Raw genomic sequence first — 57,671 nt, forward strand, 5'->3', positions numbered from 1 at the left:
AAGCTCGAGAAGTTTTTTGTAATCTGCTTCTGGACTTTTTAATAGTGTAGTTAAGTTTTGTGAGGGTTTATCTTTGCTAAAATTGAAATCGATCTTACATTCTTGTAAGAGGTTATTGGTATTCTCAATAAGTGATGGATAGTCTTTAAAAACCTGAGCAATCTCTTTTCGTGAGTACATCAAGTCATTAGGACTTCCCTGATCTGTATGTGGGAGCGTGCTAAGTAATACATTTGTATCTATAGCTCTTAATAAACGATGCGTGTTAAAATCTCGCTTATCGCGAAAGCTTACTGTATGGAGAATAACTAACTTTTTTGTTAATGAACTAAGAGAAGAAAATTTAAGCTTATAAATATCTTTTGCTCGCACACCTATATATTCATTACTAGTAAAGGTTGTCTTTCCTAACTCCATTACATTTTCAAAAGGATAAATAATAATTACATTTTGAAAATGCGGAGCTTGGTCAGGAAATGGAGTTTTGTTATGTAAGTGTTTTGATAAGTAGTTGTTTATTTCAAGGAAGCCTTGGTTATTCATTGCGAGTGCAACGTAGCACTGTTTTGTATTGTTTCTAAAATCGACACCTATGATAGGTTTTATGTTTTTTTCCTTTGCGCGACGCACAAAATTTAGACAGCCAGATGTATTATTAATATCTGTAAGTGCAAAATGATTACACCCTTCATGTATCGCTAGATCTAGTAATTCCTCCTCAGAAATTGTTCCATATCTTAAACTAAAATAAGAGTGATTATTGAGATACATGAATTTAGTCTTGGGGTTTAAATAAATAAAAGAGGTGTTTTTTACTGATGTCTGTGAGCTAAGAGTATAGGAGGTTCACCGTTAAAAGGATTACCTTGATTTCCTATAGTTCTGGATCCTTCACCTATCGTGTTTGCTCTTCGCACGGTATGATCACCATATTTATTTCTTAATTCGTCCATTGCTTTGTAAAGATTTACGGTCTTGTTAGTATTCTCAAAAAGGTCTATTTGATAATGCCCCTCTGTAAGACCACCAAAGCGTACACCTACTAACCTAATAAGCATCCTACGATTATTAAGCTTATTAAAAAGTTCTATTACTGTGGGAATGAGAACATGATCTGCAGCGGTGTAGGGGATACGCATCTGTTTTGAATATGTTTGAAAATCTGAGTATCTAATTTTTAATGTTACGACAGAAGTGAGTTTATTACCACGCCGTAGTTGAAAAGCTAGATTTTCTGCAATGGCAGTTATAGTAGTATGTAACTTCACCATGTCAATTGTGTCTTGACCATATGTACGTTCACTAGAGATAGATTTACGTTCGTGATACTCCACAATAGGGCTATCATCAATACCATTACAACGCTCCCAGATGATGCGTCCATTTTTTCCAAAAACAGAAGTCATCATTTCTACAGGCATTTGTTGAACAAGATCTACCGTGCGCACTCCTAGATTACAGAACTGAATAAAAGTCTTCTGTCCTACCGAAGGAATTTTTTTGATAGATAATGGTGCAAGAAACACTTTCTCATAACCAGGGTCAATTTTAATTTCATTATTAGGTTTTGCTTCTCCCGTAGCCACTTTTGATACCGTTTTGTTAGGAGACATCCCGAAGGAAATAGGTAAACCTGTTTCTCGCATAATACGCTGGCGAAGCTCTTTTGAGTATTTATAAGCTCCAAAGAACTTATCCATCCCAGTGAGATCACCATAAAACTCATCTACACTTGCTTTTTCTAGAACAGGCAGTTCTTCTTGAAGAATTTGAGTTACCTCTTTAGACATTTTTGAATATGTGCCGCCATTTCCTCGTATGTAAATACCATTAGGGCATAATTGTCTAGCTACTTTAATGGGCATAGCACTATGTACACCATAGGTGCGAGCTTCATAACTTGCAGCGCTTACCACGCCGCGATCGCCAGTACCACCTACAATAACGGGTTTCCCTATAAGGCGACTATCTAGCCTACGCTCACAAGAAACGAAGAAAGTATCAAGATCAAAATGAATAATTGTACGTTGCATAATATAGAATTAATCCAAAATTATGGAAATATTCCTATTTAAGTAATAGGTAACCTTATTTTAGTTATTAACATTGGTGGTTCGAGATTCATTGCGTTAACATTATTTAACAACCTTTCGGTTTCTGTTTTGGTTATCTTGATCCTCTTTAATTTTAATTTATTTTAGATGAAAATCACACGTCTTATAGCCCTTATTGCGCTGGTAACTATTACATTCTCGTGTAAGCAAGAAAGTGAGGAGAATACCGCTTTCGCGAAAGCGGAAACCCCACAATTCAACGTTCCATTTGAAAAGTTTACGCTAGATAATGGACTTACCGTAATCTTACATCAAGACGACTCAGATCCAGTAGTTGCAGTAGCACTTACCGCACACGTAGGATCTGCAAGAGAGATAGAAGGACGTACAGGTTTTGCTCACTTATTTGAGCACTTATTATTTTTAGAATCTGAAAACCTTGGAAAAGGTGGGCTTGATGCAATGAGCGCGCGTATTGGTGGTTCTGGAGCAAACGGATCTACGAGTCGTGATCGCACAAACTATTTTCAAACAGTGCCAAAAGATGCTCTTGAAAAAATGATTTGGGCAGAGGCAGATAAGCTTGGATACTTCATAAATACGGTAACAGATCCAGTTCTTGCAAAAGAAAAGCAGGTGGTAAAGAATGAAAAAAGGCAGTCTGTGGATAACCGTCCTTATGGTCACGCACGTTATGTGGTAGGGAAGAACCTTTATCCAGAAAACCATCCTTATAACTGGCAGGTAATAGGCTCATTAGAAGATTTACAAAATGCAACACTACAAGATGTAAAAGATTTTTATAATCGCTGGTACACGCCTAATAATACAACGCTTACGATCGCTGGAGATTTTGATATTGCGCAAACTAAGGAGTGGGTGGAAAAATATTTTGGAGAAATTCCAAGAGGAGAAGAAGTTCCAGCAATGGAAAAGCAACCTGTTACAGTAGCAAATACAAAGCGACTCTATTATGAAGATAACTTTGCTAGATTACCACAACTATCAATGACGTGGCCTACGGTGCCTAATTATGATAAGGACTCTTATGCACTTGAAGTGCTGGCTAGTTATCTTTCTAAAGGCAAGAATGCGCCGTTCAATAAGATTTTAATTGATGAGAAGCAGCTTACGGCTGGTGTGAGAATGTTCAATTTTGGTTCTGAAATCGCAGGAGAATTTGGTTTAAGCGTCAATGCATATCCTGGTAAAGATCTTGATGATGTACTTGTAGGAATTAATGAGGCTTTTACAAAATTTGAACTTGAGGGAATCTCACAAAAAGATTTAGACAGAATTAAAGCAGGGCAAGAAACACAGTTTTATAATGGCTTATCAAGTGTATTAGGAAAAGGATTTCAGCTAGCGCAGTATGAGATTTTTGCTGGGGATCCTGCATACATCACAGAAGATGTAGATCGTATTCTTGCAGTGACTAAGGAAGATGTACAACGCGTTTACGAGCAGTACATTAAAGGGCATAATTATATTGCTACTAGTTTTGTGCCTATAGGTCAAACAACACTTGCACTTGAAGATTCTGATCTTGCACAAGTAGTAGAAGAAAAGATAGTAGAAGGAGCAGAGGAGACATTTGATGCGAGTATCGCAGCAGATTATGAGCGTACTCCTTCGTCCTTTGATCGTAGTGAGGAGCCTGCATATGGCAAAACTGCTGAAGTTACTGTTCCTAATGTTTGGGAAGACAAACTTTCTTCTGGACTTGAAGTGTATGGTATCGAAAATGACGAAGTACCACTTGTGCAATTTCAGATGAATATACGTGGAGGATTACTTTTAGAGGATATCAATAGAGTAGGCGTTTCCAGTTTGCTAGCAGATTTACTTATGAAGGGAACTGCCACAAAAACTACTGCAGCACTTGAAAATGAGATTGAAAGCCTTGGAGCAAATATTTACACGTACTCAGACAAAGAGAATATATACATAGGCGGGAATACACTGGCTAAAAACTATGATAAAACCATTGCCTTGGTTCAAGAAATCCTCTTGCAGCCGCGCTGGGATAAGACAGAGTTTGACTTATTAAAGCAGAGTACCTTAAGTCGTCTGGAGCAGCAACAGGCAAACCCTAATAGTATTGCAGCTATACAATTTGATAAATTAATTTATGGAGAGCGTAGCCTACTAGCTCAAAACAGCTTAGGAACTCCAGCTTCTGTAAATGCAATTACGCTTGAGGATCTAAAGAGTTATTATAACAATTATGTAGTTCCTAATGTTGCTAAAATGCAAGTAGTAGGTGCTGTAGGTAAAGAAAAAGCAACTACAGTACTCGCAGGTCTTAATGATAATTGGGAGGCTAGAGAATTTACAATTCCTGTAGTAGAGGTTCCTAAGGCTCCGGAGCAGTCTAACGTATATTTTTATGATGTGCCAGATGCAAAGCAGTCTGTACTTCGTTTTGGATACCCAGCAATGGCAGAAACCGATAAAGATTTTTATCCAGCACAAATGATGAACTACCGTTTAGGTGGTGGTGGTTTTGCCTCACAACTTACACAGAAACTTAGAGAAGGAAAAGGATATACTTATGGCATACGTTCAGGTTTTTCTGGATCTACACTTCCTGGAGCGTTTGCTGTCTCGAGTGGAGTACGTTCTAATGTAACTTATGAGTCTACTGCACTCGTAAAGGATATTCTTAAAAACTATGGGAAGAACTTCACACAACAAGATCTTGACGTGTCTAAAAGTTTTCTACTAAAAAGTCAAGCGCGTGCTTTTGAAACTATGGGAGCAAAGCTAAATATGCTAGATGATATTGCAAACCTGGGTATATCTCCAGATTATATCAAGGAACGCCAGGCTATCGTAGAGAATATGACAGTAGAAGAAATCAAGAAACTATCAGATAAATATCTTAATCCAGATAAAATGATATACTTGATAGTAGGTGATAAGAAAACACAGATGGATAAACTAGAGCAGCTAGGTTATGGTACTCCTATACTTTTGAATGAGAGTAAAGAACCTGTAAAGAACTAGAAACTCAAATCTCTTAATTATAAAAAGCGAACTCTTGATGGAGTTCGCTTTTTTTATGCTTTCGCGAAAGCGTAATTCCATATAAAACCTATACTACAGCGAATCTAAGCTCTTCTCTTTACCCAAACGTTAAGTAGCATCCCTATGACTAGAACTCCCATCCCTACTAGAGGAGCGGTGTCATACCGTTCATTAAAGAGAAAGTAACCTAAGATTAAAGCATATACGAGTTCCATGTATTTAATGGGAGCTACGGTAGCTGTATCTGCAAGTTGGAAAGAACGCGTTAAGAATACTTGGCCAAAAAGTCCAAAGACGCCAATACCACTTACATACCACCACTCAACACCTACAGGCATACGCCAGTGTTGTATAAAGAAAAGACTACCTATGATAGAGATTACCATAAAGTAGTTGATTATGGTTAAAAAATGTTCTCGCGATCCTAAATAACGCACAATGGTAAACACACCACCTACCAAAATAGAAGACATAATAATGAGTATAAAACTTATCGTATCTATTCTAAAATCGACTCCTTTTAACACAAGAGCTCCTATAACAGAAATGACTAATGCCACCCATTGCCATGGTTTTACTTTTTCTTTTAAAAACCAAAGCGCAAAGATGGCACTAAACAAAGGGGCTGTATATCGTAAAGCAACGGCAGATCCTAATGGGATGCGCTGTATGACCACAAAATAAAGCGCGAGAGAAACAAAACTCAATATCCCTCTAGTTATGAGCCAAGAGAAATTACTCCCTATAACAGGAACTCGCTTGATAAGCATGTAAGGAAAAATAAAAATAAAGGTGCCCACACATCTAAAAAACACTACCTGTAGTGGGTGAAAATCTTCGAGATATTTTGCCAGTAAGTTCATCCACGTAAACGCAAATGCAGCAATAAGCATGTAAACAACTCCTTTTATCACTGGAAGAATTTTACCGCAAAGGTATCAGATAACATATCTATTTTAGTAATTATATAGGTTTATTATAACTACCTATTAACAAAAAATGTAATTGTACCATATTACATTTACACCCTAACCAATAAACAATTATTATTATGAAAAAAGTATTTGTAGTACTAGCACTTGTAGGATTTACATTCTCAACAATCTCTTGTAGAGAGACAACTCAAGATAAAATTGAAAACTCTGCAGAAGCAGCAGGAGAAGATATCGAAAACGGACTGGAAGAAGCTGGTGATGCTATCGAAAATGCTGCCGAAGAAACTGGCGAAGCTATCGAAAATGGAGCTAACAAAGCTGGTCAAGAGATAGAAGAAGAAATCGAAGGAACAGACGATTATAATGGTGATGACGATAACAACTAAGAAGTCGTTATTAGTGTAAAAAAAAAGCGAGCAGTGATGCTCGCTTTTTTTATGTTTGTTTTTACGCTTTCGCGAAAGTGTACTTAGATTACCACTCGTTTACTCTATTACCATCTAGTTTTACAAAGATGAATAGTAAAATAGTGAAGCCCCATAATCCTGATCCTCCGTAACTGAAAAACGGCAAAGGAATTCCTACCGTAGGTAAGAGACCTATGACCATCCCAATGTTTACTACAAAGTGAATGAATAAAATTCCTGCGAGGCTGTATCCATAAATGCGCGAGAAGTCATTTTTTTGTTTTTCTGATAGTTGGATGATCCTCAAAATAAGCACTACAAATAAGATGATTACTAGGGTACTCCCAAGGAAACCCCACTCTTCACCAACTGTTGAGAAAATATAATCTGTGTGTTGTTCTGGTACAAACTTACCTTTAGTTTGTGTTCCTTCTAGAAACCCTCTTCCAAACCAGCCACCATTACCTATGGCAATCTCACTTTGCTGTGTATTATATCCTATACTTTTTGCATCTACCTCTTTACCCAAAACAATATTAAAACGGTCGCGGTGACGTTGCTCGAAGATATTTTCGAAAATGTAGTTTACAGAAAATGCAAAAAGACATGCTGCTGCAACAAGACCTATATAAAGACGTTTTGAGGGTCGTTTTTTTCTATTTCTAGCAAACAGTATCAAGGCAATCACAAGAACAATTAGAGACACATAAATAGGTCCTAAAACTAGTGTAAGCACAAATAACGTAATCGTAGATGCTCCTAGAATTAAATAACTAGCAGCAAGTCCCTCTCTATATAGCGGAAAGAAAAATGCAGCATAAACTAATGCACTTCCAGGATCTGGTTGTGGCACAATGATAAGTGCTGGTATTGCTATAATAGCAAGAGCACGTACTTGATCTTTTATGGTTTTTATATTGGTTTGTATGTCGCTCAGATATTTGGCGAGTGCTAGTGCGGTAGCGGCTTTGGCAAATTCACTAGGCTGCAAACTCATAAAACCGAGATTGTACCAACTTGTTGCCCCAGATATAGTCTTACCAAAAACAAACAATAATATTAATGACAGCAACGAGCCTATGTAAATGACACTAGAGAATCGCTCAAAGAATTTTGAGTCTAAGAAGAGAATAAACGTAATGATAAGAAAGCCTAGAAATATCCACACAAGTTGCTTGAAGTACAAGTTATTCATACTTGCAAAAGCTTGTGTATCTGGATCAAAGGCAGCAGAGTAAATATTAACCCAGCCTATAGCTACGAGGGCTAAGTATAATAAAATAAGTACCCAGTCAAAACTACCAACATTCCTTGTAAAACGGCTCATTAATAATTTATTTTAAAAGGCTTGCCACTCAATGGTTTAGCATATTCTTCCTCAAGGGTATGTGTGAGAATCCATTGTTCTAAATCCTTACGCGTTACTTCTCTGTTAATGTATTTTTCAATCATGAGAGATGCGATACGGCCACCGTAACGAGATCCCCAATACCCATTTTCTACAAAGATGGCAATAGCAATCTTTGGTTTGTCTTTAGGAGCAAAGGCTACAAAAGTAGAGTGGTCTGTAAGCTGTGTTGTTACTCCATCTATTTTAGCATAATTCTCTGCTGTACCTGTTTTACCTGAAATATCTATTCCAGGTACTTTTAAGTTTGCTGCAGTCCCATAATTGTACACATCATTGAGCCCTTGTATCACAGGTTCAAAGTGTTTTGCATCTATAGTGGTATAATTTTTCTGTTCAAATTGAGAAGGAATCGTGTCTTGTCCTTCTATTTTTTTTATGATGTGCGGTCTGTAAAACCAGCCTCTATTTGCAATAGTTGCTGTAAAGTGTGCCATTTGCATTGGAGTAAGTGCAACTTCCCCTTGTCCAATAGAGTTAGATAATGTTGCAGCACTTCCCCATCTTCTATTAGGGTAATCATGGATTTTGTTATAGTATGAAGCCCCTGGAATGAAACCTGGTCTTCCTATAGGTAAGTCATAACCCATAAAATCTCCTAGTCCAAAACTCTTAAGGTGGCCTTGCCATGCAGCAATACCTTCTTGTGGCGTATCGTATTTATTGAGAGTATTTAAGTAAGCAGTTCCAAAGTAGGCATTACAAGAGTAAGCAATACCACTGATCATTTGTACTGGACTTTTATGGTGGTGACACCCAAAGGTCCTTCCTCTACCATATCTCATTCCTCCATTACAATACACTCTATCATCAAGACCAATCGCTCCTTCTTGGAGTGCAATGAGTCCCGTAAGTGCTTTAAAAGGTGATCCTGGCGCATATTCTCCTAGCAATGCTCTGTCATAAAGAGGCTTTGCAATAGAGTCGTTATCAAGTTTTGAATAATTTTTAGATCGCTCACGACCTACCATTAAAGCAGGGTCATAATTGGGAGCAGCCACAAGTGCTAGAATTTCTCCAGTAGATGGCTCAATGGCTACAATGCCACCGCGCTTACCTTGCATTAATTCTTCTCCATATTTTTGAAGTTCAGAATCTATGGTAAGATATATATTCTTTCCTTCTTCAGGTTCTTGATCAAGTGTGCCTTCTTTGTAAGGGCCTATAACACGATTAAATCGATCTTTTTGAAGGTATTTGATCCCTTTTTTTCCTCTTAGGAGCTCTTCATATTTTTGTTCAACACCTTGTCGTCCTATTAAATCTCCGCTTATATAGTAAGGCTGTTTATCAATAATCCCTTGGTGTACTTCTTGGATGTATCCAAGAAAGTTTGCGCCAAAGTCTATCTGATAGTCACGTAATGATCTTTTCTGGATAAAGAAGCCTTCAAACTTGCGCATTTGCTCGCCTAAGTATGCAAATTCTTCTTGTGACATAGTAGGCACTATAACAGAAGGATGCCTAGGAGAATAATGTATTGCCTTGTTAAGTTGTTTTACAAGTTTTTCTTTATCAATATTTAATAATGAGCATAGCTTGAGCGTGTCAAAAGGTTTGATTTCTCTAGGTATAGCCATTAAATCATATGATGGCTGGTTAGAAACTAAAAGTTCTCCATAGCGGTCATAAATACGACCACGTTGTGGGATTTCAAATTGTTGCTTTATAGCGTTACTCTCAGATAAAACAGCTGCAGAGGTGTCATACACCTGCAGATAAAATAGTCTAGCAATAAAGAGTACACCAGTAGTAAGAACAATAAAGAGGAGTAGTAATTTTCTCATTCGTTACGGCTGCTGAAAAGGATATTAAAAGTCAAACAAAGTATAATAGTAAAGATACTAGTGACTAACGTTTTGTTTAAGGTGTAGAGTATATTACTTATGTTAAATACCTCTAGTAAAAACAATACTAAATGGTGAATGAGCACCATTATAGAAATAAAGATGAATCGCTCGTAAAAACTCACCTTAGATAATTTTATGGCATTGTACTCATAACTTACTCCAAAAGAAAATCGTAAAGCAACTGGCCTAAGGTATGCCAGGAAGAGGCAAGCTGCCGCATGCACACCGCCACTGTTACCAAACATATCCATCGTAAGTCCCGTTAAGAAGGCGATAAAAATATATAACGCTCTATTAGCTGTAAATGGAAAGACTAATAGAAACAAGACGTAAGGGTAGGGATTGATGTACCCAAAGAGATTTACATTATTAAAAATATAAATCTGCACAATCATGAGTGCTACAAACCTAGCAATATTTACAGAGACACTATTCTTCATCTTGCTGTGTTTCTAGTGCTATGATTTCCTTCTTATAGCTATTTTCTACCACATACACATGACCTAGATTAGTCATGTCATTAATAAGTTTAATAGATAATGTATAGAAGTTTTTACTTGGATCTAATACAAACTCGTTTACTGTACCTATAGGAATCCCTTTCGGGAAAATTGCCGATTTCCCACTGGTTTCTATGGTATCACCTAGTTTTACAGGTGCTTGCTGTTGCATATCAATAACCTGAACGATATTTGGGTCCTCACCATCCCATTGCATTGTCCCAAAATGTTCCGACGCTCTTAACTTTGCACTTGTGGTAAAGTTAGAATTGAGAATAGATAATACGGTACTGTAACCAGAAGATGTTTTATCAATAATACCTACGATTCCTTTGCTAGTGATTACTCCTTGGTCTTTGTGAATACTATCTTGTGACCCACCTAAAAGAGTAATAAAATTATCTGTCTTTGCATAGTTGTTATTGAGAACCTTTGCAGGAATGTAGGAGAATTTTCGCAGACTATCTGACGGGATAGGTGATGTTATGTCTGTGAGAACTTCAAGGTCAAGATTATCCTCGTTAGGTGATTTCAACATTTCGCGTAAGCGGGCATTCTCTTCTAGAAGCTGTTTATTGTAAGTCTTTAGTTTAAAATAATCTTGAACACTAGTTACAGATCCATAAATGCCACCCGTAAACCAGTTTGCAGAGTTTACAAATTTACTACGGTGATAAGAATGAGATTGTATGGTAAAAACAAGCGACAGCATTAGTAAAAATGCAAACAGCAGGAAGTGCTTGTTCCTGATCAAGAAATTGATAATCTGATGCATAACTTAAGAGTTTTCTATTTAATGAGAACGCTCTTATACTTCGCAATATTTTTTAGGCATATTCCAGTACCTCGTACTACAGCCCTAAGCGGATCTTCGGCAATATAAACAGGTAAGTCTGTTTTTTGAGAAAGACGCTTGTCAAGACCTCGTAACATAGATCCTCCACCAGCAAGGTAGATTCCTGTGTTATAAATATCGGCAGCGAGTTCTGGAGGAGTTTGAGATAATGTTTCCATTACCGCATCCTCTATACGAAGTATAGATTTATCAAGTGCCTTTGCAATCTCGCGATAGCTTATTTGCACTTGTTTAGGTTTACCTGTAAGAAGATCACGTCCTTGAACGCTCATTTCCTCTGGCGGAACTTCAAGATCCTCTGTAGCGGCACCTATTTGTATTTTAATTTTTTCGGCACTGCGTTCACCTACATAGAGGTTGTGCTGGGTGCGCATGTAATAAATGATGTCATTTGTAAATACATCACCGGCAATTTTTACAGACTTATCACAAACAATTCCTCCTAGAGCAATCACCGCAATTTCTGTAGTACCACCACCTATATCTACAATCATGTTACCCTTAGGTTGCATGATGTCTACACCTATACCTATGGCCGCAGCCATAGGCTCGTGTATTAAGTAAACTTCTTTTCCATTTACACGCTCTGCACTTTCTTTTACTGCTCGCATCTCTACTTCTGTAATTCCAGAAGGAATACAAATCACCATGCGCAATGCTGGTGGAAAGAATTTCTTTTTAAGCGCAGGGATTTCTTTAATGAACATCGCAATCATTTGTTCACTCGCGTCAAAATCTGCAATTACACCATCCTTAAGAGGTCTAATTGTCTTGATATTTTCATGCGTTTTCCCCTGCATTTGAGCAGCTTCCTTACCTACAGCTATGATTTTTTTGGTCGTCCTATCCCTAGCAACTATGGAGGGGCTATCTACCACTACCTTGTCGTTGTGAATAATCAGTGTGTTTGCGGTACCGAGGTCAATTGCTATATCTTCGGTTAAAAAATCAAAAAATCCCATAGGGTTATTGTGGAGGTATTAAATGTTAGCAGTTACGCGTTTGTATAAATGTACAAATATTAAAGGGTAAAATTACGCTTTCGCGAAAGCGTACTCCCTTAAACTTATATTAATGTTTAAAATGTCTTGTTCCCGTCATTACCATTGAGATATTGTGCTCATTACAGTAATCAATTGTAAGTTGATCTTTAATAGATCCACCAGGTTGAATTACCGATGTGATACCCGCATTATCTGCAATCTCAACACAGTCTGGAAATGGGAAAAATGCATCACTTGCCATTACAGATCCTTTAAGATCAAAACCAAATGAGGTTGCTTTATCAATAGCTTGTCTTAAGGCATCAACTCTAGAAGTTTGACCTGTACCACTTGCACAAAGTTGTTTGTTCTTTGCAAGTACAATGGTATTAGATTTTGTGTGCTTACATATTTTTGAAGCAAACAGTAAATCTTCTATCTCCTTATCTGTAGGAGCGGTAGTTGTTGCGTTTGTTAAATTTTCCTTCACATCTGTCTTGTTATCGCGACCTTGAACGAGTGTTCCGTTAAGGCAAGTGCGCACGGTTGTCTCAGGTAATACGATATTTTTGAGCGTAAGGACTATCCTGTTTTTCTTTCCTTTTAAAATTTCTAGTGCATCTGCATCGTAAGACGGCGCTATCACTACCTCACAGAATAATTTATGAATTTCATTTGCAGTCGAAATATCTATGTTTCCATTTGCAATTAACACTCCGCCAAAGGCAGAAGTAGGATCTCCAGCAAGAGCGTCTACATATGCTTGGTGCATAGTGTCACGCTGTGCAAAACCACATGCATTGTTGTGTTTAAGAATAGCAAACGTAGGTGCTTCTCCTTGAAATTCTGAAATTAAGTTTACAGCAGCATCTACATCAAGCAGGTTGTTGTATGATAATTCTTTACCGTGAAGCTTCTCAAAAACTTCATCAAAATCTCCAAAGAAAAATCCTTTTTGATGCGGATTTTCTCCATATCTAAGTGCTTTCCCTTCATTTTTACTATGTCTAAGTACTGGGATTTCTTGGTCTGTATTGAAATAATTGAAGATCGCAGTATCGTAATGAGAAGAAACGGCAAAACTCTTTGCTGCAAAACGTTTTCTCTGTGCAATAGTAGTACTTCCGTTTCCTGTAGTAATAATGTCAAGAACCTCTGCATAGTCTTCCATAGAAGATACACATAAGGTGTCTTTAAAGTTTTTTGCTGCAGCACGTATAAGTGAAATACCACCTATATCTATTTTTTCTATAATATCTTGTTCTGGCGCGCCAGAAGCTACTGTTTTTTCAAAAGGGTATAAATCTACAATCACAAGATCAAGCTGCGGAATTTCAAATTCTTCCATTTCCTTTACATCTCCTTCGTGATCTTGACGGTTTAAAATTCCTCCAAAAACTTTAGGGTGTAATGTTTTTACACGACCACCTAAGATAGAAGGGTAAGAAGTCACATCCTCGACAGGTACAACTGGGATTCCTAAATCTTTAATAAACTTCTCTGTTCCACCAGTAGAATAAAGGGTTACTCCTTGTTCGTGTAGCTTTTGAACGATAGGGGCTAAGCCGTCTTTATGGAATACTGAAATTAGTGCTGCGCCTATTTTTTTTGTTGTGCTCATTGTGAGAAAATTAATAGATTTTGGTTGATCCTAAATGGATGGGTTTTAAAAGCTTCAAAAATAGGTATTTCAACCCTTTTTGTTTGGGGTTTCTATTAACAAATTGACATGACTTTGTAACAATTTTTAGTGTGTGGCGTCTTACTCGTATCTTTAGATAAAATCAATCAATGCTAATATATTTAAGAGCCTTAGGGGAGAGTTTTAGATTTGCTGTAAATGCATTGCGCAATAACAAGCTTCGTACGTTTCTCTCTTTGATGGGAGTTACGGTTGGGATTTTCTCAATTATTGGGGTTCTCGCAGCGGTAGATTCGCTTGAAAAAGACATTAAGGGAAGTCTTTCTTCTCTAGATCAGGAGAGTATGATTATCGCTCATATCTCCTTTGGACCTACAGAAGTTCCGCGCTGGAAGCGAGAGCGTTTTCCGCTTGTTACTTATGAGGATTACCAGAACTTACAGCGTAACCTGCCTGGCTTAGGTGCTATAAACTACACGATGTCTATTCCTTCACAAAAGATTAGTTATGAAGGGAAAGTGGTAGAGAGTGTTCAAGTAGATAATGCAACCGAAGGGCTTTTTGAGATAGAAAAACTAGAATTTGAAGATGGACGCTTTTTTAATGAGCAAGAGTCTATAAATGGAGTGCCCGTTGCAATCATAGGATCTGTTTTGCGTGATAACCTTTTTGGAGAAGGTGTAGATCCAATAGGGAAACAAATAAAAACTTTAAGCAGGAAGTTTACAATCATTGGAGTTCTCAAGAAGCAAGGTATTAATGCCTTTGGAGATTCTAAGGATGAGAAAATAGTAATTCCAGTAAATATTATAAGACGTATTTATGGCGATAATAATAGATCTACTTTCCCTACAATGACAATCGTACCTGCAGAGGGTGAGGATGCAGATGAATTCTACGCTATCGCCGAACAGAAAATGAGAGCAGGTAGGTCTATAAAAGCTGGGGAAACTAGTGATTTCTTCATCAATAGACTTAGTGGTTTTACAGATGCTATTGATGGGATTATAGGTGTGCTTACTACAGTGGGCTGGTTAATTGGTGGCTTTGCACTACTAGTGGGTGGTTTCGGGATTGCAAATATTATGTTTGTGAGTGTCAAAGAGCGCACAAACCTCATAGGTATACAGAAGGCGCTAGGAGCAAAGCGCCGTTTCATCTTATTTCAGTTTTTATTTGAATCTGTATTGTTATCTATTTTTGGCGGATTTATTGGACTTGTTATGGTGCAGCTTATAGTATGGCTGCTAGATGTCTCTAAGATTGCGGGAGACTTTGAATTTGTATTATCTTTTGATAATATTTTCTTAGGACTCTTCACAACATTTATCATAGGTATCATTGCAGGGATAATCCCAGCAATAGGAGCCTCACGACTAGATCCTGTAGAAGCAATAAGAACAGGGATGTAATAGCTTTATATAATATAAAAAAGCCCCAATTCTATATTTAGAATTGGGGCTTTTTAATTAGTGGAAGGTGCTTCTTACAGCAATGCTGCAACTTGCACATTTACAAACTCGAGGAAATCTTCGTCATCTTTTGTAAAAGGATCTACATGACTTGAGTCTATATCTATCTGCCCTATGTTTTTACCATCTTTAAATAATGGAATAACAATCTCACTTTTTACAGTGATAGAACAAGCGATATAATTGTCTTGCGCTTTTACGTCTGGCACTACAAAGTTTGCATTAGATTCTGCTACCTGACCACATATCCCTTTACCAAAAGGAATTACCGTGTGATCTGTAGGTTCTCCAGCAAATGCTTCTAGGTGTAATGTGCGCTTTTCATGGTTTGCCATGTAAAAACCTACCCAGTCATAATATTCTATGCGCTCGCGCAATAACTCACATATTGCAGTCATTTTGCTTGTAGCGCTATCTTCTTTTTTATCCGCGATGCGGCTTACTTCTATTTTTAAATCTTCAAAAGCCATTTTTCTTGTATTTTAGACGTTAAAATACGCCCCTTGCTTAAACTACTACGCAAATATAAGTCCGTACTTCGATTTCTCATTATCTTCATAGGAAGTTATTTGGTTTTTGTGGTGCTTTACCAACTATTTTTAACCTACGGAGGTAGTAGTCGCTATTTTCCCGACATTATTACACATACAGTTGCCAGACAAAGTCAATCTGTCATCACATCATTAGGTTATGACATGCAAGTGGTGCCAAGTAAATGGGAGCCTGCTATGAATCTCACAATGAATGGAAAAACGCTTGCTAGAGTTGTAGAAGGCTGTAATGCTGTAAGTGTAATGCTATTATTTATTTCATTCATGCTAGCATTCTTTGGTGATATGAAGCGTACGCTCTTATTCATTTTTGGAGGAGCAGCACTTATTTACGGGATGAATGTCTTGCGCATTGCATTACTTACCATAGGTATTTATGAGTATCCACAATATGCAGATGTACTTCATGGAACCATCTTTCCGGCGGTAATTTATGGTACCGTGTTCTTATTATGGATAGGCTGGATCAATTCTTACAAAAAACCGGTGAAGGATGAATAAGTTAGTCCGCGTCCTGATAGGTGGATTGTTATTGTTGGGATTGTTGTATGTACGCTTTCGCGAAAGCGAACTATTCTACGATCCGCTTATTGATTACTTCCATGGTGATTATCAGAATAAGGCATTGCCCGAACTAGCGCAAGGGAAGTTCTTTTTAAATGTACTCTTGAGGTATTTCATCAACATGCTACTGTCTCTCGGAATTTTATGGGCAGTTTTTACAGATAGGAGTATTTTAAAATTCACGAGTATATTTTACTTGATAGTTTTGGTGATATTATTATTGCCGTTTTACTACTTACTACATCATCATAACCCTTCAGAATATCTGCCGTTATTCTACGTGCGTAGATTCTTAATACAGCCATTGTTGATTTTTCTCTTATTACCTGCTTTTTTTTATTACCGTAAGGTTGATAAATAGGGTATGTGTATTTTTGTAGTCTAAACATGTTATAAGATGAAAAACACTTTATTAGTAATAGCTATTCTAGCAATTGTGTCATGTAAACAACAAGAAGGTGCTAATGTGCAAACCGCTCCTACCCAAGTAGGGATTGATGCTGTAGTAACAGAAAATGGAGATTTAAATGTGACTGATGCTGTTGAAGATGTAACATTTAAAACAGAGGAAGCGTCACAAATTCACGCTTCTTATTTAATGTTAAAAGGTGCGCTCGTAAATACAAACGCTAAAGAAGCTGCTCAAGAAGCGGCAAAATTTAAAGATGTACTAGACGCTCAAGTAGAAAGTGATATCACGAGAAACTTAAGTGACGACCTAGCGCTTATCTCAATGTCTAAAGATGCTGCAGAGCAACGCGTAGCTTTTGAAAATATTTCAAAAAAGGTAGAGGTATATCTATCTAGCGAGATTACATCTGGCACTATATATAAGCAATACTGCCCGATGGCTTTTGAAGGTAAAGGTGCTTACTGGTTATCTAACTCTCCAGAAATACGTAACCCATATTACGGAGACAAGATGTTGAAGTGTGGTGTAGTAGATAAGGAGATTCAGTAATAAACTGCTATTAGCTATAGAGAGCCTTTATTTTTGAAATCTACTTGTGCACTTGTCATATTCTTTTTCTTTGCGTTACGTCCTGCCATAAACGTAGGATATGTGATGTATTACGAGCTCAATATAGATTATATAATAGAGACGTATTGCGTTAACACAGACAAGCCAGCCTTGCAGTGTAATGGTAAGTGTTTTCTTTCTAAGCAGCTCACTCTAGATGTAGACCAAGAAGATCCTTCTCAAGGGCAGCAACTACAGATTGTAGAGGCTTTTTACCCATTGTTTTATCAAAATGAAGATCAGGTAGATATATCATCTACCTCAATAACTTTTGCTAAGGAGAATTTTCCAAATCATTTGGGAAGTATTAAAACCTTCCAAGAGCGCATAGATCCACCACCCAAAACTTATTGAATTTATAAAGAGATACTAGTCTTTTAATATCGCTAGTCTCGCAGTTTATGAGCGTACTCAAAAGAGTACGTTCACTTCACTATACACAATATTTAAAATTCAATAAATGAAAAAATTATATATAGCACTACTCGCCGCAGTAGTTGCTACTAGTACATACGCACAAGAGCAAGAGGTATCACAATCATGGTCAAGTAATCGTCCAGATGGGCATGCTCCTATATCTGTTATGGGTGACCATACTCACAAAAAAGGAGAATTCATGTTTTCATATAGATATATGAATATGCAAATGAATGATCTTAAGAGAGGTAATGATGATGTAAGTTTTGATAGTGTATTACTTCCTAATGGAGGAGAATATATGGTTACACCTACAGATATGCCTATGAACATGCATATGCTAGGAGGTATGTATGCTGTGTCAGATAAAGTTACACTTGAAGCGATGCTTGGATATACATCTATGGATATGGAACACCTTACAGCCATGGGAGGAACATTTAGCACAGCATCTAGCGGAATCACAGATCTCAAATTATCGGCCTTATATACTGTTTTCAATAAGAACAGGCAGCAGTTACACGGTAAAGTAGGGGTGTCATTACCTACAGGAAGTATAGATGAAATGGATGTTACTCCTGTATCTAATGGCAATGAAGTAATACTACCTTATCCTATGCAGATAGGAAGCGGCACCGTAGATGCTCTTCTTGGGGCAACGTTTTTGTGGCAAACAGATAGATTCTCTGGTGGAAATCAAGTAAATGGAGTAATCCGTACTGGGACTAATGATCGCGATTATAGATTGGGCAATGTATATAGCCTTGATAACTGGATTGCTTATAAAACGGCAGATTGGATTAGTTTTTCTGCACGTGTAAAAGGAAGTGTAGTTTCAGAAATAGATGGCGCAAATCCAGATTTGAATCCGCTTATGGTAATCACTGCAGATACTAGAAACTCTGGTGGTACTTATATAGATGGGGGATTAGGATTTAATCTTTACGCCTATAAAGGAGCATTAAAGAATGTACGTTTAGGTGTTGAAGTAGCTACACCTCTCTTACAAGATGTAAATGGAGTACAACTCAAGCGTAAGGAGACTGTGACAGTTGGACTACAATACTCATTATAATCAGTGCTCCTATATAATTACTATGTGATCATATAGGCACAGTAATTGTTATTATAAAGCCAAGTAACATCATTGTTATTTGGCTTTTATTTATTTTTGCATTAATGAAAAACGGTTTCCATAAAATAACATCTTTGTTTTTAGCGCTTTTAGTGCTAGGATCTACGATGTCTTTTAGTGTAGATAAGCACTATTGTGGAGATCATTTAATTGATGTTGCGATTTTTGGTGAAGCTGCTCCTTGTGAGATGATGCAATCCTTAGACGCTAAGTATGGCAAAGACACTTACAAAAAAATGGGATGCTGCAAGAATGAGCAAACCGTTTTTGAAGGTCAAGATGAGCTCAAAATGCAATTTGATCAATTTACTACAGATCAACTTGTATTTTTAAAAGCCTTCACCTACAGCTATACATATCTTTTTTTAGAAGCAGATAAACATTCTGCATCGGTCACAAGTCACCCTCCTCCCTTGATAATTACAGATTATCAAGTTGCTTACAATCAATACCTAATTTAATACCTGTATAAACAGGTATCTCTGCGTGCAATATCATTGCGCATTTGGGATTCCGCTATGGTTTATATGCCATAGAAATATAAGCTAGTTGCTCTTGTAGTAACTACACTTTTATTACTAATTACCCAATCTTTGGGTATAACGAGAATCACAATGAAAAATATATTTATAGTCTTATTGGTGACATTCGCTTTCGCGAAAGCGCACTCACAAGGACCACCACTTACCGCAGATAAACCTATCATGCTAGGTGGCGGAAGTTTTATAGCAAAAACACTTACCGAAATACGCGTTTCAGAAGACGGGACAGCAACTCGCGTACCTCTTATGCTACACTATTTACCTACGTCAAACACGCTTGTAGCGGTGCATTTACCTTACGTAACTTATGATTATGACGATTTTCGCGGAAGCGGAAGTACATTAGGTGACATCAACATTATAGGTAAGTATCAGTTTTATAGAAAAGATGGAACGGGTAAAACCTTCCGAATGGTTGCCAAAACATTACAGACCTTACCTACCGGAGAAGCTCTCGATATTGAAGGTATAAGTACTGGTAAGTATTCTGGGTATTATGGAGTAGTCGCGGGTTATGAATCGCTCAAATATGGTGTTTCTAATGAAGTGGGGTATAACTGGGTGCCAGATGGATCTCTTGATAAGTTGGTTTATAAATTAGGATTTGGATTACCATTGCTTAAACCTACGTATCCTGTAAATCAGCTCAATTTATATTTTGAATATTCTAGCGAGTGGTTTTTAGAGCGTGATCAATTTGAATTGCTGTATGCTCAAGGAATCCAGTACGCAAGAAAACAATGGACATGGGAAGCAGGAGTTCAAGTACCGCTTAGCCAAAACGTTCCTGAGGCAATAGAGAGAAAATATTCTATATACTTAGGAACACGTTTTATACTTTAATAATAACAGTATCTCAAAGAGAGAATTAAATTAAACATTATGAAAACAATAATATCAATATTAGTAATGGCCTTGTTTACAACTATGGGTGTGCAAGCGCAAAAGGAAATGGATCAATTTGAAGTGCAGGTAGACGGCCTAGGTTGTCCATTCTGTGCATACGGATTAGAGAAAAAATTCAAAGAGTTTAAAGGAATAAAGAAAGTAGCCATCGATATTGAAACAGGCGACTTTAGTTTTGAGTATCCTGCAGAAAAAGCACTTACGATGGATGCTGTTGTAAAACAAGTAGAAAATGCTGGATATACACCTATTACCTCAAAAATCACTAGAGCTGATGGCGAAGTAGAATTATCTGAAACGAATACTACAAAGCTTACAAAAGAGAGCATTGTAAAAACTCAGAAAATGCTTGTAGCAGGTAAGTGTGGGATGTGTGAGGCGCGTATTTTAAAAGTTACAAACGGTATAGAAGGAGTAACAGATGCCGCTTGGAATCAGAATAATCAAATGTTAGAAGTTAGCTTTGATAACAGCCAGACAACAACAGATGCAATACAAAAAGAAATAGCTAAGGCTGGTCACGACACAAAAGCTCATAAAGCAACAGCAGGAGCTTATGATAATCTTCCGGCTTGTTGTAAATATGAGCGCTTAGTACAATAGTGTCTTTCACCCCTAAGGTAAAGACGAGTGAGGCAGTTATGTGATAAGCATGCCGCTGCCTCTCTTTTTTAAACACAAAATAACTATGAAAAATTTATACATTATACTCATTGCAGCGCTCACTCTATATAGCTGCAAAGAGGAGCCAAAAACTCAAATCGCTTGGGTACATACCAAGACAATTAATCTTCAAGGCATAAACCCGATTGGGATTGCACAAGATGAAAATGGACTGTGGTTAAGTGATGGAGATCACAATAGGGTGGTTCAGGTAAACCTTAATGGAGATATACAGCAATCTATAGATTCTCTAGATAGACCTATGCATATCGCAACAGATGCTGGTATAGTATATATCCCGCAATATGGTAATGATGAGGTGCTGTCTGTGTTAGGAGCTACAAAAAAGGCTATCGCTATAACCGATAGTCTTGATGCGCCTGCTGGTATAGATGCTAGAGGAAACGCAATAGCTATAGCAGATTTTTATAACAACCGTATTTTATATACTGAAGATGGTGTGACTTGGTCTTCATTTGGAAAAGAGGGTAAAGCAGATGGAGATTTTTACTATCCTACAGACGTGCAAATTACAGATGATGCCATCTGGGTAGCCGATGCTTATAACAATAGACTTCAAAAATTTGATAAAAAAGGAAATCACTTGATGACAGTTGGGGAAGATCAAAAGATGAATGCAGCCACTGGTATCTACGTTTCAGACAAAGAAGTGTTCTCTACAGACTTTGAGAATAATAGAGTCTTAGTTTTTGATCATGAAGGAAATTTTAAACAAGAAATTAATGATGCTATTTTAAAACCTACAGATATGTTGCTAGTAGGTGATATATTATATGTAACTAATTATAAAGGGAAGTCACTGAGTGTATATGAGCAAAAAGAAGTGCTCGTAGAAGCTCCTCTTGAGGAGGAACACCGTGATGACCATAATCACTAAGGACTATGATAAAGCAAGCGTATACAGTAAAGGGAATGACTTGTAATGGTTGCAGAGCAGAGGTGGAAAAAGAGCTAGGCGATATTGATGGTGTTGCAAATGTAATTGTGTCTCTAGAAGATGAAGAAGCTATCCTCACGATGGTTGATCACATTTCTATAAAGACACTGCAAGATACTTTGCCAGAAAAATATAGCTTGTCATCTAAGAAGGTCTCGAAAGCAATAAGTGAAAAGCAAGAGAGTAGTTCTGGAGTGTTTGTAAATAGTGAGTCAGCTGCGCAAGTAGTTGAAGAGTCAAAATTGCAGCAACTCAAACCGTTGCTTTTGATATTATTTTACATCACTGTAGCATCTGTATTGCTCAATTATAAAGAAGCAAGCTGGCAGTCTGGCATGCTAGATTTTATGGGGCTTTTTTATATTGTCTTTAGCTTCTTTAAAATGCTTGATCTTAAAGGCTTTTCAACAAGCTTTTCCATGTATGATCCACTGTCTCGTACAATACCGGCTTATGGTAAAGTCTATCCGTTTATCGAAACCGTACTAGGATTTATGTTTTTAATGCGTTTTCAAGTAGAAATAGCACTTATAGCTACCATTGTGATTCTTGGTGTTACCACGGTGGGTGTGACTAAAACACTGTTGAGTAAAAAGGAAATTCAATGCGCATGTTTAGGCACAGCTTTAAAGCTACCTATGACAGAAGCAACTTTTATTGAGAATGCTATTATGATCATAATGGCAATTATTATGCTTATAAGACTTGTATGAAGTTAAAGTTTACCACTGCCCAGATTTGCACCATTGTGTTAGTAGTTTTCTATATAATTTGGGAATATAATATTCAAGTATACCTGACAGATGAGCATCTCGATTATGGAGTTGAGGTCCGGTATGATTTGATTTTTATTCTACCAATACTGGTAATTATGATTGCAGTTTCTGTCTGGCAATATTTTAAAAAGAAGTAGTACGCTTTCGCGAAACCGTAACAACAATCATAAAAAAACCTCTGCCGAAAAGCAGAGGTTTTTCATTGAATATACCCAGAGGTAACTCAAATAAAGTTTGTCGCACTGCGACTTACATCATTCCTGGCATTCCGCCACCTCCCATAGGAGGCATTGCAGGTGCATCTTCTTTAATATCTGTAAGTGCACACTCAGTAGTAAGAATCATTCCTGAAACAGAAGCAGCATTCTCAAGCGCTACACGTGTTACTTTTTTAGGATCGATAATACCAGCTTTAAGCATGTCTGTATACTCGCCATTTTTAGCATTAAAACCGAAGTCTTTTTTGCCTTCCATAACTTTAGAAATTACAACAGCTCCTTCACCACCAGCGTTAGAAACGATAGTGCGTATAGGTGCTTCAATAGCGCGATTTACAATCTGTACACCAGTTGCTTCATCTGCATTTTCTGTTTTGATTTTCTCAAGAGCTTTCTTTGCGCGCACAAGTGCAACACCACCTCCAGCTACGATACCTTCTTCTACAGCTGCGCGAGTTGCATGTAAAGCATCATCTACACGGTCTTTCTTTTCTTTCATCTCAACTTCAGAAGCAGCACCTACATATAGTACAGCAACACCTCCAGCAAGTTTAGCTAAGCGTTCTTGAAGTTTTTCCTTATCATAATCAGATGTAGTAGTCTCAATCTGAGATTTGATTTGACCTACACGAGCTTTAATAATTTTTGAATCTCCAGCTCCGTTTACAATCGTAGTGTTATCCTTGTCTATAGATACAGTCTCTGCCGTACCTAGCATATCAAGTGTCGCATTTTCTAAAGTGAAACCTCTCTCTTCTGAGATTACAGTACCTCCAGTAAGAATTGCGATGTCTTCTAACATAGCTTTACGACGATCTCCAAAACCTGGTGCTTTTACAGCAGCAATTTTAAGAGCTCCACGTAATTTATTTACTACTAATGTTGCTAGTGCTTCTCCGTCTACATCCTCTGCAATGATAAGAAGTGGCTTTCCAGTTTGAGCTACAGGCTCAAGTACAGGTAGCAAATCTTTCATGTTTGAAATCTTCTTGTCAAAAAGTAAGATATATGGCTGCTCAAGTTCTGCACTCATTTTCTCACTATTAGTAACGAAGTAAGGAGAAAGGAATCCACGGTCAAACTGCATACCTTCTACAACATCTACATATGTTTCAGTTCCTTTTGCTTCTTCAACAGTAATAACACCTTCTTTTCCTACTTTTCCAAATGCTTGAGCAATAAGATCACCTATTACATCATCATTGTTTGCAGAGATAGATGCTACTTGTTTGATTTTATCAGAAGAGTTACCCACTTTAGTAGTTTGCTTCTCAAGATCTGCAACGATAGCTTCTACAGCTTTATCGATACCGCGCTTAAGATCCATTGGGTTTGCTCCTGCAGCAACGTTTTTAAGTCCTTCAGTAACGATTGCCTGAGCAAGAACTGTAGCGGTAGTTGTTCCATCTCCAGCAAGATCGTTAGTCTTAGAAGCTACTTCTTTTACCATTTGAGCTCCCATGTTTTCTAGAGCGTCTTCCAGTTCAATTTCTTTTGCAACTGTTACACCATCTTTAGTCACCTGTGGTGCGCCAAATGATTTTGAAATAATCACGTTACGACCTTTAGGTCCTAAAGTAACTTTTACTGCGTTTGCTAGTTTATCTACGCCGCGTTTTAAACCGTCGCGTGCTTCTATATTAAATGTTATGTCTTTTGCCATTTTGTTTTGTTTTACAAAAAGCTTTATGCGTTATGCAATAAGCTTTAAGCGCTATGTTTAAAATATTTTAATTACTCTTGGTACGCTTTCGCGAAAGCGAATATCTATTTATACTATCGCAAGGATATCATCCTCTTTCATGATCATATAATCTACTCCGTCAAATTTGAGTTCGCTACCTGAGTATTTTCCATAAATAACTGTATCACCTACGACTACTGTCATTTCGTGATCTTTAGTTCCAGATCCTACAGCTACTACTTTGCCTTTTTGTTGTTTTTCTTGTGCGCTATCTGGGATATATAAACCAGATGCTGTTTGAGTTTCTGCCGCAACAGGCTCGATTACAACGCGGTCTGCTAATGGTTTGATTTTAATTGCCATTGTTATAGATTTAATTATTGAGTTGAATTGTTATTGTAACCCTTAACTGGTTACGCGAGCGTAAAAGACAGAAATTATGCCACTCACCATGCACTGACAAATTTGCATAACAAAAAAGAGCCAGCTAAAATAGCTGGCTCTTTAATATGTTATGTTGTGAGAGTCTATTGATCTCCTCCATTTTCTGGAAGACTTACTGGCTCTGGAGCAGGAGTAGTTTGTTCTACAGCATCTGCATCAAAAACTTGAGACTCGCTTCTTATAGTACCGTCAAAAATACTTAGGTTACTAGCAAGAATAAGTACTAATAAGATAGTCGCTAGTGCCCATGTTGCTTTGTCAAGAAAATCTGTTGTTTTCTGAACGCCACCCATTTGCTGTGTACCACCACCGCCAAAAGAAGAAGATAATCCGCCTCCTTTAGGGTTTTGAACCATAATAACGACAATAAGAAGGAAAGCTACTATAATGATCAATCCTAAAAATATATAAAACGTAGTACTCATAATATTTTAATCTTTTTGTTCTTCAAGTTGTTCTACTGCTCGAATTTGGTCTGCAAAGAAACCACTTTTTTCTGGATATTTCAAACTTAAAATTCGGTATGCTTGTTTTGCTTTTGGAAAGTTTTTTTGCTCGACATAAACTCGTGCTAAAGTCTCTGTCATCAAGGCGTCAGAAGAAAATAGAAATTCTTTTTTTGTTTTCTTTTTATCTGCCGGTATTGACTTTATATTTCCAATTTTCGGATTTGTTTCTATAAAGGAATCTATAATTTGTTGTTTTCGCTTTCGCGAAACTTTAGTTGTAGTTTCCTCATTATCAGATTTTGATGCGGTTGTAGTTTCCTTTTTAATTACTACTTCTTTTGTAGAAGTAGGAGCAGGAACCTCTTTGTCATCAGATGTAGATGAGCGATCTATGGGTTGAAAAGAAGAAAGCTGTAACCACTCAGAAAAAGAATGCGCTTCAGATTTTGTAAAAGGTAGTGGCTTGCCTACTTGAAGCGTATGCTCTGCCTTTGCTCTAGTCATAATAGAGTCTTTCTTTTCTACAAATAAATCTGGATCAAGAATTTGCGATGCTTTTGCTTGTTCTTCTTGCTCGACTAGAATAGATACATCTTGTGCATCTGTGACTTCTAGAGACCGTAGTTGTTTTTCTTGATCTTTTATTTGAGTACTTACCGCTGTCTGTAAGAAATGCTCTGACGTGATATAGTCAAATAGTACGGCTCTATCTGCTGTGTGGCTAGCTGTGCGCTTTAATGCTTTGTTATAAGCAAAGCTCTCTTGGTTTTTTAACCCTTTTAGATACAGCGCATGAGCACTTTGAAAGAAAGGAAATGCGTCAATAATAGTGCGCAAATGGCTTGTCTGCTCAGTATTAATCTGGTCAGGATGTTCTAGTAAATATGTGTATTGTTCTGTAGTCATTACCAGCGAGCTAGTGATGCGTTAAATACATCTTGAGTAATACGCTCATAAATTTCATCCAGAGCACTATCTAGAGCGCTACCTACTAATTGTGTTTCACCAGGAACATCTGAGAAAAATGAAAACCTACGTTCAAAATCATACTCACCATCTTCCCGAGTATTATTAAAAAAACGAACATTTACTGTAATGGTAAGTCGGTTTTGTGCTGCTAGATTTTCTGAAGTAGAAGCTTGCGGAGCAATGTAATATTCTATTATCTCACCTTCGTACACTACATCTGCATTGCTGTTTGTAAGTACTAGTGGTGATTGGTTCTGGATAATATCTCTCAGCTGTTCTGTAAACTCTCTATCTATTCCGGGCTCAACAATTGCAGCCTCGTTTTGAAAAAAGCGAACTTCAAACGTCTCTTCTTTATCTATAGACACGCCACTTAATGAATACACGCTACAGCCTTGGATTAAAAAGACTGTTGTAATTAAAATGATGAAGTTGTTAAATGATTTCATGTGACTTGATCTATAAAATATATTGAATTGCTTGTGAAATTAGAAAATCGTGTATCCTATAATAAATGAAGTAGTTTGGTAATTCGAATCCCACTCAATAAAATCGCTAAGTAAATTTCTGTCTGTTTGATATCTAATTTCAGCACTATACTTGTTATTGAGTTTGTAGCCTACTCCAAAAGCAATATTACTTCCTGCCCGTACTTCTAACGGAGCGATTGAAGAATTATTTGCAGGGTCAAATTCTACAGCCGTCTCTGAAGATATATCTACAATAAATGATGCGTTTACAAAAAGTTTAGATTTGTCATTTAGAAAGAAATAATGTCTTAGACCTAATGGTATTTCTATAGATGAATAGTCAATTGATGTAGTAATAGCATCGCCAAATAGAGATCCAGCTTCCTGAGTTATTTCAGACTTAAAACTTTGGTATGAAGGTTCAATAACGAAAGCCCATTTATTATTATTAGTTGGTAAGATTAATTCAAGTTCTAATCCAATACCAAAGTTTGTCTTACTACCTAAGTCAGCTTTTTTAACTGTGGCGCCTGGATTACTAATTGAGAAGGAAGAGTTGTTTATTCTAGGTCTTATAGAAAGGTTAATGACCTTGCCTTTTGTCTCTGTATTATAATTTTTAAAACTATAATTATTGCATTCGTTGTGTTCAATAAAGTAGCCAATTAAACTACTCTTGTTGTAACTAACATTCTCTGGGCTGCTTGTAGCGTTTTCAGGACACGATATCTCTGTTTTTAATTGCTGTTTATATTGCGTATTTGTGCTGATCTTGCCAGTTGTAGTCAAGAATTTCTTATACACAAGTTGCTTGATTTCAGCCCCAGATTTACTATAAAAATATCTGGTTATAGTTCCATTTTTGTAAGAGTATAAGCTAGTGTTTCCTTCAACTAAAATATTCAGGAATAATGTTTTTGTTTCAAAAATAGGAGCTCTACTTTTATCTAAAAAATCAGCACTAGCACTTGACATATCAATTTTTACTGTAGCCCTAACATACTTAGAAGAGTTTAAAATCATGAACTCCTTTACTGTACTGATATCACCCGTTAAAGACTTGGAGTCTTTAGATAATTTATATTGAAAATTTTCTGGATTATTATTCCAGTCATTGTCCTTAATTAAGCATTCAATTTTATTGTTGTTATTTTCAATAAAATATCCCTTTACGTATTCTGTTTGTGCAACGCTATTTATGCCAATACATGAAAGAAATAAGAATAATAGTGTTTTGTTCATTTAATAAAGTTTTTTGATTGATGATTGATGAAATTTATTTGAGCTAAAAATACTCTTACGATTATGACTTACAAATCAAACTGTTTGATTTTTCTGTATAACGTGCGCTCGCTTATACCTAGTTCTTGAGCGGCTACTTTCCGTTTGCCTTTATGACGCTCTAGTGATTTCTTTATAAGTTCAAGCTCTTTGTCGTGTAGCGATAATGTTTCTTCTTCCTCAATTTCTTCTGCAAAATGATATGGGTCTGCAGTAGGTTCTGGTTGAGGTGGAGTAGGAGCTTGTGCTTGTGATTTATGAGGTATCTGTAGTACGTCCATTACTTCTTCTACGGTCTCATAAGAGTCATCGTCATCATCATAAATCTTTTTAATGAGGCTCTCATTCTCCTCACGTACATCTGAGGTATTGCCATTTTTCATTAACTCTAGCGTCAGCTTCTTGAGGTCATTCAAGTCGGCTTTCATGTCAAAAAGAACTTTGTAAAGAATCTCACGCTCGTTTGAGAAGTCAGACTTCTCTTGTGACTTTACAATGGCGGGAAGTCTAGATCCTGTGTCGGGAAGATAGTTGCTTATAGTTGCAGCCGATACTTCGCGGTTAGTTTCTAATACAGATACTTGCTCGGCTACGTTACGTAGCTGGCGTATGTTTCCATTCCAGCGATATGAAACTAGAAGTTGTACTGCTTCTTCAGACAGTCGTATCGTTGGCATCTTATACTTCATAGCAAAGTCTGATGCAAATTTCCTAAACAATAAATGAATGTCTCCTTTACGCTCTCTCAGCGGAGGAAGCGGGATATCTACGGTACTCAGTCTATAAAATAAATCCTCTCGAAACTTTCCTTCTTGGATAGCCTCAAACATCGATACATTAGTAGCTGCAACAATACGAACATCTGTTTTCTGTGTTTTTGACGAACCTACTTTTAAAAACTCTCCGTTTTCTAACACTCTTAATAGACGTACCTGCGTTGGTAATGGTAACTCTCCCACTTCATCTAGAAATATCGTCCCACCATCTGCCTCTTCAAAGTATCCACTTCTTGTAGAAGTTGCACCTGTAAATGCACCTTTCTCGTGTCCAAAAAGCTCACTGTCTATCGTTCCCTCTGGGATTGCTCCACAGTTTACAGCAATATATTTATTGTGTTTTCTATGAGAAAGTGAGTGTATAATGCGTGGGACACTCTCTTTACCTACTCCAGATTCTCCTGTCACTAGTACAGAAATATCTGTAGGAGCCACTTGTATAGCTTTTTCGATAGCGCGATTTAGTGCAGGATTATCTCCTATAATACCAAATCGTTGTTTTGTGGTTTGTATTCCTTCCATAGTAAACGCCCATTACAGTGGGTATCTATTTGATTAGTATAAAATATGTTACGCTTTCGCGAAAGCGTTATTCTCAAAAAACTATTGTAAGCACAGTACTTTGTGTTTCTATTGCCAGTACGCTGCATAGCCTGTTGCCTCACCTATAAGTGTCCCTGTAGTACATTCATTAATTTTTACATTAACGAAATCGCCTACTTTGTAATCTCCTTTAGGGAAAACGGCAACGACATTCTGATCATTACGACCGCTCCACTCATCTTTATTCTTTTTTGATTCCTTTTCTATAAGAATCTCTACCGTTTGATCTTGGTAGCGAAGTAAATTGTCTCTAGAGATTGCTCTTTGTAGGTCAATCACATCTTGTAAACGTCTCTTTTTTATCGCTAGCGGGATGTCATCTTCCATCTTGCGTTCTGCCATAGTACCTGGACGCTCAGAATAGTAGAACATAAAACCAAAATCATATTTTACATAGTTGATAAGGTCAAGTGTTCCTTGATGATCTTCTTCGGTTTCTGTAGGGAAACCAGTAATCATATCTTGACTAATCCCAATATGAGGGATTAGATTTTTAATATTATCAATGAGCGTTTTATACTCCGCAACCGTATGCTGGCGATTCATTAATTGTAAAATCCTATCGCTTCCTGACTGCACAGGCAGGTGAATGTAATTACATACATTCTTATGTTTTGCCATCACCTCTATCACGTCAAGCGTCATATCTTGAGGGTTTGAGGTAGAGAAACGTATGCGCATTTTAGGTTGTGCCTTTGCAACGGTGTCCATGAGCTGCGCAAAATTTACCGCAGTAGCTTTTGCCATTTCACTAGCCTTGTCAAAATCTTTCTTGAGGCCGCCGCCATACCATAAGTATGAATCCACGTTTTGACCAAGTAGTGTAATTTCTTTAAAACCTTTTTCAGCAAGATCTTGTACTTCTTCTAGTATAGACTGAGGATCACGGCTACGCTCGCGACCTCTTGTAAAAGGAACGACACAAAACGTACACATATTATCACAACCACGAGTGATTGATACAAAAGCAGTAACACCATTAGTTAATAAACGTACTGGTGAGATATCTCCGTAAGTTTCTTCTTTAGATAAGATTACGTTTACTGCATTTCTACCTTCTTCTACCTCGCTAAGTAAGTTAGGAATATCTTTATAAGCATCTGGACCTACTACGAGATCAACTATTTTTTCTTCTTCAAGAAATTTGCTTTTAAGACGCTCTGCCATACAGCCTAGTACTCCTACTTTCATATTAGGATTTTGCTTGCGCTTTACGGCTTGATATTTTTCTAAACGTTTACGTACAGTTACCTCTGCCTTCTCACGTATAGAACAAGTGTTTACTAGCACAAGATCTGCTTCTTCAAGAATTTGAGTAGTATTATACCCTTCATTTGCAAGAATGGAAGCCACCACCTCACTATCTGCAAAGTTCATCTGGCAACCGTAACTTTCTATAAAAAGCTTTTTTGTATTCTCAAGTTTGCGCTCTAATGTAAGCGCTTCCCCTTGTTTGTGTTCTTCTATTATTTTTTCCATCTGCTTATTCGTCCAAAATCTTTGTCAAGGATTATGCAAAGATACGTCTAATGTAGAGTTGTGACAAAGTGGCAGACGCCAAGAATTACATAAAATTCTCGTTATTTGCTTTTTTAAAATTCGAAGATTGCTACATAAACTATTTATCTTATTGCTGTTACTAGTCATTCAGACTGGTTATTCTCAATCCGTTGAGGGGACTAAAACACAACGATTGTTACATCAAATCGCTGTACAACATGATAACGACTTTGTCTTTGCTATAGATCGTTATTATACAGCAGGGACATTCTTAAGTTATAGTAGGCAATTACAAGGAGAATTTATTTTTAAAAAGCAAGAGTATCCGCTGCAGTTAGATCTTATGTTAGGTCAGGAAACCAACACGCCTAGAGAACTCTTTGAAACTAATTTTGATTTTCTTGAACGCCCTTATGCGGGCTATCTCTTTGTTAAAGGTTCCGTGTCAAAAGCGCAAGAGGATGTGGTTTTTAAAATTGACGCAGAGCTAGGACTTGCAGGAGAGCAATCTAAGGCAGGTGATATACAAGTTGGCTATCATGAACTTATCAATGAATTTATACCCGTTTGGGAGGGTGAGATAGGTAATAGTATCCACTTTAATAGCTTTGGGACTTTCGTTAAAGACTATCGGTTAGAAAATTCTAATTTATTTAAAAATGTTGCACTTCAGTCTACGGTTGCGCTAGGTACACGAAGAGTTTTTGCAAGACAAGAAGCTCTGCTTTATATAGGTAATCGTGATGTAATAGCTAGCTCTTCGGCTTTTGGGAGATTGGGAGGTAAGCATGAGTTTTATGGCTTTGCGGGAGTGGGCGCAGAGTATGTATTTCTTAATGCACTTATTGAAGGGCATCCCTTTGGAGATGATTCTCCCTTTACGTTACCCATAGTATCAACCGTATTATCCTTTAAATCTGGTATTACGTACCGTGGAGAAAAAAATCTATATAGTGTTGTTTACAATTTTAGAACAAGAGAGACTAAGCGAGAAGGTCGAAGCCAGTATGTTGCCTTGCAATTTGCCAGAAAATTTTAATTGGACTGTCGATTAATCTTATATTTTTACGACTGTAATAAAAGATAAAGAATGATATTATCAGATATGCTTGTCAAAATTAGACAAGCACGTCATATTGATTTTGGAGACTTGTTTGGTCGAGCGATTGATTTGTTTCAAAAAGTATGGCTTCAGGGCTTGCTTATGCAAGTGTTAACGATTGCTGTTTCTTGGGGAGTGTCTATGGCGGTCATGTTGCCTATGAGCTTAGGTGGTGCATTTATAGAATATGGCGATGTTTCATATAATGATGATGAGGTAGGTGTCATTGCTTTAATTTTTATGATGGTGATGTACTTAGTGATTTTAGTGATTATGTCTGTAGTTAACTTTGCACTTCAGGCTGCTTTTTACAGAATCATACGCATGAAAGACCGCAACCGAAGTGGAGATCGTGGGGTAGGCTTCGGTATGTTTATCAAGAAAAAGTATCTCAAGAAGGTGTTAGTGCTTTCTATGATGCAGGTGGGTATTGCCGTACTAGCCGCTTTGATTTTTATAATTCCATTATTTTATGTGGTAGTGCCGTTACAATTTGCCATCGTGATATTTGCTTTTAACCCTGACTGGTCTGTAAACGATATTTACAAAGCAGCATTTGCACTAGGGAATAAAAAGTGGGGAATTACCTTCGGAACTTTTCTTGTTATTGGTTTCCTAGCTATTGTTGTTGGGGTTATGGCTTGCTTCATAGGTGTGTATGCAACCGTTTCAGTTGTCTATTTGCCGGCTTACCTTATATATAAAGATGTGGTAGGTTTTACAGAAGATGAAGATATGATTGCTCAGATTGGAGTGTAGTAAAGTTACGCTTTCGCGAAAGCTGCTATAAACAGACCTTTATGATTTAAATAAAAAGCAATTAATTAATGTAAACATTCTTGACAGCCTTCTCTTCAAGCTTCTTAAGTTTTTTTGGCTTTTTCTTAGAAATAGAGTAATACCGATACCTAGTTGATCACCACTTAGAGAATAAGTTCCCTCTGTGCGTTCAGATATTTCTAGATTGTCAAAAAGATATTCTCCAGTAAAATAATTAGGTATTGCTTTCTGGTAAATGATAGACACTTGATATAAAATAGGTTTAGTCATATAATAAAAACCTGGACTAATCTTTAGATTTGGATAAATAGGAAACTTACGTGTTTGCCCCCTTATTCCAAAAATCTCTCTTCCCTCGTTTAGATCTTCTACAAAAGCGCTTACTGTTCCTTCTACCGAACCTTCTCGTAATAAGGTTAAGTTTACGCCAATTCTAGCAGAAAAATAGATTCTAGATCCCATCTGCTTTTTCAGTTCCATTTCTAGTGGTACTGAAATTATGAGTTGACCTAAAGTACGCTCGTTAGATTCAAAATTCGTAAATCCTGGTATATCCCCATCTGGTAGTCTAAATTGAATACTTTCTAAAGGCAGTAAATTAAGATGTACACCATATCTAAATGAAAGCTCTCTTTCTGGTTGAATTACTTTGTTAAAACCAAAATTTACTCCAGGAATGCTATTTCCTTTAATATCAATGTTTCCTAATGTTCTAGTGTAGTTAGGGGCTCTGTTTAATACGGGATTAAAGGTGAATCCCCAAGTTTTATAACTGGCAAACTCTGGAAATTGAGATTTTGAAGAGTTACTCTGACCCAATGCAATATTTATTGTTAAAAAGGCAAGCCCAAATAGGCTTGCCTTTAAAATTAATTTAGCTTTCCTCATTACCAACTTAATGCTTTGTACGTTGTTTTGCCTCCATAATAATAATCACCAACTACTCCTTGCCCGTTTCTAGCTTTTAGAGTCATCCCGGGATGGTCTGTCATTATAACCTTTCTTTTCTTTCTTTTCTTTCTTGATTTACTCTTATAACCTTGTCTCACAGTTGCTCCAAAACAAGCTGATGCTTTTAAGTTTTTTTGTAAACCAACACCTAGACGTGTGCGATGTCTTTTCCACCTATTCCCCCTCTTTCTAAAAGATTCTACTTTTGACTTAGTTTTTGTCCAGAAAGGAAGACTTCTAATTGAGACGGATCTCTTAACTCTCTTATTATGTGCATAATTGTCACGATCCCAAGATCTCTTCCAAGAAGTACAAGAAGAAGATGCTTTAGAAGTAGTAATTATATTTGGGTCATTAGAGACATCCTCATCATTTCGAACTTTTAAAATAGATTCCCCAAAATTTCCTATAATTTCATAGTTGAGCTGCGGGTGTCCAAAATTAAAAACTTTACCATCAATCATCACTTCTTGATCTTGGTTAAGTAGCACCATCTCTTCTTCTTCAAATAAATTATCTAAAGACGGGTCTTTGTTCTCATCTAAGATTTCATCATCTAGCCATATTGTTTCTTTAGTCTCATATGAATTAAATAAAGAATTAGAAAAACTTCTTGTTTGTTGGAATTGGCGTAGAGGCGCTCTACTATCAAATTGCGTGCTTTCCTCCATATCATCAAGTTCGTCATCTGTAAGATGATCATATTGAGCCACAAACTTATCTTCGTGAGCTTCGATGGCAACTTCAAGTTCTTCTGCGGCAGCAACAAAATCTTCGATAGATGCAAAAGATAACATTGTTGCATTGCCTCCTTGGGATCGGCCTCTTGCTGGTAGATCAAATGAAATGATGTTAGTTTCAGGGACTTGTTCTAGTGTAAATGCCGCTTCTGTATTTTGCGATTCGTTTGTTAATTCAATATCTTCTTTACTACAAGAAGTAAGAGATAGAGTTGTTATCATTGTAACTGCCAGTAATTGCTTGTAAATTTCATTCGTTTTTTGTTTTAGAATTATAAAATTTGATTGGTACCAACCGCTAAACTAGTGGTTTAGTTTTGTCATTCTTAAAGGATTTCCTTTTTTTGAGCGTTTTTTTTTTTTGATTTTTTATTACGCTTTCGCGAAAGCGTAACAACTCCATAAAACAGTGATTTGCGATGCTTCAAAAAGTGAAATATCACAGAAATAATGCCCTTGCGGATTACGATATAAATAAAACATCTACTTTTGTACCCTGAAAAATAAGATGTATGGCAAAGAATCTCGTCATTGTGGAGTCACCTGCAAAGGCTAAAACAATAGAAAAATTTCTAGGCTCTGACTATAAAGTTGAGAGTAGTTTTGGACACATAGCAGACCTTCCCTCTAAAGAGTTAGGTGTTGATGTAGATGGAGATTTTACTCCTAAATATAAAGTCTCTGACGATAAGAAAAAGGTAGTAAAAAATCTAAAATCACTAGCCGCAAAAGCCGATATGGTTTGGCTAGCAAGTGATGAGGATCGCGAGGGTGAGGCCATTGCATGGCACCTCGAGCAAGAGCTCGGCTTAACACCAGACCGTACTAAGCGTATTGTTTTTCATGAGATTACTAAAACTGCAATCTTAAGAGCAATCGATAATCCGCGCCAGATTGATTATGATCTTGTAAATGCGCAACAAGCGCGTAGAGTTTTAGATAGACTCGTAGGTTACGAACTTTCGCCAGTGTTATGGAGAAAGGTAAAAGGAGGGCTTTCGGCAGGGCGAGTGCAATCTGTTTCTGTGAGACTTATTGTAGAGCGTGAGCGCGAGGTGTTAAACTTTGAGCCACAAGCATCATACAGAGTAGATGCAGAGTTTACTACAGAAGATGGAAAATCTTTTAGGGCAAAACTTCCTAAAAACATTACTACTAAGAAAAAAGCACAAGAATTTCTTGAGAAAAACTTGAAGGCTACTTTTAAAGTAGATGCGCTTACAAAAAAGCCCGCCAAAAAATCACCAGCACCACCATTTACAACTTCTACACTACAACAAGAAGCAAGTAGAAAGTTATACTTCTCTGTTAGTAAAACGATGAATATGGCGCAGCGTCTCTATGAGGCTGGGCACATTACCTATATGAGAACAGATAGTGTAAACCTATCTAAAGATGCAAAAGCTGGTGCGCAAGCAGAAATACTAGCTGCTTACGGTAAAGAATTTCATAAAGAACGTAACTATAAAGGGAAGTCAAAAGGAGCACAAGAAGCTCACGAAGCGATACGTCCAACAGATTTTTCTAAGCATTCAGTTAATATGGATCGCGATCAAATGCGTCTGTATGAATTAATATGGAAACGAGCTATTGCATCACAAATGAGTGAGGCGCAACTAGAGCGTACTAATGTGCAGATAGCTTCAAGCGCAGGAACAGATAACTTTACTGCAAACGGAGAGATCTTGAAATTTGAAGGATTCTTAAAGGTATACCTTGAAGGTCATGATGATGAGGATGAAGAAGAGACTGGATTACTTCCAGATCTTAAAACAGGAGAAACATTACTCAATTCTTACATTACCGCAACAGAGCGTTTTACAAGGCCACCATATAGATATACGGAAGCATCTCTAGTAAAGAAATTAGAGGAGCTTGGTATCGGTCGTCCGTCTACATATGCGCCTACTATTACTACGATACAAAATCGTAAGTATGTTGAGAAGGGTACTGTAGATGGTAAAGAGCGATCTTATGATGTGTTAAGTCTTGAGAACAACGAGATAAAAGATAGAACCTTAACAGAGATGGTAGGTTCAGACAAAGGAAAGCTAGTTCCTACAGATGTGGGAATGGTGGTAAATGATTTCTTGGTACAGCATTTTGAAAATATTCTTGATTACAACTTTACAGCAAAAGTCGAAGCAGACTTTGATGATATTGCAGAAGGTAAGCAGGAGTGGACAAAGATGATGAAAGACTTTTACACAGATTTTCATCCTCATGTAAAAGATGTAGAGAAAAATGCAGAGCGTGAAGTAGGTGAGCGTATTTTAGGTAAAGATCCAGAAAGCGGTAAACCGGTAAGTGTTCGTTTAGGGAAATTTGGACCTATGGTTCAAATAGGTTCTGTAGAAGATGAAGAGAAACCGCGTTTTGCAAGTTTAGGTCCAGATCAAACGCTGGCAAACCTGACTTATGAGCAAGCGATGGACTTGTTTAAGTTGCCTAAAGTTTTAGGGACTTTTGAGGAAGAAGAAGTATCTGTAAATAATGGTCGTTTTGGTCCTTATGTGAAGTTTGGGGCAACCTTTGTTTCATTGCCTAAAGGCCGTGACCCTATGGATGTAGATCTTGATGAAGCTATTGTGTATATTAAAGAGAAGCAAAAGGCAGATGCTCCTATTTATACCTATGAAGACCTTCCAGTTCAAAAAGGAACAGGACGTTTCGGGCCATTTATAAAATGGAACGGGATGTTTATTAATGTCAATAAGAAGTACGACTTTGATAACCTTTCTGACGATGACATCGTAGAGCTTATTGAAGTGAAGAAGCAGAAGGAAATAGATAAAGTACTTCAAGACTTCCCAGAAGAAGGTATACGTGTAGAAAAAGCAAGATGGGGTCGTTCTAATATTATTAAAGGAAAGACTAAAATTGAGCTAAGTAAGGATATAGACGCAGCAGCGTTAACCTTAGATGAAATCAAGGCCTACATAGAGAAAAAAGCACCTAAGAAAAAAGCAGCAGCAAAAAAGAAAGCTCCGGCCAAAAAGAAAGCTCCAGCAAAGAAAAAGGCGCCTGTAAAGAAGAAAACGACTGCAAAAAAGAAGTAATATATGGCCTTTGAGGTGCTAAGCCCTATACCAGAAATTGCGCTTGCGCATATACAATTACAACATCATCAATCACTAGGTAATAACATTAGATTACACAGTGAGGAATTGGGAATGCCAGATCTAGAGGGTGTGCAAGTTGCTATTATTTGCTTGCGCGAAAACAGGCGTGATCAAAATAACCTCGGAGAATCATTATCATTTACAGAACTTAGGACCACTTTTTACGAACTTTTCCCTGGTAACTGGCACACAACAATTGCCGATTTGGGTGACATTCATGGAGGAGAAAGTGTAGATGACACCTATTTTGCCATCAGAACTGTTAACGAAGCTCTTTTTAAGAAGGGAATTGTACCTATGTATATAGGAGGAAGTCAAGATTTGGTGTATCCTATTTACAGATCGTATGATAAATTGGATCAAATGGTAAATGTGGTGAATGTAGATAGTCGTTTTGACTTAGGAGATGCGAGCCAGCCTATCCATAATAAATCGTACGTAGGGAAGATTATTGTTGAAAAACCATACAACCTTTTCAACTACTCAAATATAGGGTATCAAACTTATTTTAATCCTCAGGAGGAAATAGATTTGATGGATAAGTTATACTTTGATAGTTACCGATTAGGAAATGTTTCGGCTATGATGAGTATTGTGGAGCCTGTAATGAGAGATGCAGATCTTGTTGCAATAGACTTAAATGCTGTGCGCAGTAGTGAGCTAAGTACTAGGTATAATAAAATGCCTAATGGGTTTGATGGAAAGGAGATATGTACTATTGCTCGATATGCAGGTATAAGTGACAAGGTAACTTCTTTTGGAGTTTTTGAATATAAGAATGATGCTCATGAGGAAAAAGCAGCGATGCTCGTTGCTCAAATGATGTGGTACTTTATTGAGGGGGTAAATTTTCGCGCAAGCGAAAACATGGATATTGAGAAAGGAAATTTTCTTACGTATCAAGTTCCAATTGAAGATGAAGTGTTAACATTTTACAAAAGTGAAAAAACAGCCAGATGGTGGATCGAGATTCCATTTATTATGGGCTTGAATAATAAATTAAAAAGGCACACGTTATTACCTTGCACGTACCAAGATTATCTGGATGCTTGTAATCAAAATATCCCTGAACGTTGGTTCAAAGCAAGGAAGAAAAACGAAATTTGACTATGTGTTTCAACGATGAAATGATTATTTTTGGCGAATAAATTGTTTATTACAAATAAAATAAATAGGTTTACGCCCTTAACTTTAGAATACTTAACCTAATATCCTATGAAAAAGTATATTGCATTTATTGCGATAGTAGCTTTGCTGTCTAGTTGTGGCAAAGGCGATCGAGGGGAACTCGTCGGTGCCAAAGGCAAGCGATGGAACCCTGAAAAACCTTATGGAATGACCCTCGTTTCTGGAGGTGCTTACATAATGGGTAAGAGTGATGATGACTTTGCTGCCGTAAATGACGCTCCTACTAAAACGGTGACTGTGCGCTCTTTCTACATGGACGAAACAGAAATCACTAACTCAGAATATAGACAGTTTGTAGAGTGGGTTCAAGATTCTACTATACGTACGAAACTTGCAATCTTAGCTGATGAGCTTGGAGAGACTCCTGGTAATGGTGGTATAGGCGAGTTTGCATTTAGCGATGCAGATCCTGATAACATGACCCCTTACGAGCAATACATGTATGATAACTATTTCGGACTAGGTGAGACTGGCTTTGAAGGAAGGAAGTTAAATAAGGACGTAGAGCTTTTTACGGATACTGCAGAATACCCAGATGAGTATTATGCTGAGGTTATGGATACAATGTATATTCCAATGGAAGAAGCTTATAATGGGCAGCGCACTATCGATGTAGATAAGTTAGATTTCCGTTATACGTACCTTGATATTCAAGAAGCAGCAAAGAAAAACGGCGGTCGTCGTAAAGATCATATCAAAACAGAAATTGTAAATATTTATCCAGACACAACGGTGTGGATTAAAGATTTTGCGTACTCATACAATGAACCTATGCATAATGACTATTTCTGGCATGATGCATACGGAGAGTATCCAGTTGTTGGAGTTACATGGATGCAAGCAAAAGCTTTTTGTGAGTGGAGAACGATGTACAAGAACGCTCATCAAAAATCTAAGAAGAGACAATTTGTAAACCGTTTTAGACTTCCTGGTGAAGCAGAGTGGGAGTATGCCGCTCGTGGCGGACTAGAAAGTGGTGATTACCCTTGGGGTGGTCCATATGCAAAGAATGATAGAGGTTGCTTCCTTGCAAACTTTAAACCTTTAAGAGGGGATTATGGCGCAGATCAAGCGTTGTATACAGTAGAAGCAGATGCTTACGAACCTAATGATTACAACCTGTACAATATGGCAGGAAATGTATCAGAGTGGGTAGCTTCTTCTTACGATCCAGCTTCTTATGAATATATGTCTACCATTAACCCTAACGTAAATGACAAAGACAATCGTCGCAAAGTGATACGTGGTGGTTCATGGAAAGACGTTGCTTACTTCCTACAGGTAAGCTCACGTGACTATGAGTATCAAGACTCTGCTCGTAGTTATATCGGTTTTAGAACCGTGCAGGACTTTATGGGTGTTGATGAGAAAATCAACCTTAGAAAGCCGAAGAAATAACGAATTGAATAATTCCCAAATTATAACAATTACTTAATCTAATTAACTTACTTAACTAAACTAAAAAACCTATTTAACATGGCTAAATCAAAAACTGGAAAGAAATTAATGAATATGGTCTACGGACTAGGAGCAGCAGTAGTAATTATTGGTGCTTTATTCAAAATAATGCACTGGCCTTTCGGTAACGAGATGCTTATTGTTGGTCTAATTACGGAGGCGGTAGTATTTGCTATTTCTGCATTTGAACCTGTGGATAATGAGCTTGATTGGGCATTAGTGTACCCAGAACTTGCAGGTGGTGCAAGTGGATCAAAGAAAAAAGCAGTAGCTCCTGTTGAAGCAGAAGCTCAATTATCTAAAAAATTAGATAACATGCTTAAAGAAGCAAAAATTGATTCTGAGCTTATGACAAGCCTAGGGACAAGTATCCGTAGCTTTGAGGGGGCAGCAAAAGGAATTGCACCTACGGCAGATGCTATGACATCTACTAAAAAATATTCTGAAGAGATGGCACTTGCTGCAGCTCAAATGGAGTCTTTAAATAGCCTTTACAAAGTACAGGTAGAGTCTTCTAGCCGTCAAGCAGAAATCAACGAGCAAGTAACTCAAAATGCCGGAAAGCTTAAAGATCAAATGGAGAGTCTTGCAACAAACCTTTCTTCTTTAAACGGAGTATATGGTGGAATGCTTTCTGCAATGAACAAAAACTAATTTTAGTTGTTTACACAATTAATAAACTAACAACTAAAATTTAAAAAATGGCAGGAGGAAAACAAAGCCCAAGGCAAAAGATGATTAATCTAATGTATTTAGTGTTTATAGCAATGCTAGCACTAAATATGTCTAAAGAGGTATTATCTGCTTTTGGTTCAATAAACGAAAAATTTGATCGTTCTAATGCGACGTTTGAAGCAAAGAATGATCTTGCATTAGCAGATATTTCTAAAAAAGCAAATGAAAACGAAGAGTTTAAAGCAGCTGCTGCAACAGCAAAATCTGCTAAAGCTCTTGGAGATGAATATTTCGCATACTTAGCTTCTGAAAAAGCAGCACTTTTGGCTGAAGTAAAAGACCCTAAGGATTATGAAGCTATGGATAAGTCTAACTTTATCGATGAGCGTTATTATAAGGGAGGTAAAGTATCGCCAACTGGACAAGAATTTCTTGCAAAGATGGATGCTTACCGAGAAGGAATGTTGAAACTTGCAGGAGATAATGAAGCGCTTGCGGCGCAAATTCAAAGTGATTTTAGTACAGCTCCTATCGTCACAGGCGGAGAAGGAGATGGAGCAAAAATTACTCAGGATTATTTATCTTATAACTACGTAGGATTTCCATCAGTATCTTCTTTAACTAAAATGTCTCAATTACAAAATGACATTAAAGTTGTTGAGAATGAATTATTGTCAAAATTACTTTCTGGTAATCTTAAAGAACTTGCTTCTTTAAACAACTACGAAACTGTAATGACAACTTCAAAAGGTGCTTATTACACAGGATCAACATTTGATGGAGTTCTTTCTTTAGGTCGTGTAGATTCTTCTACTAAGCCTTCTAGAGTAGAATTAAAATTAGATGGACGTGCAATCCCTGCAGATAAAGTTTCTTTCGATGGTGGTAAACTTGTTTTAGGAGTAAACACTGGAGGTGTAGGTGATCACAAAATTACGGGATCATTATTTTACCCTCAAGATGGTAAGGAAATCGAAGTTCCAGTTGAGCAATCTTTTACGACCATTAACAAGCCTAACTCTGCTACTATCGCGGCAGATAAGATGAATGTTGTTTATCGTGGAGTTGCAAACCCAATGACGATATCATTTGCTGGGGTATCTGATAATGCAGTTTCTGCATCTGGAGCAGGTCTTTCTAAAAGATCTGGAACTAGCTATTCAATGACTCCTGGTCAAGGACGTGAAGTAACGATTAATGTGACTGCAAAGCTTCCTGATGGAGGTAGTGCTTCAGATAAAGCTGTTTTCCGTATTAAAGATATTCCACGTCCAGTGGGAACTTTAGGAGGTGATGATGGCGGTAATTTAAAGAAGCCTAGAAACACAGTTGCAGCAGCACCAATAGGAGCAAGCCTTCCAGATTTTGACTTTGATCTTAATCTAAACGTAAATAGCTTCAAATTTAGAGCAGGAGATGCGGCTACAGTTTCTGTACAAGGCAATAAACTTAACGGAGCTGCACAATCTGCATTAAAGCGTGCAAAAAGAGGATCTACAGTACAGATTTTTGATATTAAAGCAAGTATACAAGGTAACTCAGGATATAGATTGAAAACAGTTTCTCCAATCATCATTGAGTTAGCAAACTAAAATAAAAGTAATTATGAGTCTTAAACGTTTAATTTTTGTTGCACTCGGTCTATTGATGGCAGTTCCAGCATTTGCACAAGGAAATATCCTTAATGCAAAAACGCCAGATGAAATGTTTGAAGTTACCGAAGAGCAAAAAGCAAAGGACAATGACAATCCATTGCCATACGGTTACGTAGAAAAACGTGACGTGTTGTGGGCAAAAAACACATGGGAGGTTATTGATCTTGATGAACGCGTAAATTTCCCGCTCTACTACCCTATTGATACTATCAATATGGGATCAGATCGTCGTTCACTTTTTGATGTTCTAGTAAAGAATATTAAAAATGGAAAGATTGATGCTATTTACAGAGATTCATACTTCACAGAAAAAATCCAACTAGGAGATCTTTCTGCCGCAATGGTAAAAATTGATACTTCTGATGCTGGATATGATCAATTAAATGCTGGAGAGTCAATTTCTGATTATAACATCGAGCGCACAGAGATCACTGCTTATGATATCAACGCATACCACATACGTGGATACTGGTATATCGATAAGCGTCAAGGAGAACTTAAGTACCGATTATTAGGTATTGCACCAGTTTCTGGTGATGTAAATTTCTTAGATGATGCAAGTGCAGCAGATATTGAACTTTTCTGGATATGGTTTCCAGGAGCGCGTGAAGTATTGCACAATGCAAAAGCATTTAACCGCAAGAATACGTCTATGCCTATATCATTTGACCACTTGTTAAATAGTAGACGTTTTAACGCGACTATTTATAAAGAGGATAACGTACAAGGTGACCGTAAGGTTAAGGAGTACATCAATGATAACTCAATGATGCAATTACTAGAGTCAGATCGTATCAAAGAACGTATTAGGGATATTGAACAGGATCTTTGGAATTACTAGTTTAATTTTTAATTATAATATAAGCCACCTAAGCAATACGTTTAGGTGGTTTTTTTATTTTATAAATCTCAGACTGATAAAAAGGAAGACGGTGCGCACTTTGTGAGCCTACTATTCCTGTATTTTTGTAAGGTGAAAGAAGTAGATTATATTATCGTAGGTCTTGGGCTGGCAGGTATCGCATTTTGTGAAGAGTGCGAGCGCAATGGTAAGTCTTTTATTGTCATAGATAAAGGAACAGAAGGCGCAAGCCGTGTAGCAGCTGGTTTGTATAACCCAGTAATTTTAAAGCGATACTCACTGCCTTGGAAGGCTATTGAGCAATTTGACCTTGCAATACCATATTTCAGAAATTTAGAAGAGAAACTCGGCGAGTCGTTCATGTATGAATTGCCCGTGCGCAAAGTATTCCATTCTATCGAAGATCAAAATAATTGGTTTACAGCAAGTGATAAGCCTGGATTGGAGCGGTTTGTGAAAACTGCGATAGTAAAGGAAGAGCGTGAGGAGATTTCGGCACCATTTAATTATGGGGAGGTGCTTGAGACAGGTAGAGTTGCAATCACAAAACTCCAGACGTCATATGAGCAATACCTTGTTGATAAGTCCGCTTTCGCGAAAGCGGTATTTGATTATGACTTATTACAATTACAAGACTCATCAGTAACATATGATGGCTACAAAGCCTCTCGAATTGTCTTTGCCGAAGGTTATGGAGTGAAGCAAAACCCTTACTTCGGGAAATTGCCATTAGTTGGTAATAAGGGAGAATACATAATTATCAGTGCTCCACAATTACAATTAAATGCAGCAATTAAATCTTCATTCTTTATCGTTCCATTAGGAAACGATCTTTATAAAGTAGGTGCAACTTATAATTGGACAGATAAAGATTGGGAAGCGACAACAGAAGCTCGTGAAGAGCTTTTAGAAAAGCTTGACGCACTAATTAATGTTTCTTATGCAGTCGTCGATCAAGAGGCGGGCGTGCGTCCTACGACGGGGGATAGAAGACCACTCCTTGGTGTTCACCCTATCTACAACCAGCTAGCCATATTAAATGGATTAGGCACAAGAGGAATCATGGCAGGTCCTCTGCTAGCGAAGTATCTCTATAATTTTTTAGAGCATCAAGAAGCACTCCCTGCTGAATTGGATGTGATGCGTTTTCCTAAAAAATTCAAGTAGTCGGTTTTGGTAATTAGCTTGACAGTTGATCTTTAGCTGGGTCGTACTTCATGAAAAAATTGATCCATATATTTCGAGCAAGTCGCATAATGACAGGCATGAATACAATCATGGTTCCTACAATTGCGATAAATGTATTAACTAGAGTTGCCTCAAAAAAGAAGTAGGTAATTACAAATGCTGCTGTCGCAAAAGCAATCCCAACAGGGTAACTTACATACATTGCCCCATAAAAGAAGGAAGGTTCTATTTTGTATTTTGTATTGCAATGAGAGCAGCGTTCATGCATTTTGAGCGTTTGGGAAAGTATGTACGGATTTGGGTTTTTATACATGGATTCATTTTGACAAACAGGGCATTTTCCTTTAATAATACTGTTAATTTTGCTGCCTTTTAGAATTCCCATAATCTCTTTGGTTTATGAGTACAAATTTAAGCATCTTTGCAGTCCTCATACTTTATAAATCATATTTTTTACTTATCTCCTTATGCTTAATATTCATAACCTTTCTGTCTCTTTTCAAGGCGAATATCTTTTTGAAGAAATCACCTTCCGTCTTAATGGAGGAGATCGCGTGGGGCTTGTAGGTAAAAATGGTGCAGGTAAGTCTACTATGTTGCGCATTATTTCTGGCGAGCAACCTTATGATACTGGATCTATAGCTATTGAAAAAGAGATAAGTATTGGTTTTCTTAAGCAGGATATTGACTTTGTAGAAGGAAGAACCGTTCTTCAAGAATCTTATGAAGCTTTTAAAGAAATTAAGGAGCTAGAAGGCAAACTTGAGGAGATTAATAGTCAGCTAGCTACTCGTACAGATTATGAGAGTGAGGGATATAACCAGTTAATGATTGACATAAACGATGTGCAACATCAATATGAGGTGCATGGAGGTTATAACTATAAAGGAGAGACAGAACGTATCCTTCAGGGACTAGGTTTTAAACGTGAAGATTTTGATAAGCTTACAGATACTTTTTCTGGAGGATGGCGCATGCGTATTGAGCTTGCAAAGCTATTACTTCAAAACCATGACATCCTATTACTGGATGAGCCTACAAACCACTTAGATATAGAATCTATTATTTGGCTTGAGACCTTCTTAAAAGGATATTCTGGAGCTGTAGCAATTGTGTCGCACGATAAAATGTTCTTAGACAATGTTACAAATCGTACTATTGAGATTTCTTTAGGACGTATTTATGATTACCCCAAACCATACACAGAGTACCTAGTCTTACGTAAAGAATTAAGAGAGCAGCAACTTGCTTCTCAGAAAAACCAGCAAAAGCAAATAGAGCAAACGGAGAAACTCATTGAGAAATTCCGTGCAAAAGCATCTAAGGCAACTATGGCACAATCTCTTATTAAGAAGCTTGATAAGATAGATCGCATTGAAGTAGATGAGGATGATAATAGTGTGATGACATTAAAATTTCCAGTATCCGTTACTCCAGGAAAAGTGGTGGTAGAGGCAAACGATGTTGAGAAAAGTTATGGGGATAAGACAGTACTACAAGGGATAGATTTACTTGTAGAAAGAAATACAAAGACTGCCTTTGTAGGGCAAAATGGTCAAGGCAAATCTACACTTGCTAAAATTATAGTAGGAGAACTAGCGCACCAAGGTGATGTAAAGTTAGGACACAATGTGCAAATAGGATACTTCGCTCAAAATCAAGCAGAATACCTAGACGGCTCAAAAACCGTTGAGGAAACAATGATCGATGCGGCAGATGAACGCACTAGGCCGCTTGTGCGTAATATTTTAGGTTCTTTTCTTTTTAGGGGTGAAGAAGTAGATAAATATGTGCGTGTACTTTCTGGAGGTGAGCGTAACAGACTTGCACTTGCAAAATTGATGTTGCAGCCTTTTAATGTGCTTGTGATGGATGAGCCTACTAACCACCTCGACATAAAATCTAAGAATGTTTTAAAGGATAGTCTTAAGCAGTTTGAAGGAACCCTTATTGTAGTATCTCACGATCGTGATTTCTTACAAGGACTTACAGATCGCGTTTATGAATTTAAAGACCACCGTATACGTGAATTTCTGGGTGATGTAGATCATTATCTTGAACAGCGCGAGGTGTCAAACTTACGCGAGATAGAAAAGAGAGATGTCATCAAAAAAGAGGCGCCAGCAAAAAGCTCTAAAAAATCATACGAAGATCAGAAGAAGCTTAAATCACTTAATAATAGGTTGAGTAAGGTGGAATCTAATATCAACAAACTTGAAAGAGAAGTTAAGCAACTTGATGCTGAGCTTGCAACTAATTATGATGAGACCGTTGCGAAGCCAGATTTTTTTGATAATTATAACGGCAAAAAAAAGAAGCTAGATGGGTATATGGAAGACTGGGGCAAAATCACAGAAGAGCTCGACGCTTTGAACTAATATTTTCCTCACGCTTTCGCGAAAGCGAAAAGAATCAATGCTAAAACCTGCTCTCGAGTAGGTTTTTTTTATTCGTTACTACTTTCGGTTCGCTAAAAGAACATGGATCGCACTTACTACATATTAAGCCAGTAATTTGGAATTTCTTTACATTGTACTTAAGCTAGAAGTAATTGGATTGTAATTTAAAATAGTAAGAATAAAACTTTTTTTTAAGAACTAATTAACAAGACCCGGTCGATTACATAGGTAGCTTTGTTTTTTTGATGCCAAAGTATCACAATTAACTAAAATTTAAAGTTTGTTAACTCATTTGAGAGACTTGACTTTAACCTAAAATAATTAAATGCGTAACATAATACTCTCTGTAATAGGTGTGCTCGTAATTGTAGGAGCTATTTTTGCCGCTATTAAAATTAGTGAAAGCAATGACAAACCAAAACCTGAAGTAAAAAAGGTTGTTAAAACTGTTTTTGTAGAAGAAGTAAAAAATGGAACAGTACCAATCACCATACCAGCAAATGGCTCATTGGTTGCAAAAAATAGGCTAGAATTATATGCCGAGGTTCAAGGGGTTTTTCGAAGTAGTGCACATGATTTTAAAGCAGGTCAATCATATAGAAGAGGCGAGACCTTGATACGCATAGACGGTGCAGAGTTTAATGCCTCTATACAATCTGCTCGAAGCGAATTTTCAAACCTTCTCACTTCTTTAATGCCAGATCTACGTTTAGATTACCCAGAAGCTTTTCCGCAATGGCAAGAATATCTAGAAAAATTTAGTGTTGACAAAAGTATACCTGACCTTCCAGAAATCACTTCTGATAATGTAAGATATTTCATAACAGGGCGTGGAGTATCTGCAGCCTACTACAACATCAAGAATTTAGAGCAGCGTTCTTATAAATATAGAATAACAGCACCATTTTCTGGAATAGTAACGGAAGCTTTAGTGACGAACGGAACTTTAATAAGGCAAGGTCAAAAGTTAGGTGAATTTATCGATACCTCTGTCTTTGAACTTGAATTATCTATAAGTAAAAACTTGAGTGACCTTCTCAAAATTGGAGAGGATGTGAGCCTAAAAACTGTAAATGGTAATAAATCATATACTGGTAAGGTAGTTCGTGTTAATGGAAGAGTAGATCAAGCTACACAAACAATCGGTGTTTTTGTACAAGTGGATGGAGACGACTTAAAAGAAGGAATGTATCTTGAATCCTTGCTTGAAGCAAAAAATGAACAAAATGCAATTGAGCTTTCTAGAAAATTACTTGTAGATCAAAACAAAATTTTTGTTCTTAAGGATAGTATTCTTGATGTTATGGAAGTTAATCCTGTATATTTTTCTCCAGATAAAATGGTTGTTAAAGGTATCCCAGATGGAACTAAGGTTTTATCTAAATCTGTTCCAGGAGCATACGCAGGTATGTTAGTAAAGGAGAATAAAGAACAAACACAAACCCCAGAATGAAAAAAATAATAAGTTATTTTATAAGATATTCGGTAGCTGGGAATGTTCTAATTCTAGCCTTTGTAATCTTTGGGGTTGCAGGTATATTGCAGCTTAAGTCATCCTTTTTTCCTTTACAGGAAGCCGAAATTATTAATATTAATGTTACTTATCCAGGTGCAGCTCCTCAAGAAATAGAAGAAGGTGTTGTACTTAAAATTGAGGATAACCTTAAAGGTTTAATAGGGGTTGAACGTGTGACCTCTACTTCACGAGAAAGTGGTGGGAGTATTACTGTAGAAATTGAAACGGATGAGAATATTGATGATATGCTTGCCGAGGTAAAAAATGCAGTTGATAGAGTGCCTAACTTTCCGACAGGTATGGAACCTCTTGTGGTATCAAAACAAGAGCAAATACGTCAAACTATTGATTTTGCAATAAGTGGTGAGAATATTGAATTAAGTGCGCTTAAGAATATAGCTAGAGATATTGAAAATGACCTTAGGGCCATGGATGGTATTTCACAAATAAATATATCTGGATACCCACAAGAGGAAATCGAAATTGCTGTCCGAGAAAACGATCTTCTTGCGTATGATCTCACATTTGTAGAAGTCGCACAAGCTGTAAGTCGAGCAAATATCCTTACGACAGGTGGTAATATCAAAACTGATGCAGAAGATTATCTTATAAGGGCTAGTAACCGTGTTTATTATGGTAATGAGCTTAATAATATTGTTGTGCGATCACAACAAGATGGAACCACAGTGCGACTTCAAGATGTTGCCGATGTAAGCGATCGATTTTCTGAAACTCCAAATGCCTCTTACTTTAATGGTAATATGGCAGTTAATATTGAAATAACAAATACTAATAGTGAAGATCTCATAACGACAGCAGATCAAGTAAACGAGTATATTTTAGAATTCAATGAAAAGTATACGGGTATACACATTGACGTAGTAAGTGATTCATCTATACGTCTAAATGAACGCACAAATCTGCTTATTGAAAATGGAGCTGTTGGAATTATTCTTGTTTTAGTCTTTCTATCCTTTTTTCTAAACACAAGACTAGCTTTTTGGGTAGCCTTTGGGTTGCCTATATCCTTTTTAGGAATGTTTATTTTTGCCGACTCATTTGATGTTACTATTAATGTGCTGTCGTTATTTGGAATGATCATCGTGATAGGGATTCTAGTAGACGATGGTATTGTGATTTCAGAGAATATCTATCAGCATTTTGAAATGGGGAAATCTCGCACACAAGCCGCGATAGATGGAACAATGGAAGTACTGCCGCCGATTATAGCAGCAATCACAACAACTATACTTGCTTTTTCTACATTCCTATTTTTGGATGGGCGGATAGGTAATTTTTTTGGCGAAGTCTCCGTTATTGTAATATTAACACTGGTGGTTTCTCTAGTAGAGGCATTAGTAATCCTTCCCGCACACATTGCACACTCAAAAGCACTTATACCTGACGATGAAATTTCTATCAAGGATAAAAAGGGAATAGATAAACTCTTATTTAAACTAAGAAAATATAATGAGTACGGTGATCAAATGATGCGTTATCTGAGGGATAAAGTATATAGTCCCATACTGAGATTTGCTTTGCAACAACGTTTTGTGACTTTTGCAATACTTGCTGCTCTTATGATCTTAACTATAGGGAGTATAAGTGGAGGAATTATACGTACAGCCTTTTTTCCAAATATTGCTAGTGATAGGGTAAGTATTAACCTATTGATGCCAGAAGGTACTAATCCAAAGATTACAGATAGTATTATAACATCAATTGAGACAGCTGTGTGGGTTGTAAATGAGGATTATACTGCAAGACAATCAGGTAACAAACAGGTAGTCGAAAACATTATAAAGCGTGTAGGACCGGGTAACAATAAAGCTTCTTTAAATGTTAACTTGCTTCCGGGTGAAGAAAGAGATTTTGCTTCCCAAGAAATAACAAACTCAATACGAGAACAGGTAGGGGAAGTTTATGGAGTAGAATTGTTAACATTTGGGTCTGGAGGAAATTTTGGAGGTAGTCCTGTTTCAGTTTCTATTTTGGGTAATAATACTGAAGAATTAAAAGCTGTTAAACAAGAGCTTAGGACGTATATGGAGACAAATCCATTACTAGCAGATGTGACAGACACAGATCCAGAGGGTATTAAAGAAATTAATGTAGAGCTTAATGAAACTGCATATGCTCTTGGTTTAAATCTTGCGGATGTAATGTCTCAAATAAGAGCAGGCTTTTTTGGTCTACAAGCTCAACGTTTTCAGAGAGGTCAAGATGAAATACGAGTTTGGGTCAGGTATGCACGTTCTGATAGGGAATCAATAAATGATCTTGATGAAATGCGAATTGTAACTCCTAGTGGACAAAGAGTTCCTTTTGCTGAAATTGGCACTTATGAAATTATGCGTAGTGACGAGTCAATACGACACCTTAACGGCCTTAGAGAAATTCAAGTGAATGCAGATCTTAAAGATCCCAAAGGTAGTCCTACAGAGATTTTGGCCACTATAGAGAATACAGTGATGCCAGACATACTCTCAAAATACCCAACGGTAAGAGTAATATATGAGGGGCAAAATAGAGAGGCAAAAAAACTTACCGACTCCGCAGAGATTGTAGTTCCTGTGATTATATTTCTTATTTATATTGTGATTGCTTTTACTTTCAGAAGCTACAGTCAACCTCTTTTATTGATTTTAATGATACCGTTTAGTCTTATAGCAGTGGGCTGGGGCCATTGGATTCACGATTTTCCTGTAAATATTCTTTCTGCCTTAGGTATTATTGCTTTGATAGGTATTATGGTTAATGATGGGTTGGTTCTTATTGGTAAGTTTAACTCATTTTTACGGGAAGGAATGGCATTTGACACTGCGTTATATGAGGCAGGGAGAACGCGTTTTAGAGCAATATTTCTTACATCAGTCACAACAATTGCCGGTATAGCTCCATTGCTATTAGAAAAAAGTAGGCAGGCGCAGTTTCTTAAACCTATGGCAATATCTATAGCTTACGGAATTGGTATTGCTACAGTATTAACATTGATTATACTTCCAATACTTTTATCATTTACAAATACGGTGAAGCAGAAGTCTAAGTGGTTGGTAACAAATGAAAAGGTCACTAAGGAAGAAGTAGAGCGTGCAATTAAGGAGATGAAAGAGGAGGAAGAGCATAATACTTCAAATGCTGCGATGGATGATAAAAATAGCTCAGACGGGGATGCTACCTTAATAAAACCACTTTATGACAAATAGATTATATAGCGTGCCATTAATTTTGGTATTATTATGTGCTTATGTCAGCGCATTTGCTCAAGAACCCCAAACTCCATTTCTTTCTTCAGAGGATGCAGTACGTGCCATGCTTACTAATAATTTTGGGATTCAGATCGCAAATAATAATGTAGGTGTAGCAGATAACAACACAAGTATTTTAAATTCTGATTATCTCCCTACTGTTTTTGGACAAGCAGGTGCAAATTTTGACAGAACTACGAGTACTACGGATTTTAATGGTGCTTTAGATAATGATGGAAATGCTCGTCCTAATGTGGTTATACCAGACGCCGAAACTGTGCGTTATGATGCATCTATAAATGCAAGTTATACTCTTTTTGACGGTTTAGGTAGATTTTATAATTATAAACAGCTTAAGGAGCAATACAACCTATCACAGTTAGAGGCGAGAGAAACTATAGAAAACACCATGGTTCAGCTTTTTTCAGTGTATTATGAGGTTGCCCGTATAGAAGAAAATATAGCTGTTTTTGAAACTGCACTAGAGATTTCAAGAAAGCGTGAAACGCGTGCCCAGTATCAATTTGATTATGGGCAAGTTAATAAACTACAAATTCTAAATGCTCAAGTAGATATTGTAACAGATAGTATTAATTTATTAAATGCTAAACAGCAACTGCGCAACACACAACGTGATCTCAATGTAGTTCTTGCGGCCCCACTTGAAAATTTAAAAACAGCAGATACTACAGTGGCATTCGTAAGTCCGCTATTGATAGATAGTTATGTTGAGCAGGCAAGTGTAAATAATGTGAATTTATTGCAAGTTGAACAGGATATCATTATTTCAGATTATGAAATAAAAAAGGCAAAAGGACTCTTTTTGCCAACCATAGGGTTAACTGGTAGTTATGGATGGAATCTCGCAAACAATCCTGCATCTGCTTTTTTTCCTGGAACTACTAGAAGTTCGACTAGTCTTGCTGCCGGGGCCAGCTTAAGCTGGAATATTTTTGATGGCGGCAGATCAATTGTAGGATTAAAAAATGCACGAATAGCTCTTGATAGTCAGAAGTTAATTAAAGAGCAGCTCAAGCAACAGGTTTACAGAGACATTGCTAATGCAAAAGGAAATTATCAGAATGCACTAATGGTTTTTAGATTGCAAGAGCAAAATGTAATTACTAGCGAGGCTAATTTTGAGCGCTCATCAGAACAATTTAAATTAGGTCAAGTATCAAGTGTAGAGTTTCGTCAAGCACAATTAAATCTTCTTAATGCGCAGACTACCAAGAACGCTGCAAAGTATACAGCAAAGCTTGCAGAGATACAGTTATTACAGCTTACAGGTCAATTGCTTAATGTAGATTTTTAAAACGTAGGTAGCGCTTTCGCGAAAGCGTAATCCTCTATATATTAGATCGTCATGTACGAACATTTTTTTCAATGCCCTTACTGTTGGGAAGAGATTTCTATGCTCTTAGATCCATCCATAAGTAGTGTGTATGTAGAAGATTGTGAGGTTTGTTGTAACCCTATTGAATTGCAAGTAGGTTTTGAGGATGGAACTTTAACTTCATTCTCTGCTATAGACATCGAACAATAGCCCATTTTCTTACATTTGGGCGTTATTTTTTATTTATTAAATATCTATCTTTCTATCAATAAATAATTTATGATAATAGAACTTAATATCGCAGATGACACCCTAGGATTTGTTTATGAAAACAAAATCGCTCAAGATGGTGTTAACCAAGTAAAGGCGGCGATAGAGAAAAAGCTTGAAAGTCACGATAAAATCAATATCTATCTTGAAGATGATGATGTGGATGAGATTGAGATAAGAGCATTTATTGACCATACATTTTTTGATATTTCTTATGCTAAGCGTATCAATAGATTAGTGATTGTATCTAACAGGTCGTGGATACGCCGCGTAGTGCGTCTCAAGGATTTATTAATGACCTCAGACGTGAAGGCTTACTCGTCAAAAAAACGTGTAGATGCTTTATGCTGGGTTATGAAAAAATAAGAATTTATCCTTTTCCTGCTAGTGTCGCGATTAATCCAGACTTGAGGTTGAGCCAAAGATAATTGAAGAATGACTTTGTTGCATCTCTTTCTGTCTCACCAGTACCCTCTCTAAAATCTGTAGGCTTGTCATCACTATCTTCTTTAATAAATAGGTTTACAACCTTAGATAATAACTTGTTAATGCCTTTCCCTCTTTTGCGCATTATTTCAATCTCAAAATCGTCATATTTCATACGCATATCAATGCTAGATTTGCTAGCATTACCGTCTATGGTAAAGTAGGTTTGGTAAGTTTCACCTGTGAGTTTAATATTTAGATTGGGAGCGGTAAATTGATTCATCTGTTCTCCTGGTAATTTTCCTATACTTCCTTTAAATAGAAACAGATCATTTTTATCATTTACATCAAAAGACCAATCTACTTCAATAGGAGTGTTATCCATAAAAGTAGCGGTGAGTTTTAAAGCTGTTTTATCTCCAGCAGGATATGTGTTTCCTAGTTTGTTTATAGATGCATTAAGAGCAGAAAATTCAATGCGACCTCCTTGATTGTCATCCTTTAATTTTTCTTGATAAACAATGCTACCATCTTTAATAGTTACATTATTTACTAGGAGGTTAATAGGAGCCTCCCTGAGCATCTTACTATAAAGAGGCTTGTAAGTATTATCATCAGTAACTAGCTTGTCTCTAAAAACATTTAAAGTAGGTTTGTCAATTAAGATCGAGATAGCTCCAGCAAATAACTCACTATTTTCAAATCCAAAAGTGGGATTGTCTATTTCAATCGCTGCTATTGCGAGATTAAAATGATCTCTTTCAATTGGAGTTATATTTGAGAGGTCAGCCTTACTATATTTTGTATTCAATGTGATATTGTTGAAACGTCCTTTTCTATCAGTTATGGTAAAATCTTCAAGAGTGAGTCGTTCGTATTTGCCTACTTTGAGAGATATTTCGGAACCATTAGCATTGTAGTCCGAGTAATCTAGAGGTATCTTTCTTGAAAGAGTTTTGCTATCTATATAGATGTCGTCTATTTCTAAGGTGATATCTCCTACGCTAACGGATATTGAGTCTTTTGTTCCATCATAAATTGTCAATGAGGCATTATCTATACTTAACTCTTCAAGCAGGATAGGTTTAAAAACTTTTGCAAGAGGTTTTCTTACCGTGTCTGTTGATTTTTTGAATTTATGCTTGCTGTATGTAATTGCTGCACCATTAAGTTTAATATCTTCTATGTTGATTTCTTTATTCACTAGATAACTCCAATAGCTTACATCTTCAATTGTAAATGAGTTTGCTTTAACGATTGTGTGCGTTATGGTATCCGTTTTGTTCTGAATATGCACTTCTGGATCTACAATAGTGATAGTTCCAGAGAAGCTTTCTAGATTTATATCACTATATGAGACAGTAAAATGCTCTGGCAGCCTATTTTTTAAAAAGAATTCTGCTTTATTTTTTACAGCTCGATTTATAAGAATTTGAGCTGTAAGTATTGCTAGTATTAAGATTACCAGCGAGATGAGAATTGTTCTTGTTTTTTTATTCATAGGTTAAATATAGTATGCAGTAATCGCTGAGAAAAAAGTTTGTGATTTCTTGTTAAATATGCCCTTTACGATTTGGTAATAAGGAAAAGTTTGTTGTATATTTGCACTCCAATTAACGCAGTACTGATGGCCTAATCAAGAAACGTGTTACTGGAACGTATATCGCGGGATAGAGCAGTAGGCAGCTCGTCGGGCTCATAACCCGAAGGTCACTGGTTCGAGTCCAGTTCCCGCTACTAAGGCTAACGCCAACAAAATCAACGGATAGTGTTTCACTATCCGTTTTTTTTATGCCTTCACTTTTTTTACATTTACTCAAAGTACACGCTAACGTACACGATTCGACCATGAAACTTAATTATTCTGAGCCTAAATTTTATACTGGAGGAGTGGATATTTTTAATTGGTCAAAGCTCTCAAAGAAGCAGAAAGAAGTAGCTTTATCTAAAAATTGGTACGTATACTACTCTTACAGAAATCCTCAAACAGGAAAACTCGAAAGACAGACTAATCTAAAGGCAAGTGTGAACACTTATCCTGACAAGGCTAGGAGATGGAAAATGCTAAAGATTGTAAAAGCAGCAATAGAGAATCTTCTCGAAGCAGGATATAATCCATTTGTAGATAACAAATCTGTTAAGGAATACCTTCAATCACAAGAGAAAGAAAAGGTTGGTCAAACTATAAATACTAAAGGTACTAGTGTAATACAACAATCTAATCCTGTATTACAAGTTGATAATGCTATCCAGATGTCTATTAAAGACGCTTTTCAATTAGGTCTAGAGACTAAGCAGCGTATTCTTAATGAAAATTCATTTCCGAAATTTAAAAGTAGGATCAAAAGGTTTGAAGTATGGTTAAGCGATAATAGCTATACGGAAGAAAACTGCATCACAACTATACAGAAGAAGTCTGTAATACAATATTTGAACAGTGTGTTACAACTAACTAGTGCACGCAATCGAAACAATACAAGGACTGCTATTTCCTCATTATTTCAAGTTTTGGAGGATAATGATGTAGTACAAGAAAATTTTGTCAAAAAGATTAATGTACTTAAATCTGTGCCTGAGAGAAACAAGACATACACTCCTAAACAGGTAGAAGATGTCTTTCATTATATGAAAGTTAATGATCCCATTTTGTTACTCTTTGTTCAATTCATTTCTTACAATTTCTTAAGGCCTATTGAAGTATGTAGATTAAGAATAGGTGATTTAGACTTAAAAGATAAAAAACTCTATGTGAGAGCTAAGAATCAACCTGTCAAAACTAAAATTATCCCAGATATCTTGATAGATAAGCTTTCTGGATTGGAGAAACTTGATAGTAATGCTCTTTTATTTACGCCAGACAGAATAGGTGGTCTCTGGGAGACTAAGGAAGGTAATAGGAGAGACTACTTTACAAAACGTTTTAAAACAGTAAAGGGTCATTTTTCTTTAGGTACAAACTACGGTTTGTATAGTTTTAGACACACATTTATAACTAAGCTTTATAAAGAACTTGCCATAAAGCTAACCCCAAATGAAGTAAAAAGTAAATTAATGCTAATCACGGGTCATTCTACTATGAAAGCACTAGAACAATATTTGAGAGATATTGATGCAGTGCTGCCTCAGGATTACTCCAATATGTTGAAATAATGGAATTTAAAAACTTTGGGCTTGTCAGTGTAGAAGAAGCTAACGCAATGGGACAAGGCTACACTGACTTTTTGCAGGAAAAAGGTCTTATTATTTCTGTTCAACCTTTGAGTTCTTCAACGGTTAATATGGGAATGGATGGTAGTTTAGGAATAACACTTTCTAATTCAAGACCTATAGAAAAACGTTTCACACCTGAGTTAGGTTTAGAAATTCGGGATTTTCTTTTGGATAATTATAAGGGATTTATTGGAGGGGACTTAATTTCTTTTCGCAGAAAATTTCAAGACGAATGCTTTGGGCGCAGTGATCACGAAAAAAAACAGATTGGTTTAGAGTATTTTAATTTGTATTACAAAACCTGGTGTGATATACCTATGCTCAACAATAGCCTAAATGTAGATGGTAATTCTGTGGATACGCCTAGAATGAACTCCTTAAATGCTGAACGGAATTACATAGCAGAACAATTCAGGTATGAGCTTGATATGATCTCCAAATATTTAGTAGGAGATAGGGGGTACTTCAATCGTGACCTTTA

Annotated in this window: 52 protein-coding genes and 1 tRNA gene (2 of these 53 cut by a window edge); 31 read left to right on the top strand and 22 right to left on the bottom strand. The window is 36.9% G+C overall.

Annotation, left to right across the window (positions count from 1 at the left end; genetic code table 11):
- A protein-coding gene (locus tag KRODI_RS08235) for a DNA polymerase III subunit alpha (protein ID WP_013751135.1) crosses the window boundary here: on the bottom strand, nucleotides 1-771 show its 5' portion. The gene continues 2,262 nt to the left of window position 1, outside the view; 771 of the gene's 3,033 nt are visible here — the first part of the coding sequence; the start codon lies at nucleotides 769-771; its stop codon lies beyond the left edge, outside the window.
- Nucleotides 772-812: 41 nt separating this feature from the next.
- Nucleotides 813-2,033, bottom strand: coding sequence for a DNA polymerase IV (dinB, locus tag KRODI_RS08240; RefSeq protein WP_013751136.1), 1,221 nt, complete (start codon nucleotides 2,031-2,033; stop codon nucleotides 813-815).
- A 168-nt stretch (nucleotides 2,034-2,201) separates the two neighbouring features.
- Here dinB and KRODI_RS08245 point away from each other — a divergent pair, with 168 nt between their 5' ends.
- Nucleotides 2,202-5,063: a M16 family metallopeptidase gene (locus KRODI_RS08245; RefSeq protein ID WP_013751137.1), complete on the top strand. Its 2,862-nt coding sequence runs from the start codon at nucleotides 2,202-2,204 to the stop codon at nucleotides 5,061-5,063.
- A gap of 104 nt (nucleotides 5,064-5,167) precedes the next feature.
- Here KRODI_RS08245 and KRODI_RS08250 read toward each other — a convergent pair whose 3' ends face one another.
- On the bottom strand, nucleotides 5,168-5,998 hold the full coding sequence (locus KRODI_RS08250; protein ID WP_013751138.1) for a DMT family transporter: 831 nt from the start codon (nucleotides 5,996-5,998) through the stop codon (nucleotides 5,168-5,170).
- Nucleotides 5,999-6,135: 137 nt separating this feature from the next.
- Between KRODI_RS08250 and KRODI_RS08255 the strand changes: the two genes are divergently transcribed.
- The gene (locus tag KRODI_RS08255; RefSeq protein ID WP_013751139.1) at nucleotides 6,136-6,405 is read left to right on the top strand and encodes a hypothetical protein; all 270 of its coding nucleotides are present in this window, start codon (nucleotides 6,136-6,138) and stop codon (nucleotides 6,403-6,405) included.
- An 88-nt stretch (nucleotides 6,406-6,493) separates the two neighbouring features.
- Here KRODI_RS08255 and rodA read toward each other — a convergent pair whose 3' ends face one another.
- From rodA to purH, 6 genes are all read right to left on the bottom strand, one after another.
- A complete protein-coding gene (gene rodA / locus KRODI_RS08260; RefSeq protein ID WP_013751140.1) occupies nucleotides 6,494-7,753 on the bottom strand; it encodes a rod shape-determining protein RodA in 1,260 nt (419 codons plus the stop codon).
- Nucleotides 7,753-9,621, bottom strand: coding sequence for a penicillin-binding protein 2 (gene mrdA / locus KRODI_RS08265; protein WP_013751141.1), 1,869 nt, complete (start codon nucleotides 9,619-9,621; stop codon nucleotides 7,753-7,755). Before mrdA ends, rodA begins: the two co-directional genes overlap by 1 nt.
- On the bottom strand, nucleotides 9,618-10,124 hold the full coding sequence (locus KRODI_RS08270; protein ID WP_013751142.1) for a hypothetical protein: 507 nt from the start codon (nucleotides 10,122-10,124) through the stop codon (nucleotides 9,618-9,620). Before KRODI_RS08270 ends, mrdA begins: the two co-directional genes overlap by 4 nt.
- Nucleotides 10,114-10,959 carry a rod shape-determining protein MreC gene (gene mreC, locus KRODI_RS08275; protein WP_013751143.1) on the bottom strand — a complete coding sequence of 282 codons (846 nt, stop codon included), beginning with the start codon at nucleotides 10,957-10,959 and terminating at the stop codon, nucleotides 10,114-10,116. Before mreC ends, KRODI_RS08270 begins: the two co-directional genes overlap by 11 nt.
- Before the next feature lie 14 nt (nucleotides 10,960-10,973).
- Complete coding sequence (locus KRODI_RS08280; RefSeq protein WP_013751144.1) at nucleotides 10,974-12,002, bottom strand: rod shape-determining protein; 1,029 nt, start codon at nucleotides 12,000-12,002, stop codon at nucleotides 10,974-10,976.
- 109 nt (nucleotides 12,003-12,111) lie between these two features.
- Nucleotides 12,112-13,644: a bifunctional phosphoribosylaminoimidazolecarboxamide formyltransferase/IMP cyclohydrolase gene (purH, locus tag KRODI_RS08285; RefSeq protein ID WP_013751145.1), complete on the bottom strand. Its 1,533-nt coding sequence runs from the start codon at nucleotides 13,642-13,644 to the stop codon at nucleotides 12,112-12,114.
- A gap of 170 nt (nucleotides 13,645-13,814) precedes the next feature.
- On the opposite strand from purH, the gene KRODI_RS08290 reads away from it, so the two are divergent.
- Complete coding sequence (locus tag KRODI_RS08290) at nucleotides 13,815-15,077, top strand: ABC transporter permease (RefSeq protein WP_013751146.1); 1,263 nt, start codon at nucleotides 13,815-13,817, stop codon at nucleotides 15,075-15,077.
- A gap of 74 nt (nucleotides 15,078-15,151) precedes the next feature.
- Here KRODI_RS08290 and KRODI_RS08295 read toward each other — a convergent pair whose 3' ends face one another.
- On the bottom strand, nucleotides 15,152-15,607 hold the full coding sequence (locus KRODI_RS08295; protein WP_013751147.1) for a GAF domain-containing protein: 456 nt from the start codon (nucleotides 15,605-15,607) through the stop codon (nucleotides 15,152-15,154).
- A gap of 33 nt (nucleotides 15,608-15,640) precedes the next feature.
- On the opposite strand from KRODI_RS08295, the gene xrtF reads away from it, so the two are divergent.
- The 10 genes from xrtF to KRODI_RS08345 all read left to right on the top strand — a co-directional run bounded on the left by xrtF (nucleotide 15,641) and on the right by KRODI_RS08345 (nucleotide 22,607).
- Nucleotides 15,641-16,189 carry an exosortase family protein XrtF gene (gene xrtF / locus KRODI_RS08300; RefSeq protein ID WP_013751148.1) on the top strand — a complete coding sequence of 183 codons (549 nt, stop codon included), beginning with the start codon at nucleotides 15,641-15,643 and terminating at the stop codon, nucleotides 16,187-16,189.
- Nucleotides 16,182-16,613 carry an exosortase F system-associated membrane protein gene (locus tag KRODI_RS08305; protein WP_013751149.1) on the top strand — a complete coding sequence of 144 codons (432 nt, stop codon included), beginning with the start codon at nucleotides 16,182-16,184 and terminating at the stop codon, nucleotides 16,611-16,613. Before xrtF ends, KRODI_RS08305 begins: the two co-directional genes overlap by 8 nt.
- Nucleotides 16,614-16,649: 36 nt before the next feature.
- Nucleotides 16,650-17,213 (top strand): DUF3347 domain-containing protein, encoded by a 564-nt coding sequence (locus tag KRODI_RS08310; RefSeq protein ID WP_013751150.1) that lies wholly within the window; start codon nucleotides 16,650-16,652, stop codon nucleotides 17,211-17,213.
- Between the two features lie 33 nt (nucleotides 17,214-17,246).
- Complete coding sequence (locus KRODI_RS15105; RefSeq protein ID WP_013751151.1) at nucleotides 17,247-17,627, top strand: hypothetical protein; 381 nt, start codon at nucleotides 17,247-17,249, stop codon at nucleotides 17,625-17,627.
- A gap of 106 nt (nucleotides 17,628-17,733) precedes the next feature.
- Nucleotides 17,734-18,765 carry a hypothetical protein gene (locus KRODI_RS08320; protein WP_013751152.1) on the top strand — a complete coding sequence of 344 codons (1,032 nt, stop codon included), beginning with the start codon at nucleotides 17,734-17,736 and terminating at the stop codon, nucleotides 18,763-18,765.
- 104 nt (nucleotides 18,766-18,869) lie between these two features.
- Nucleotides 18,870-19,286, top strand: coding sequence for an HYC_CC_PP family protein (locus KRODI_RS08325; RefSeq protein WP_013751153.1), 417 nt, complete (start codon nucleotides 18,870-18,872; stop codon nucleotides 19,284-19,286).
- 153 nt (nucleotides 19,287-19,439) lie between these two features.
- A complete protein-coding gene (locus KRODI_RS08330; RefSeq protein ID WP_013751154.1) occupies nucleotides 19,440-20,210 on the top strand; it encodes a hypothetical protein in 771 nt (256 codons plus the stop codon).
- Nucleotides 20,211-20,249: 39 nt separating this feature from the next.
- Nucleotides 20,250-20,876, top strand: a complete 627-nt coding sequence (locus KRODI_RS08335; RefSeq protein ID WP_041295661.1) for a heavy-metal-associated domain-containing protein — start codon at nucleotides 20,250-20,252, stop codon at nucleotides 20,874-20,876.
- Between the two features lie 85 nt (nucleotides 20,877-20,961).
- Nucleotides 20,962-21,834 (top strand): NHL repeat-containing protein, encoded by an 873-nt coding sequence (locus KRODI_RS08340; protein WP_013751156.1) that lies wholly within the window; start codon nucleotides 20,962-20,964, stop codon nucleotides 21,832-21,834.
- A gap of 5 nt (nucleotides 21,835-21,839) precedes the next feature.
- Nucleotides 21,840-22,607: a heavy-metal-associated domain-containing protein gene (locus tag KRODI_RS08345; RefSeq protein WP_013751157.1), complete on the top strand. Its 768-nt coding sequence runs from the start codon at nucleotides 21,840-21,842 to the stop codon at nucleotides 22,605-22,607.
- 312 nt (nucleotides 22,608-22,919) lie between these two features.
- Here the strand turns inward: KRODI_RS08345 and groL are convergent, their stop codons facing one another.
- The 8 genes from groL to miaB form a co-directional block, all read right to left on the bottom strand.
- Nucleotides 22,920-24,551, bottom strand: coding sequence for a chaperonin GroEL (gene groL, locus KRODI_RS08355; RefSeq protein WP_013751159.1), 1,632 nt, complete (start codon nucleotides 24,549-24,551; stop codon nucleotides 22,920-22,922).
- A 108-nt stretch (nucleotides 24,552-24,659) separates the two neighbouring features.
- The gene (gene groES / locus KRODI_RS08360; protein ID WP_013751160.1) at nucleotides 24,660-24,935 is read right to left on the bottom strand and encodes a co-chaperone GroES; all 276 of its coding nucleotides are present in this window, start codon (nucleotides 24,933-24,935) and stop codon (nucleotides 24,660-24,662) included.
- A 164-nt stretch (nucleotides 24,936-25,099) separates the two neighbouring features.
- The gene (secG, locus tag KRODI_RS08365) at nucleotides 25,100-25,441 is read right to left on the bottom strand and encodes a preprotein translocase subunit SecG (RefSeq protein WP_013751161.1); all 342 of its coding nucleotides are present in this window, start codon (nucleotides 25,439-25,441) and stop codon (nucleotides 25,100-25,102) included.
- Between the two features lie 6 nt (nucleotides 25,442-25,447).
- The gene (locus KRODI_RS08370) at nucleotides 25,448-26,371 is read right to left on the bottom strand and encodes a hypothetical protein (protein WP_013751162.1); all 924 of its coding nucleotides are present in this window, start codon (nucleotides 26,369-26,371) and stop codon (nucleotides 25,448-25,450) included.
- Nucleotides 26,371-26,883 (bottom strand): LptE family protein, encoded by a 513-nt coding sequence (locus tag KRODI_RS08375; protein ID WP_013751163.1) that lies wholly within the window; start codon nucleotides 26,881-26,883, stop codon nucleotides 26,371-26,373. Before KRODI_RS08375 ends, KRODI_RS08370 begins: the two co-directional genes overlap by 1 nt.
- 39 nt (nucleotides 26,884-26,922) lie before the next feature.
- Nucleotides 26,923-28,146, bottom strand: coding sequence for an outer membrane beta-barrel protein (locus KRODI_RS08380; protein WP_013751164.1), 1,224 nt, complete (start codon nucleotides 28,144-28,146; stop codon nucleotides 26,923-26,925).
- 68 nt (nucleotides 28,147-28,214) lie between these two features.
- A complete protein-coding gene (locus KRODI_RS08385) occupies nucleotides 28,215-29,483 on the bottom strand; it encodes a sigma-54 interaction domain-containing protein (RefSeq protein WP_013751165.1) in 1,269 nt (422 codons plus the stop codon).
- A 108-nt stretch (nucleotides 29,484-29,591) separates the two neighbouring features.
- Nucleotides 29,592-31,043 (bottom strand): tRNA (N6-isopentenyl adenosine(37)-C2)-methylthiotransferase MiaB, encoded by a 1,452-nt coding sequence (gene miaB, locus KRODI_RS08390; protein WP_013751166.1) that lies wholly within the window; start codon nucleotides 31,041-31,043, stop codon nucleotides 29,592-29,594.
- Nucleotides 31,044-31,194: 151 nt separating this feature from the next.
- On the opposite strand from miaB, the gene KRODI_RS08395 reads away from it, so the two are divergent.
- On the top strand, nucleotides 31,195-32,103 hold the full coding sequence (locus KRODI_RS08395; protein ID WP_013751167.1) for a lipid A deacylase LpxR family protein: 909 nt from the start codon (nucleotides 31,195-31,197) through the stop codon (nucleotides 32,101-32,103).
- A gap of 51 nt (nucleotides 32,104-32,154) precedes the next feature.
- A complete protein-coding gene (locus tag KRODI_RS08400; protein WP_013751168.1) occupies nucleotides 32,155-32,925 on the top strand; it encodes a hypothetical protein in 771 nt (256 codons plus the stop codon).
- Between the two features lie 39 nt (nucleotides 32,926-32,964).
- Here KRODI_RS08400 and KRODI_RS08405 read toward each other — a convergent pair whose 3' ends face one another.
- Together KRODI_RS08405 and KRODI_RS08410 are read right to left on the bottom strand one after the other, a co-directional pair.
- Nucleotides 32,965-33,834: a hypothetical protein gene (locus KRODI_RS08405; protein WP_013751169.1), complete on the bottom strand. Its 870-nt coding sequence runs from the start codon at nucleotides 33,832-33,834 to the stop codon at nucleotides 32,965-32,967.
- Nucleotides 33,834-34,859: a hypothetical protein gene (locus tag KRODI_RS08410; protein ID WP_013751170.1), complete on the bottom strand. Its 1,026-nt coding sequence runs from the start codon at nucleotides 34,857-34,859 to the stop codon at nucleotides 33,834-33,836. Before KRODI_RS08410 ends, KRODI_RS08405 begins: the two co-directional genes overlap by 1 nt.
- A 290-nt stretch (nucleotides 34,860-35,149) precedes the next feature.
- Between KRODI_RS08410 and topA the strand changes: the two genes are divergently transcribed.
- From topA to KRODI_RS08445, 7 genes are all read left to right on the top strand, one after another.
- Nucleotides 35,150-37,696 carry a type I DNA topoisomerase gene (topA, locus tag KRODI_RS08415; protein ID WP_013751171.1) on the top strand — a complete coding sequence of 849 codons (2,547 nt, stop codon included), beginning with the start codon at nucleotides 35,150-35,152 and terminating at the stop codon, nucleotides 37,694-37,696.
- A 3-nt stretch (nucleotides 37,697-37,699) separates the two neighbouring features.
- Nucleotides 37,700-38,866: a formimidoylglutamase gene (locus KRODI_RS08420; RefSeq protein ID WP_013751172.1), complete on the top strand. Its 1,167-nt coding sequence runs from the start codon at nucleotides 37,700-37,702 to the stop codon at nucleotides 38,864-38,866.
- Nucleotides 38,867-38,974: 108 nt separating this feature from the next.
- Nucleotides 38,975-40,345 (top strand): gliding motility lipoprotein GldK, encoded by a 1,371-nt coding sequence (gene gldK, locus KRODI_RS08425; protein ID WP_013751173.1) that lies wholly within the window; start codon nucleotides 38,975-38,977, stop codon nucleotides 40,343-40,345.
- Nucleotides 40,346-40,423: 78 nt separating this feature from the next.
- A complete protein-coding gene (gene gldL, locus KRODI_RS08430) occupies nucleotides 40,424-41,059 on the top strand; it encodes a gliding motility protein GldL (RefSeq protein ID WP_013751174.1) in 636 nt (211 codons plus the stop codon).
- Nucleotides 41,060-41,106: 47 nt separating this feature from the next.
- The gene (gldM, locus tag KRODI_RS08435; RefSeq protein ID WP_013751175.1) at nucleotides 41,107-42,672 is read left to right on the top strand and encodes a gliding motility protein GldM; all 1,566 of its coding nucleotides are present in this window, start codon (nucleotides 41,107-41,109) and stop codon (nucleotides 42,670-42,672) included.
- Between the two features lie 13 nt (nucleotides 42,673-42,685).
- Nucleotides 42,686-43,576, top strand: coding sequence for a gliding motility protein GldN (gldN, locus tag KRODI_RS08440; protein ID WP_013751176.1), 891 nt, complete (start codon nucleotides 42,686-42,688; stop codon nucleotides 43,574-43,576).
- 132 nt (nucleotides 43,577-43,708) lie between these two features.
- On the top strand, nucleotides 43,709-44,764 hold the full coding sequence (locus tag KRODI_RS08445) for an NAD(P)/FAD-dependent oxidoreductase (protein ID WP_041295868.1): 1,056 nt from the start codon (nucleotides 43,709-43,711) through the stop codon (nucleotides 44,762-44,764).
- 13 nt (nucleotides 44,765-44,777) lie between these two features.
- On the opposite strand, the gene KRODI_RS08450 is transcribed toward KRODI_RS08445, so the two are convergent.
- Nucleotides 44,778-45,170 carry a DUF983 domain-containing protein gene (locus KRODI_RS08450; RefSeq protein ID WP_013751178.1) on the bottom strand — a complete coding sequence of 131 codons (393 nt, stop codon included), beginning with the start codon at nucleotides 45,168-45,170 and terminating at the stop codon, nucleotides 44,778-44,780.
- Nucleotides 45,171-45,252: 82 nt separating this feature from the next.
- On the opposite strand from KRODI_RS08450, the gene KRODI_RS08455 reads away from it, so the two are divergent.
- The 6 genes from KRODI_RS08455 to KRODI_RS08480 all read left to right on the top strand — a co-directional run bounded on the left by KRODI_RS08455 (nucleotide 45,253) and on the right by KRODI_RS08480 (nucleotide 53,920).
- Nucleotides 45,253-47,163, top strand: a complete 1,911-nt coding sequence (locus tag KRODI_RS08455; protein ID WP_013751179.1) for an ABC-F family ATP-binding cassette domain-containing protein — start codon at nucleotides 45,253-45,255, stop codon at nucleotides 47,161-47,163.
- A gap of 346 nt (nucleotides 47,164-47,509) precedes the next feature.
- Nucleotides 47,510-48,637: an efflux RND transporter periplasmic adaptor subunit gene (locus KRODI_RS08460; protein ID WP_013751180.1), complete on the top strand. Its 1,128-nt coding sequence runs from the start codon at nucleotides 47,510-47,512 to the stop codon at nucleotides 48,635-48,637.
- On the top strand, nucleotides 48,634-51,906 hold the full coding sequence (locus KRODI_RS08465; protein WP_013751181.1) for an efflux RND transporter permease subunit: 3,273 nt from the start codon (nucleotides 48,634-48,636) through the stop codon (nucleotides 51,904-51,906). The genes KRODI_RS08460 and KRODI_RS08465 overlap by 4 nt, the downstream gene beginning before the upstream one ends.
- Nucleotides 51,896-53,263: a TolC family protein gene (locus KRODI_RS08470; RefSeq protein ID WP_013751182.1), complete on the top strand. Its 1,368-nt coding sequence runs from the start codon at nucleotides 51,896-51,898 to the stop codon at nucleotides 53,261-53,263. The genes KRODI_RS08465 and KRODI_RS08470 overlap by 11 nt, the downstream gene beginning before the upstream one ends.
- Before the next feature lie 51 nt (nucleotides 53,264-53,314).
- Nucleotides 53,315-53,494 carry a CPXCG motif-containing cysteine-rich protein gene (locus KRODI_RS08475; protein WP_013751183.1) on the top strand — a complete coding sequence of 60 codons (180 nt, stop codon included), beginning with the start codon at nucleotides 53,315-53,317 and terminating at the stop codon, nucleotides 53,492-53,494.
- A 69-nt stretch (nucleotides 53,495-53,563) separates the two neighbouring features.
- Nucleotides 53,564-53,920: an STAS/SEC14 domain-containing protein gene (locus tag KRODI_RS08480; protein WP_013751184.1), complete on the top strand. Its 357-nt coding sequence runs from the start codon at nucleotides 53,564-53,566 to the stop codon at nucleotides 53,918-53,920.
- 4 nt (nucleotides 53,921-53,924) lie between these two features.
- Here the strand turns inward: KRODI_RS08480 and KRODI_RS08485 are convergent, their stop codons facing one another.
- Nucleotides 53,925-55,481: a hypothetical protein gene (locus tag KRODI_RS08485; RefSeq protein ID WP_013751185.1), complete on the bottom strand. Its 1,557-nt coding sequence runs from the start codon at nucleotides 55,479-55,481 to the stop codon at nucleotides 53,925-53,927.
- Between the two features lie 163 nt (nucleotides 55,482-55,644).
- On the opposite strand from KRODI_RS08485, the gene KRODI_RS08490 reads away from it, so the two are divergent.
- From KRODI_RS08490 to KRODI_RS08500, 3 genes are all read left to right on the top strand, one after another.
- Nucleotides 55,645-55,717 (top strand) — tRNA-Met (locus KRODI_RS08490).
- A gap of 111 nt (nucleotides 55,718-55,828) precedes the next feature.
- Nucleotides 55,829-57,130, top strand: a complete 1,302-nt coding sequence (locus tag KRODI_RS08495; protein ID WP_237699358.1) for a tyrosine-type recombinase/integrase — start codon at nucleotides 55,829-55,831, stop codon at nucleotides 57,128-57,130.
- Nucleotides 57,130-57,671, top strand: partial view of a hypothetical protein gene (locus KRODI_RS08500; RefSeq protein ID WP_013751187.1) — the 5' portion only. 418 nt of this gene lie beyond the right edge of the window; 542 of the gene's 960 nt are visible here — the first part of the coding sequence; it begins with the start codon at nucleotides 57,130-57,132; its stop codon lies beyond the right edge, outside the window. The genes KRODI_RS08495 and KRODI_RS08500 overlap by 1 nt, the downstream gene beginning before the upstream one ends.

The sequence above is a fragment of the Dokdonia sp. 4H-3-7-5 genome (assembly GCF_000212355.1).
Classification (GTDB): Bacteria; Bacteroidota; Bacteroidia; order Flavobacteriales; family Flavobacteriaceae; genus Dokdonia.

Excerpts from the sequence above, each read along its gene's own strand:
- dinB (WP_013751136.1), bottom strand. The coding sequence starts at position 2,033 with ATGCAACGTACAATTATTCATTTTGATCTTGATACTTTCTTCGTTTCT.
- KRODI_RS08245 (WP_013751137.1), top strand. The coding sequence starts at position 2,202 with ATGAAAATCACACGTCTTATAGCCCTTATTGCGCTGGTAACTATTACA.
- KRODI_RS08255 (WP_013751139.1), top strand. The coding sequence starts at position 6,136 with ATGAAAAAAGTATTTGTAGTACTAGCACTTGTAGGATTTACATTCTCA.
- rodA (WP_013751140.1), bottom strand. The coding sequence starts at position 7,753 with ATGAGCCGTTTTACAAGGAATGTTGGTAGTTTTGACTGGGTACTTATT.
- mrdA (WP_013751141.1), bottom strand. The coding sequence starts at position 9,621 with ATGAGAAAATTACTACTCCTCTTTATTGTTCTTACTACTGGTGTACTC.
- KRODI_RS08270 (WP_013751142.1), bottom strand. The coding sequence starts at position 10,124 with ATGAAGAATAGTGTCTCTGTAAATATTGCTAGGTTTGTAGCACTCATG.
- mreC (WP_013751143.1), bottom strand. The coding sequence starts at position 10,959 with ATGCATCAGATTATCAATTTCTTGATCAGGAACAAGCACTTCCTGCTG.
- KRODI_RS08280 (WP_013751144.1), bottom strand. The coding sequence starts at position 12,002 with ATGGGATTTTTTGATTTTTTAACCGAAGATATAGCAATTGACCTCGGT.
- purH (WP_013751145.1), bottom strand. The coding sequence starts at position 13,644 with ATGAGCACAACAAAAAAAATAGGCGCAGCACTAATTTCAGTATTCCAT.
- KRODI_RS08290 (WP_013751146.1), top strand. The coding sequence starts at position 13,815 with ATGCTAATATATTTAAGAGCCTTAGGGGAGAGTTTTAGATTTGCTGTA.
- KRODI_RS08295 (WP_013751147.1), bottom strand. The coding sequence starts at position 15,607 with ATGGCTTTTGAAGATTTAAAAATAGAAGTAAGCCGCATCGCGGATAAA.
- KRODI_RS08305 (WP_013751149.1), top strand. The coding sequence starts at position 16,182 with ATGAATAAGTTAGTCCGCGTCCTGATAGGTGGATTGTTATTGTTGGGA.
- KRODI_RS08310 (WP_013751150.1), top strand. The coding sequence starts at position 16,650 with ATGAAAAACACTTTATTAGTAATAGCTATTCTAGCAATTGTGTCATGT.
- KRODI_RS08320 (WP_013751152.1), top strand. The coding sequence starts at position 17,734 with ATGAAAAAATTATATATAGCACTACTCGCCGCAGTAGTTGCTACTAGT.
- KRODI_RS08325 (WP_013751153.1), top strand. The coding sequence starts at position 18,870 with ATGAAAAACGGTTTCCATAAAATAACATCTTTGTTTTTAGCGCTTTTA.
- KRODI_RS08330 (WP_013751154.1), top strand. The coding sequence starts at position 19,440 with ATGAAAAATATATTTATAGTCTTATTGGTGACATTCGCTTTCGCGAAA.
- KRODI_RS08335 (WP_041295661.1), top strand. The coding sequence starts at position 20,250 with ATGAAAACAATAATATCAATATTAGTAATGGCCTTGTTTACAACTATG.
- KRODI_RS08340 (WP_013751156.1), top strand. The coding sequence starts at position 20,962 with ATGAAAAATTTATACATTATACTCATTGCAGCGCTCACTCTATATAGC.
- KRODI_RS08345 (WP_013751157.1), top strand. The coding sequence starts at position 21,840 with ATGATAAAGCAAGCGTATACAGTAAAGGGAATGACTTGTAATGGTTGC.
- groL (WP_013751159.1), bottom strand. The coding sequence starts at position 24,551 with ATGGCAAAAGACATAACATTTAATATAGAAGCACGCGACGGTTTAAAA.
- groES (WP_013751160.1), bottom strand. The coding sequence starts at position 24,935 with ATGGCAATTAAAATCAAACCATTAGCAGACCGCGTTGTAATCGAGCCT.
- secG (WP_013751161.1), bottom strand. The coding sequence starts at position 25,441 with ATGAGTACTACGTTTTATATATTTTTAGGATTGATCATTATAGTAGCT.
- KRODI_RS08370 (WP_013751162.1), bottom strand. The coding sequence starts at position 26,371 with ATGACTACAGAACAATACACATATTTACTAGAACATCCTGACCAGATT.
- KRODI_RS08375 (WP_013751163.1), bottom strand. The coding sequence starts at position 26,883 with ATGAAATCATTTAACAACTTCATCATTTTAATTACAACAGTCTTTTTA.
- KRODI_RS08380 (WP_013751164.1), bottom strand. The coding sequence starts at position 28,146 with ATGAACAAAACACTATTATTCTTATTTCTTTCATGTATTGGCATAAAT.
- KRODI_RS08385 (WP_013751165.1), bottom strand. The coding sequence starts at position 29,483 with ATGGAAGGAATACAAACCACAAAACAACGATTTGGTATTATAGGAGAT.
- miaB (WP_013751166.1), bottom strand. The coding sequence starts at position 31,043 with ATGGAAAAAATAATAGAAGAACACAAACAAGGGGAAGCGCTTACATTA.
- KRODI_RS08400 (WP_013751168.1), top strand. The coding sequence starts at position 32,155 with ATGATATTATCAGATATGCTTGTCAAAATTAGACAAGCACGTCATATT.
- KRODI_RS08405 (WP_013751169.1), bottom strand. The coding sequence starts at position 33,834 with ATGAGGAAAGCTAAATTAATTTTAAAGGCAAGCCTATTTGGGCTTGCC.
- KRODI_RS08410 (WP_013751170.1), bottom strand. The coding sequence starts at position 34,859 with ATGATAACAACTCTATCTCTTACTTCTTGTAGTAAAGAAGATATTGAA.
- topA (WP_013751171.1), top strand. The coding sequence starts at position 35,150 with ATGGCAAAGAATCTCGTCATTGTGGAGTCACCTGCAAAGGCTAAAACA.
- KRODI_RS08420 (WP_013751172.1), top strand. The coding sequence starts at position 37,700 with ATGGCCTTTGAGGTGCTAAGCCCTATACCAGAAATTGCGCTTGCGCAT.
- gldK (WP_013751173.1), top strand. The coding sequence starts at position 38,975 with ATGAAAAAGTATATTGCATTTATTGCGATAGTAGCTTTGCTGTCTAGT.
- gldL (WP_013751174.1), top strand. The coding sequence starts at position 40,424 with ATGGCTAAATCAAAAACTGGAAAGAAATTAATGAATATGGTCTACGGA.
- gldM (WP_013751175.1), top strand. The coding sequence starts at position 41,107 with ATGGCAGGAGGAAAACAAAGCCCAAGGCAAAAGATGATTAATCTAATG.
- gldN (WP_013751176.1), top strand. The coding sequence starts at position 42,686 with ATGAGTCTTAAACGTTTAATTTTTGTTGCACTCGGTCTATTGATGGCA.
- KRODI_RS08450 (WP_013751178.1), bottom strand. The coding sequence starts at position 45,170 with ATGGGAATTCTAAAAGGCAGCAAAATTAACAGTATTATTAAAGGAAAA.
- KRODI_RS08455 (WP_013751179.1), top strand. The coding sequence starts at position 45,253 with ATGCTTAATATTCATAACCTTTCTGTCTCTTTTCAAGGCGAATATCTT.
- KRODI_RS08460 (WP_013751180.1), top strand. The coding sequence starts at position 47,510 with ATGCGTAACATAATACTCTCTGTAATAGGTGTGCTCGTAATTGTAGGA.
- KRODI_RS08465 (WP_013751181.1), top strand. The coding sequence starts at position 48,634 with ATGAAAAAAATAATAAGTTATTTTATAAGATATTCGGTAGCTGGGAAT.
- KRODI_RS08470 (WP_013751182.1), top strand. The coding sequence starts at position 51,896 with ATGACAAATAGATTATATAGCGTGCCATTAATTTTGGTATTATTATGT.
- KRODI_RS08475 (WP_013751183.1), top strand. The coding sequence starts at position 53,315 with ATGTACGAACATTTTTTTCAATGCCCTTACTGTTGGGAAGAGATTTCT.
- KRODI_RS08480 (WP_013751184.1), top strand. The coding sequence starts at position 53,564 with ATGATAATAGAACTTAATATCGCAGATGACACCCTAGGATTTGTTTAT.
- KRODI_RS08485 (WP_013751185.1), bottom strand. The coding sequence starts at position 55,481 with ATGAATAAAAAAACAAGAACAATTCTCATCTCGCTGGTAATCTTAATA.
- KRODI_RS08495 (WP_237699358.1), top strand. The coding sequence starts at position 55,829 with ATGAAACTTAATTATTCTGAGCCTAAATTTTATACTGGAGGAGTGGAT.